This window comes from Collinsella sp. AM28-11LB, assembly GCF_003469895.1.
In the GTDB taxonomy this organism is placed as follows: Bacteria; Actinomycetota; Coriobacteriia; order Coriobacteriales; family Coriobacteriaceae; genus Collinsella.
The window spans coordinates 1-57671 of record NZ_QSKJ01000005.1 but is presented as its reverse complement, the minus strand read 5'-3'; the positions used below and the strand labels follow the sequence as shown (position 1 = coordinate 57671).

Annotated in this window: 54 protein-coding genes (1 of these 54 running past the window's edge); 46 read left to right on the top strand and 8 right to left on the bottom strand. The window is 59.0% G+C overall.

Features of this window, described 5'->3' with window-relative positions:
• Positions 1–554: the 5' portion of a transcriptional regulator gene (locus DW732_RS04695; RefSeq protein WP_233539363.1), read on the bottom strand. 103 nt of this gene lie to the left of the window's left edge; 554 of the gene's 657 nt are visible here — the first part of the coding sequence; the start codon lies at positions 552–554; its stop codon lies off the left edge, out of view.
• A gap of 581 nt (positions 555–1135) precedes the next feature.
• On the opposite strand from DW732_RS04695, the gene DW732_RS04690 reads away from it, so the two are divergent.
• The 6 genes from DW732_RS04690 to DW732_RS09965 all read left to right on the top strand — a co-directional run bounded on the left by DW732_RS04690 (position 1136) and on the right by DW732_RS09965 (position 8490).
• Positions 1136–1873, top strand: a complete 738-nt coding sequence (locus DW732_RS04690; protein WP_233539362.1) for a uracil-xanthine permease family protein — start codon at positions 1136–1138, stop codon at positions 1871–1873.
• Positions 1874–2029 (top strand): hypothetical protein, encoded by a 156-nt coding sequence (locus DW732_RS10070; protein WP_233539361.1) that lies wholly within the window; start codon positions 1874–1876, stop codon positions 2027–2029.
• Positions 2030–2224: 195 nt separating this feature from the next.
• Entirely contained in the window at positions 2225–3154 is a 930-nt protein-coding gene (locus DW732_RS04685; RefSeq protein WP_118098946.1) for an amidohydrolase family protein, read from the top strand.
• 150 nt (positions 3155–3304) lie between these two features.
• Entirely contained in the window at positions 3305–6304 is a 3000-nt protein-coding gene (ygfK, locus tag DW732_RS04680) for a putative selenate reductase subunit YgfK (RefSeq protein ID WP_118098945.1), read from the top strand.
• An 11-nt stretch (positions 6305–6315) separates the two neighbouring features.
• Positions 6316–6795, top strand: a complete 480-nt coding sequence (locus tag DW732_RS04675; protein WP_118098944.1) for a 4Fe-4S binding protein — start codon at positions 6316–6318, stop codon at positions 6793–6795.
• A 12-nt stretch (positions 6796–6807) separates the two neighbouring features.
• A complete protein-coding gene (locus DW732_RS09965; RefSeq protein ID WP_233539360.1) occupies positions 6808–8490 on the top strand; it encodes a molybdopterin cofactor-binding domain-containing protein in 1683 nt (560 codons plus the stop codon).
• 208 nt (positions 8491–8698) lie between these two features.
• On the opposite strand, the gene DW732_RS04660 is transcribed toward DW732_RS09965, so the two are convergent.
• Entirely contained in the window at positions 8699–9436 is a 738-nt protein-coding gene (locus tag DW732_RS04660) for an SDR family NAD(P)-dependent oxidoreductase (RefSeq protein ID WP_117734339.1), read from the bottom strand.
• A 156-nt stretch (positions 9437–9592) separates the two neighbouring features.
• Here DW732_RS04660 and DW732_RS04655 point away from each other — a divergent pair, with 156 nt between their 5' ends.
• A complete protein-coding gene (locus DW732_RS04655; protein ID WP_118098943.1) occupies positions 9593–10213 on the top strand; it encodes a TetR/AcrR family transcriptional regulator in 621 nt (206 codons plus the stop codon).
• 314 nt (positions 10214–10527) lie between these two features.
• Entirely contained in the window at positions 10528–11919 is a 1392-nt protein-coding gene (locus tag DW732_RS04650) for an ATP-binding protein (protein WP_118098942.1), read from the top strand.
• Between the two features lie 487 nt (positions 11920–12406).
• Here the strand turns inward: DW732_RS04650 and DW732_RS10160 are convergent, their stop codons facing one another.
• On the bottom strand, positions 12407–12532 hold the full coding sequence (locus DW732_RS10160; RefSeq protein WP_255412934.1) for a hypothetical protein: 126 nt from the start codon (positions 12530–12532) through the stop codon (positions 12407–12409).
• On the opposite strand from DW732_RS10160, the gene DW732_RS10065 reads away from it, so the two are divergent.
• Both DW732_RS10065 and DW732_RS04645 read left to right on the top strand, forming a co-directional pair.
• On the top strand, positions 12531–12680 hold the full coding sequence (locus tag DW732_RS10065; protein ID WP_233539359.1) for a hypothetical protein: 150 nt from the start codon (positions 12531–12533) through the stop codon (positions 12678–12680). The two genes, DW732_RS10160 and DW732_RS10065, sit on opposite strands and share 2 nt — an antisense overlap.
• Before the next feature lie 314 nt (positions 12681–12994).
• Positions 12995–13729, top strand: a complete 735-nt coding sequence (locus DW732_RS04645) for a 3'-5' exonuclease (RefSeq protein WP_158567354.1) — start codon at positions 12995–12997, stop codon at positions 13727–13729.
• Positions 13730–13771: 42 nt separating this feature from the next.
• Here DW732_RS04645 and DW732_RS04640 read toward each other — a convergent pair whose 3' ends face one another.
• The gene (locus DW732_RS04640; RefSeq protein ID WP_118098940.1) at positions 13772–15007 is read right to left on the bottom strand and encodes a hypothetical protein; all 1236 of its coding nucleotides are present in this window, start codon (positions 15005–15007) and stop codon (positions 13772–13774) included.
• Positions 15008–15276: 269 nt separating this feature from the next.
• Between DW732_RS04640 and DW732_RS04635 the strand changes: the two genes are divergently transcribed.
• The 10 genes from DW732_RS04635 to DW732_RS04585 all read left to right on the top strand — a co-directional run bounded on the left by DW732_RS04635 (position 15277) and on the right by DW732_RS04585 (position 32099).
• Positions 15277–15990 (top strand): CBS domain-containing protein, encoded by a 714-nt coding sequence (locus DW732_RS04635; protein WP_158567353.1) that lies wholly within the window; start codon positions 15277–15279, stop codon positions 15988–15990.
• Positions 15991–16299: 309 nt separating this feature from the next.
• The gene (locus DW732_RS04630) at positions 16300–18447 is read left to right on the top strand and encodes an Eco57I restriction-modification methylase domain-containing protein (protein ID WP_199569747.1); all 2148 of its coding nucleotides are present in this window, start codon (positions 16300–16302) and stop codon (positions 18445–18447) included.
• A 2-nt stretch (positions 18448–18449) separates the two neighbouring features.
• Positions 18450–21833, top strand: a complete 3384-nt coding sequence (locus tag DW732_RS04625) for a DEAD/DEAH box helicase (protein WP_118098938.1) — start codon at positions 18450–18452, stop codon at positions 21831–21833.
• 4 nt (positions 21834–21837) lie between these two features.
• Positions 21838–23151 (top strand): hypothetical protein, encoded by a 1314-nt coding sequence (locus DW732_RS04620; protein WP_147356362.1) that lies wholly within the window; start codon positions 21838–21840, stop codon positions 23149–23151.
• Complete coding sequence (locus tag DW732_RS04615; RefSeq protein WP_118098936.1) at positions 23138–24349, top strand: hypothetical protein; 1212 nt, start codon at positions 23138–23140, stop codon at positions 24347–24349. The genes DW732_RS04620 and DW732_RS04615 overlap by 14 nt, the downstream gene beginning before the upstream one ends.
• On the top strand, positions 24336–26282 hold the full coding sequence (locus DW732_RS04610; RefSeq protein ID WP_118098935.1) for a DEAD/DEAH box helicase: 1947 nt from the start codon (positions 24336–24338) through the stop codon (positions 26280–26282). The genes DW732_RS04615 and DW732_RS04610 overlap by 14 nt, the downstream gene beginning before the upstream one ends.
• Positions 26283–26462: 180 nt before the next feature.
• The gene (locus DW732_RS04605; protein ID WP_118098934.1) at positions 26463–28586 is read left to right on the top strand and encodes a DUF262 domain-containing protein; all 2124 of its coding nucleotides are present in this window, start codon (positions 26463–26465) and stop codon (positions 28584–28586) included.
• 534 nt (positions 28587–29120) lie between these two features.
• Positions 29121–29648, top strand: coding sequence for a type IV toxin-antitoxin system AbiEi family antitoxin domain-containing protein (locus DW732_RS04595; RefSeq protein ID WP_118098932.1), 528 nt, complete (start codon positions 29121–29123; stop codon positions 29646–29648).
• Positions 29645–30478 carry a nucleotidyl transferase AbiEii/AbiGii toxin family protein gene (locus tag DW732_RS04590; protein WP_118098931.1) on the top strand — a complete coding sequence of 278 codons (834 nt, stop codon included), beginning with the start codon at positions 29645–29647 and terminating at the stop codon, positions 30476–30478. The genes DW732_RS04595 and DW732_RS04590 overlap by 4 nt, the downstream gene beginning before the upstream one ends.
• Before the next feature lie 292 nt (positions 30479–30770).
• Entirely contained in the window at positions 30771–32099 is a 1329-nt protein-coding gene (locus DW732_RS04585) for an ATP-binding protein (protein ID WP_370214213.1), read from the top strand.
• Between the two features lie 37 nt (positions 32100–32136).
• Here DW732_RS04585 and DW732_RS09880 read toward each other — a convergent pair whose 3' ends face one another.
• Complete coding sequence (locus tag DW732_RS09880) at positions 32137–33123, bottom strand: hypothetical protein (RefSeq protein ID WP_158567351.1); 987 nt, start codon at positions 33121–33123, stop codon at positions 32137–32139.
• Positions 33124–33245: 122 nt separating this feature from the next.
• Positions 33246–33899, bottom strand: coding sequence for a transcriptional regulator (locus tag DW732_RS04570; RefSeq protein ID WP_118098928.1), 654 nt, complete (start codon positions 33897–33899; stop codon positions 33246–33248).
• Between the two features lie 272 nt (positions 33900–34171).
• On the opposite strand from DW732_RS04570, the gene DW732_RS09960 reads away from it, so the two are divergent.
• The 22 genes from DW732_RS09960 (at position 34172) to DW732_RS04460 (ending at position 47820) form a co-directional block, all read left to right on the top strand.
• Entirely contained in the window at positions 34172–34939 is a 768-nt protein-coding gene (locus DW732_RS09960) for a hypothetical protein (protein WP_199569746.1), read from the top strand.
• 323 nt (positions 34940–35262) lie between these two features.
• On the top strand, positions 35263–35820 hold the full coding sequence (gene rplE / locus DW732_RS04560) for a 50S ribosomal protein L5 (protein WP_006235260.1): 558 nt from the start codon (positions 35263–35265) through the stop codon (positions 35818–35820).
• Positions 35821–35899: 79 nt separating this feature from the next.
• Positions 35900–36085: a type Z 30S ribosomal protein S14 gene (locus tag DW732_RS04555; RefSeq protein WP_022094280.1), complete on the top strand. Its 186-nt coding sequence runs from the start codon at positions 35900–35902 to the stop codon at positions 36083–36085.
• Between the two features lie 119 nt (positions 36086–36204).
• Positions 36205–36603: a 30S ribosomal protein S8 gene (gene rpsH / locus DW732_RS04550; protein WP_006235262.1), complete on the top strand. Its 399-nt coding sequence runs from the start codon at positions 36205–36207 to the stop codon at positions 36601–36603.
• Positions 36604–36636: 33 nt separating this feature from the next.
• Entirely contained in the window at positions 36637–37173 is a 537-nt protein-coding gene (rplF, locus tag DW732_RS04545; protein WP_006235263.1) for a 50S ribosomal protein L6, read from the top strand.
• 75 nt (positions 37174–37248) lie between these two features.
• Positions 37249–37617: a 50S ribosomal protein L18 gene (rplR, locus tag DW732_RS04540; protein WP_006235264.1), complete on the top strand. Its 369-nt coding sequence runs from the start codon at positions 37249–37251 to the stop codon at positions 37615–37617.
• Positions 37618–37631: 14 nt separating this feature from the next.
• Positions 37632–38156 (top strand): 30S ribosomal protein S5, encoded by a 525-nt coding sequence (gene rpsE, locus DW732_RS04535; protein WP_055252236.1) that lies wholly within the window; start codon positions 37632–37634, stop codon positions 38154–38156.
• Positions 38157–38158: 2 nt separating this feature from the next.
• Positions 38159–38341 (top strand): 50S ribosomal protein L30, encoded by a 183-nt coding sequence (gene rpmD, locus DW732_RS04530; protein WP_006235266.1) that lies wholly within the window; start codon positions 38159–38161, stop codon positions 38339–38341.
• A 3-nt stretch (positions 38342–38344) separates the two neighbouring features.
• Positions 38345–38794, top strand: coding sequence for a 50S ribosomal protein L15 (gene rplO / locus DW732_RS04525; protein WP_006235267.1), 450 nt, complete (start codon positions 38345–38347; stop codon positions 38792–38794).
• Positions 38788–40074, top strand: a complete 1287-nt coding sequence (gene secY / locus DW732_RS04520) for a preprotein translocase subunit SecY (RefSeq protein ID WP_117734357.1) — start codon at positions 38788–38790, stop codon at positions 40072–40074. The genes rplO and secY overlap by 7 nt, the downstream gene beginning before the upstream one ends.
• 18 nt (positions 40075–40092) lie before the next feature.
• Positions 40093–40719: an adenylate kinase gene (locus tag DW732_RS04515; protein ID WP_055252238.1), complete on the top strand. Its 627-nt coding sequence runs from the start codon at positions 40093–40095 to the stop codon at positions 40717–40719.
• Entirely contained in the window at positions 40716–41504 is a 789-nt protein-coding gene (map, locus tag DW732_RS04510) for a type I methionyl aminopeptidase (protein WP_117743545.1), read from the top strand. The genes DW732_RS04515 and map overlap by 4 nt, the downstream gene beginning before the upstream one ends.
• 232 nt (positions 41505–41736) lie before the next feature.
• A complete protein-coding gene (gene infA, locus DW732_RS04505; RefSeq protein ID WP_035137443.1) occupies positions 41737–41955 on the top strand; it encodes a translation initiation factor IF-1 in 219 nt (72 codons plus the stop codon).
• Positions 41956–42105: 150 nt separating this feature from the next.
• Entirely contained in the window at positions 42106–42219 is a 114-nt protein-coding gene (gene rpmJ, locus DW732_RS04500; protein WP_006363204.1) for a 50S ribosomal protein L36, read from the top strand.
• 14 nt (positions 42220–42233) lie between these two features.
• Positions 42234–42608 carry a 30S ribosomal protein S13 gene (rpsM, locus tag DW732_RS04495; RefSeq protein ID WP_022094275.1) on the top strand — a complete coding sequence of 125 codons (375 nt, stop codon included), beginning with the start codon at positions 42234–42236 and terminating at the stop codon, positions 42606–42608.
• 14 nt (positions 42609–42622) lie between these two features.
• The gene (gene rpsK / locus DW732_RS04490) at positions 42623–43027 is read left to right on the top strand and encodes a 30S ribosomal protein S11 (protein ID WP_006235274.1); all 405 of its coding nucleotides are present in this window, start codon (positions 42623–42625) and stop codon (positions 43025–43027) included.
• 19 nt (positions 43028–43046) lie between these two features.
• Positions 43047–43643: a 30S ribosomal protein S4 gene (gene rpsD / locus DW732_RS04485; RefSeq protein ID WP_006235275.1), complete on the top strand. Its 597-nt coding sequence runs from the start codon at positions 43047–43049 to the stop codon at positions 43641–43643.
• A 32-nt stretch (positions 43644–43675) separates the two neighbouring features.
• Complete coding sequence (locus DW732_RS04480) at positions 43676–44617, top strand: DNA-directed RNA polymerase subunit alpha (RefSeq protein WP_117734359.1); 942 nt, start codon at positions 43676–43678, stop codon at positions 44615–44617.
• Between the two features lie 30 nt (positions 44618–44647).
• On the top strand, positions 44648–45130 hold the full coding sequence (gene rplQ, locus DW732_RS04475) for a 50S ribosomal protein L17 (protein WP_089573564.1): 483 nt from the start codon (positions 44648–44650) through the stop codon (positions 45128–45130).
• 92 nt (positions 45131–45222) lie between these two features.
• Positions 45223–46047: a tRNA pseudouridine(38-40) synthase TruA gene (truA, locus tag DW732_RS04470; protein WP_118098927.1), complete on the top strand. Its 825-nt coding sequence runs from the start codon at positions 45223–45225 to the stop codon at positions 46045–46047.
• Positions 46048–46208: 161 nt separating this feature from the next.
• Positions 46209–47249, top strand: a complete 1041-nt coding sequence (locus tag DW732_RS04465) for a glycosyltransferase (protein WP_158567350.1) — start codon at positions 46209–46211, stop codon at positions 47247–47249.
• Positions 47250–47382: 133 nt separating this feature from the next.
• The gene (locus tag DW732_RS04460) at positions 47383–47820 is read left to right on the top strand and encodes an arginine repressor (RefSeq protein WP_006235280.1); all 438 of its coding nucleotides are present in this window, start codon (positions 47383–47385) and stop codon (positions 47818–47820) included.
• A gap of 189 nt (positions 47821–48009) precedes the next feature.
• On the opposite strand, the gene DW732_RS04455 is transcribed toward DW732_RS04460, so the two are convergent.
• Positions 48010–50217 carry a transglycosylase domain-containing protein gene (locus DW732_RS04455; protein WP_118098925.1) on the bottom strand — a complete coding sequence of 736 codons (2208 nt, stop codon included), beginning with the start codon at positions 50215–50217 and terminating at the stop codon, positions 48010–48012.
• Positions 50218–50379: 162 nt separating this feature from the next.
• Between DW732_RS04455 and DW732_RS04450 the strand changes: the two genes are divergently transcribed.
• The 4 genes from DW732_RS04450 (at position 50380) to DW732_RS04435 (ending at position 56674) form a co-directional block, all read left to right on the top strand.
• Entirely contained in the window at positions 50380–52341 is a 1962-nt protein-coding gene (locus DW732_RS04450) for a U32 family peptidase (RefSeq protein ID WP_158567349.1), read from the top strand.
• 97 nt (positions 52342–52438) lie between these two features.
• Entirely contained in the window at positions 52439–53650 is a 1212-nt protein-coding gene (tyrS, locus tag DW732_RS04445; RefSeq protein WP_118098923.1) for a tyrosine--tRNA ligase, read from the top strand.
• Positions 53651–53852: 202 nt separating this feature from the next.
• The gene (locus DW732_RS04440) at positions 53853–55673 is read left to right on the top strand and encodes an adenine deaminase (RefSeq protein WP_118098922.1); all 1821 of its coding nucleotides are present in this window, start codon (positions 53853–53855) and stop codon (positions 55671–55673) included.
• Between the two features lie 206 nt (positions 55674–55879).
• On the top strand, positions 55880–56674 hold the full coding sequence (locus DW732_RS04435) for a Cof-type HAD-IIB family hydrolase (RefSeq protein ID WP_118098921.1): 795 nt from the start codon (positions 55880–55882) through the stop codon (positions 56672–56674).
• 118 nt (positions 56675–56792) lie between these two features.
• Here DW732_RS04435 and DW732_RS04430 read toward each other — a convergent pair whose 3' ends face one another.
• Positions 56793–57656, bottom strand: coding sequence for a Cof-type HAD-IIB family hydrolase (locus tag DW732_RS04430; protein ID WP_255413413.1), 864 nt, complete (start codon positions 57654–57656; stop codon positions 56793–56795).
• Between the last annotated feature and the right edge of the window lie 15 nt (positions 57657–57671).

Genomic DNA, 57671 nt, shown 5'->3' with positions numbered 1-57671 from the left:
CCGTTGCCGTTGAGATGGCGGATAACATCGACGCGGTCGGCTTGGCCGAGCGAAGAAACTTCCATTCCGCGGCTTTCGAGCAACTCGGAAATACTGCGGTCGATGAGCTCCTGTGTGGACTCCGAAAGGCTTTCGACCTCGATAGACGCGGGCTCCGTGCGCGTCGGCGCCGCGTCGAAGCACGCCATGAGCTGCTGTGCCATGGCGTTGATGGAACGCACGGTCGAGAGGTCGGTGTTGACGCAGAGCATACCGACGATCTCGTCATTCTCGCGGATAAAGTACGTCGCTGACTCCAACGTCTTGCCGCCAGCACCGCGCCCCTCGTAGCCCGTGATAAATGGCAGGTCGCGATACTTGGCGTCGTGCATGATCTTGAGTGCCAGATCGGTGGCGGGACCGCCGACCTTGCGGCCGCTCACGATGCCGTTGCGGATATCGACGATGGCGTGGTCGGGATCCGAGAAATCGTGCAGCACGATTTCGCTGTTCTTACCGAGTACCTGCTCCAAGAAATCGACCATCGGCAAAAAGCGACGTACGGTCTCGTTCACGGGCAACTCCTTTGGGTTCTATCGAAGTGTTCATAACAGTTTTTCTCATGGTAACACGCTGCCCATCATCTCGCATATCCGCAGGTACATTGCGTAATACAGACGAACGGTAGGATTTTGGCGGTAAGCAGTCGACCAAAAGAAAAGTTAGATGTTATTTTGACCAGACACTTTTCTGACCTGCTGAAATGCGTTTTCTCAGCTGAAGACTAGTCTGATAACAAAAAATTATTATTGAGAATGAGAATCATCTTTAATGCGATATGCAACGAAGGCACAACCTCAACCCCGCACTGCGTCACAATAGAGCGTTAGATGCGAAAACAACTACTTCGAGGATTGGTGGTCAAATGACCCAGGAGACGGTTACGAACGGCACTGAAGCCCTGTTCACTCGCGAAGGCATGCCTCCCGTTAAGGCTTTAGCTTTGGTGCGCTGCTGGGCGGCGAGATCGTCGGCGGCGCCGTTGTGGTCCTCTTTGGTCTGGCCTACAGCAAGATCAAGTAGCTGTTCCCGCCCGTCGTGACCGGTACGGTCATCTTCTCCATTGGCGTCTCTCTATCCCACGGCCGTCAAGTATATGGCCGGCGGTATGGGTACGCCGTTGTGGGGCACCCCGCAGGCCTGGTGCGTCGCTCTTATCACCTTTGTCGTGGTCTTTGCGCTCGCCAACTTTGGCAAGGGCACGCTCAAGTTGGGCTCCGTGTTCTTTGGCATGATCGTCTCCATCCCCTTTGGCATGATCGACTTCTCCAGCGTCGCCACCGCTCAGGTCTTCGCCCTTCCCAAGCTCATGCCCTATGCGCTCGAGTTTGATCCCGAGGTCTGCATCACCCTCGCCGCCGTGTTCCCCATGGTTGCCATCCAGGTTATCGGTGACGTCTCCGCCGCCTGCCTGGGCTCCATCGACCGTATGCCCACCGAGCGCGAACTCTCCGGCGCTATCGTGTCCCAGGGCCTCACTTCTATGGTCGGCGGTCTGCTGGGCGGTCTTCCCACCAGCGCCCTTGGCCAGAACGTGGGCATCATCTGCTCCAACAAGGTCGTCAACAAGTGGGTCTTTGTGATCATCGCAGCCGTCTTTGCCATCGCCGGCCTGTTCCCGCAGCTCTCTGCCGTCCTTTCCGCTATCCCGCAGCCCGTCATCGGCGGCGCGACCGTCGGCGTCTTTGGCATCATCACCATGAACGGCGTGCGCATGTTCACCCGCGAGGGCCTCACGCAGCGCACCACCACCATCGTCGGCACCTCCGTTGTCTTTGGCCTGGGTATCTGGATGGCCAGCGGTTGCCTTGCCGGCGAAGGCATGCCCGCCTGAGTGTCCACCGTCATCGGCTCCAACGCCGTGACCCCCACCGTCATCATGGCTATCGTGCTCAACCTGATCCTTCCGCAGACGCCGGTCGTGGCTCAGCACATCGATGCTGCCAAGGACGCTGCCGTGGACCTGGTCCTGCCCGAGAGCAAGAAGTAACCAATTCGGTGCTATTCGTCGGCGGACGTATCGCCTCGTCCGCCGACGCCATGCGGCGATAGGCCGCACTTCAATGGGTTTGTCCCTTTGGTGAAGCGTTGACGGGAGAGGGCCCGTTTCCGGTGTAGGCCGGCACTTCGCACTCCGCCATGTCAGAGGTGTCAAATCCCGCCCCTGATGCTGAAGGGAGCATCCATGCTTCTGGTCGCTAACGGTTCCGTTTTAACCCGCAACGCTCAGACTCCGTTCATTCCAAACGGTGCGGTCGCCATTGACGGAGATACAATCGTCGAAGTGGGCCCCGAGTGCGAGCTCAAGGCCAAGTACCCGGATGCCGAGTACGTCGACGCCCAGGGCAACCTCATCATGCCCGGACTCGTCAACTGCCACACCCACATCTACTCGGGTCTGGCCCGCGGCCTTGCCATCAAGGGCTGCAACCCCACCAACTTCTTGGAGAATCTTGAGCAGCAGTGGTGGAAGATCGACGACAACCTGACCCTCGCCGGCACCAAGGCCAGCGCCTATGCCACGATCCTGGATTCCATCCGCGATGGCGTCACCACGATTTTCGATCACCATGCGATCTTCTGCGAGATTCCGGGTAGCCTCTTTACCATTAAGGATGCAGCTCAGGAGCTGGGCATGCGTTCGTGCCTGTGCTACGAGGTCTCCGATCGCCGCGGCCAGGAAAAATGCGACCAGGTCATTACCGAAAACGCCGAATTTGCCCAGTGGGCCGCCAAGGAGCGTCGCGATAACGACAACCACATGATCGCCGCCATGCCCAACGTGGGCTGGTGCGAGGCTATGACCATGCTGTTCGAGAACAACGCCAAGATGGCCAGCAAGTACTTCGATCGTAAGCTCGGTGTGCTTGAGCCCGGCGCTGCCGCCGACGTCATCGTCATGGACTACAAGCCCTTTACGCCGCTGAGCGAGGAGAACATCGACGGCCACATGCTCTTTGGCATGATGGGCAAAAACTGCCGCACCACCATCATCAACGGCCGCGTCCTGTACAAGGATCGCGAGTTCGTTGGCATTGATGAGGACAAGATCAACGCGTGGACCATGGCCGAGTCCAAGAAGCTCTGGAGCACGCTCAACGATCGCGCCTACTAATTAACAAGTAGATTCACGCGCGTCGGATGTTTCGCCGCATCCGACGCGCGTATAGGCGACCTCCGCGGGGTCGCCGGCGCTTGTGCTAGCGCTACACCGTATTTGCGCCCGCCGCGCGGTCTCGCCGGGCGCTACAGAGAGGAGCTCACTATGAGCGACATCATGAGGCCGATCCCGTTTTCGCAGCTGATGAACTGGATCATCGAGGAGCATAAGACCCAGGACGCCATCTTTGGCGTGCGCAAGATGGTCACGACCAACCAGGAGGGCGCGCTTCCCATTTTTGACGAGCGCATCGAGACCCCGTTTGGCCCGGCTGCCGGCCCCAACACGCAGCTTGCCCAGAACATCGTGGCATCCTACGTGGCCGGTTCTCGTTTCTTTGAGCTCAAGACCGTTCAGGTGATGGATGGCGAGGAGCTCTCCAACTGCGTCAACAAGCCCTGCATTGTGGCGCAGGACGAGTGCTACAACTGCGAGTGGTCGACCGAGCTCGAGGTTCCGCAGGCCTTTGCCGAGTACGTGAAGGCATGGTTCGCCTGCCACCTGATCGCTCGCGAGTACGGCCTGGGAAGCCCGGACGGCTTTGTCTTCAACATGTCCGTGGGTTATGACCTCGAGGGTATTAAGAGCCCCAAGGCCGACGCCTACATCGAGGGCATGAAGGACGCCAGCGGCTCTGACGTCTGGAACGAGTGCCGCACGTGGGCGCTCGCTAACCTGGACAAGTTTGAGCATGTCGATGCCGCGTTTGTCGAGTCCATCCCGGCGCGTGTCTCCAACTCCATTACCGAGTCCACGCTGCATGGCTGCCCGCCGGCGGAGATCGAGCGCATCGCGACCTATCTGATCACCGAGAAGGGCCTCAACACCTACATCAAGTGCAACCCCACGCTGCTGGGCTATGAGTTTGCCCGCCAGCGTCTGAACGAGCTGGGCTTTGACTACATCGTCTTCGATGACACGCACTTCCGCGAGGACCTGCAGTGGGCCGACGCCGTGCCCATGTTCGAGCGCCTGATCGCCCTGTGCGCCGAGCGCGGCCTGGAGTTTGGCGTCAAGCTGACCAACACGTTCCCCGTCGATGTGACGAGGAACGAGCTGCCCTCCACCGAGATGTACATGTCGGGCCGTTCGCTGTTCTCGCTGACCATCGAGGCCGCCCGCCGCATTGCCGAGCAGTTCGATGGCAAGCTGCGTATCAGCTACTCCGGCGGTGCCACGGTCTACAACATCCGTGCTCTGTACGATGCCGGCATTTGGCCCGTTACCCTGGCGACCGATGTGCTCAAGCCCGGTGGCTACGAGCGCTTTAGCCAGATGGCCGGCGAGTTTACCGACCTGGACGGCAAGCCGTTCGCGGGCGTCTCTCTCGAGGCCGTGACTGCGATCCAGACCGACTCGCTCACCAACCCGCTCTACAAGAAGCCGCTGCGCCCGCTGCCCGACCGCAAGGTCGCCGGCAAGAGCCCGCTTTCCGACTGCTTTACCACGCCGTGCCGTACGAGCTGCCCCATCCAGCAGGATATTCCCGCCTACCTGGCGGCTGTTGACGAGGGCCGCTACGAGGACGCGCTTAACATCATCATCGAGCGCAACGCCCTGCCGTTCATTACCGGTACCATCTGCCCGCATCCCTGCGGCCGTTCCTGCGAGCGTGCGTTCTACGAGCCCGAGGGCGCCCAGATCCGCACCAGCAAGCTCAAGGCCGCCCGCGAGGCCATGACCGCCGTGCTGCCCAAGCTGCGCGCCCAGGCCATCGCCAACGACGGCGAGCGCAACGTTGCCGTTATCGGCGGCGGCCCTGCCGGTCTGGCGACGGCGTTCTTCCTGACGCGTGCCGGCGTGCCCGTCACCATCTTTGAGGCCCGCGACTCGCTCGGCGGCGTGGTCCGTCACGTGATCCCCGAGTTCCGTATCGCCAGCGACGATATCTCCCACGACGCCGAGCTCTGCCTGGCCTTTGGCGCCAAGGTGCAGCTCAACGCTCGCGTGGATTCCATCGACGAGCTCAAGGCCCAGGGCTTCACCGACGTGGTCGTGGCCACCGGCGCCTGGATGCCCGGCTCTGCGGGCTTGGGCGAGGGTGCCGAGCTCGACGTGCTGGAGTTCCTCGAGGCCGCCAAGAAGGGCGAGAAACTCGAGCTGGGCGAGGACGTCGTAGTCATCGGCGCCGGCAACACCGCCATGGACGCTGCCCGTGTGGCCAAGCGCCTGGCAGGCGTGAAGAACGTGCGCCTGGTGTATCGCCGCACCAAGAAGCAGATGCCTGCCGACGAGGAAGAGCTCGATTTTGCTCTTGCCGATGGCGTTGAGTTCTGCGAGCTGCTGGCGCCCAAGGCGCTCAACGGCGCCGTGCTGACCTGCGACGTTATGGAGCTTGGCGAGCCTGATGCAAGCGGTCGTCGCAGCCCCGTCGCCACGGGCGAGACCGTCGAGCTTCCCGCCACCACGGTGATCTGCGCCGTGGGCGAGGGCAACGATGCCAGCCTGTACGATGCCGCGGGCGTCGAGCACGACCGTCGCGGCCGCCTTGCCGCCACCTCCACCGGCGTCGAGGGCGTCTGGGCTGCCGGCGACTGCCGCCGCGGTCCGGCCACCGTGGTCGAGACTATCGTCGATGCCGCCGAGGTTGCCCGTGCCATCGCCGGTGTGGACTTTAACAGGTACGCCGACTGCAACGAGCAGGCCGGTCGCGAGGACACCTGCTACGAGCGCAAGGGGTTGCTGTGCCGCGACAAGTGCAACTGCACCAAGACTCGCTGCCTGGGCTGCGGCTCGGTGTGCGAGGTCTGCTGCGACGTGTGCCCCAACCGCGCCAACGTGGCCATTAAGGTGCCGGGCCTGGCCAAGTATCAGGTCGTACATGTCGACGGAATGTGCAACGAGTGCGGCAACTGCGCCGTGTTCTGCCCCTACCAGGAGGGTCGTCCCTACAAGGACAAGCTCACCCTGTTCTGGAGCGAGCAGGACATGGAGAACTCCGAGAACGAAGGCTTCCTGGCCGTGGACGAGGACCACTTTAAGGTCCGCGTCGCCGGTACGGTCCGCACCGTCTCGGTCGATGCCGTCAACACCGGTCTGCCCGAGGCCGTCCGCCTGACCATCAAGGCCGTGCGCGACAACTATTCGTACCTTCTTAAGAAATAGGCGAGTCTCTTATGGCCAAATCCATTCAACATAACGTGGCCTACGTTGCCTGCGGAAGCGGTTGCGCCTCCGCAGGCGGCGACGCCCGCTGCAGCGAAGGCTGCATTGGCTGCGGCGCCTGCGTCACGGCCTGCCCCCACGGCGCCATTGCGCTGGTTGATGGTGTCGCCCGCGTAGATCGCTCCAAGTGCACGTGCTGCGGCCTGTGCGGCATGGCGTGTCCACAGCGCGTGATCGCCTTCGTTCCCGGTTACCAGAACATCTTGGTGCGCTGCAACAACACCGACAAGGGCGCCATCGCGCGTAAGATCTGCGACACGAGCTGCATCGGTTGCGGTATGTGCGCCAAAAAGTGCCCTGCCGGCGCTATCCGTATCGAGGACAACTGCGCCCATATCGACGGTGCGGACTGCCTGTCGTGCGGCATGTGCGCCGTCGTCTGCCCTCATGGAGCCATCCACGATCGCACCGGCATCGCCGCCGGCGTGTAGAAGGGAATCACCATGGCACAGGAATTCACTTTTACCGTTAACGGCGTGGAGCGCACGACGACCCAAAACAAACCGTTGCTGCGCCATCTGCGCGATGACCTACACATTCACTCCGCCAAGGACGGCTGCTCCGAGGGTGCCTGCGGTACCTGCACCATCCATGTGGACGGTGCGGCCGTCAAGGCGTGCGTACTGACCACCGCGCTTGCTGCCTATAAGCTCCAGCGTCCTGTGAAGTGCAAGCTCACGCGCGCCGAGTCGCTCGCGTTCCATCCCAAGCGCCATGCCATGGACGGTACCTTTACGCTGGGTTGCGACGCCGAGGGCAACTTTACCGGCCTAGATTGCGAGATCAACTTTGACACCGGCGCCTACGCGTCGCTGTGCGGCCCGGTGCTCGAGCGCGCCTGCACGCATGCCGTCGGCCCCTACAAGTACCAGAACACCGACATTCGCGGCTTTGGCTACTACACCAACAACCCGCCCGCCGGCGCGTATCGTGGCTTTGGCGTCTGCCAGTCCGAGTTTGCGCTCGAGAGCCTGATCGACCTGCTGGCAGAGAAGGTCGGCCTGGATCCGTGGGAGATTCGCTACCGCAACGCCATCGAGCCGGGCGAGGTTTTGCCCAACGGTCAGATTGCCGACTGCTCCACGGCGCTGAAGGAGACACTGCTCGAGGTCAAGGATGCCCACTATGCGCATCCCGGACACGCCGGTATCGCCTGCGCCATGAAGAACGCCGGCGTGGGCGTTGGCCTGCCCGATGCCGGCCGCTGCAAGATTCGCGTCGAGGATGGCCGCGCCGTGGTCTACGCCGCCACGTCCGACATCGGCCAGGGCTGCAACACCGTCTTTTTGCAGGACGTTGCCGAGGCATGTGGCCTGCCGCTTCACTGCATTGCCAACGGCGAGTGCTCCACCGAGAACGCTCCCGACTCCGGCACCACGTCTGGCTCGCGACAGACGGTCGTGACTGGCGAGGCCGTGCGCGGTGCCGCCTTCCTGCTGCGCGATGCCATGCTTGACATCGAGGCCGGCAAGTCTGCGCCCGCCGCTCCCGTGAATGCGCATGGCGACGGCGTCAAGATCGAGTACGACGACGGTCGCGCCTATCAGCTGCACACGCAGGAGCTCGTCGCCGGCCAGGGTATGCATCCTCAGGATCCCGCGGCCGCCATCAAGGCGCTCGAGGGATGTGAGTTTGGCTACGTGTACCTGGAGCCGACCGACAAGCTGGGTGCGGATGTTCCCAACCCCAAGAGCCACATCTGCTACGGCTTTGCCACACATGTGGTCATTTTGGACGATGACGGCCGCGTGAGCGAGGTCTATGCCGCGCACGATTCCGGCAAGGTGGTCAACCCCATCTCCATCCAGGGTCAGATCGAAGGTGGCGTGCTCATGGGTATGGGCTATGCGCTTACCGAGGACTGGCCGCTCAAGGACTGCGTACCCCAGGCAAGGTACGGTACGCTTGGGCTGTTCCGTGCGCCCGAGATTCCGGATATCCACGCCATCTACGTGGAGAAGGACGAGCTGCTGCCCGTGGCATACGGCGGCAAGGGCATCGGCGAGATCGCAACGATCCCCACGGCGCCCGCCGTGCAGAACGCCTATCGCGCGTTTGATGGCAAGCTGCGTCCGGATCTGCCCATGGTGGATACGCCCTACAGCCGCGTCCGTCACCGCGGCTAGGGTAGAGCGCGGACGGCCATTGCTGACAGATCGTCCGCGCTCAACATCAACTGTATATGCCGTGCCTTCCATCGCCCCTCGGTCACAACAAAAGCCCGACCCCTCTTTCGAAGGGCCGGGCAGGAGGCATTGGATTATATGAGGCAGAACCAAAAAACCGCCGCATCGCTCAATCGCCCAAGCGCCGCGGTGTGTGCGGCAACCATGTCTAGGCGGTCATGCCACCGTCGACGATGAGCTGCGTTCCCGTTACGTAGCTGGAATCATCGCTCGCAAAGAACACGGCGACCGTGCCAATCTCACGCGGCTCTCCGCCGCGACCCATGGGAATCTTTGCCAGCGTGTATTGGGTGAATTCGCCGTCGCGCGGCATCATCTCGGAGAAGATCGTTCCGGGACAGATGGCGTTGACGCGAATGCCCTTGGGAGCGAGCTCCGCGCCCATCGAGCGAGTGAACGAGAGCGTGGCAGCCTTGCTGGCGCCGTAGCTGCTCATACCGGGGCAACCGCCAAGGCCGCCGATGCTTGCGACGTTGACGATTGCGCCGCCGTCCGTCATGGCTTTGACGGCAAGCTGCGTGGCATAGACGTAGCTGTGAAGGTTGAGGGCCATCACGCGGTCGAAATCGTTGGCGATGTCCATGGTCTCGACCTGGAAGTTAGTCATCATGCCGGCGTTGTTGACCAAGATATCGAGTTTGCCATACGCCTCGATGGTCGCGGAAAAGAGCATATCGACATCCTGCTCGTTTGTCATATCCGCCTGCACAAAGGTCGCGTCATGCCCAGCATCGCGGAGCTCCTTTTCGAATGCCTCGCCCTTTTCGCGGCGTCGACCGCAGAAAACGACCTTGGCACCTTCCTCGCAATAGCACCAGACGACACCCTGGCCAATGCCCGACGTCGCGCCCGTGACGATTGCGACCTTTCCATCAAGTTTGCCCATCTGTTCCCTCCGTTATGTTGCGAATTACGGTATCAAAACCGCTGATAAACTAAGTTTGGTCTATTTCATTCGGCATTACTAGGGGATAAAATATCCAAAAGTGTTCATAAGAGAACACATAATTAACCATCATTCATTTTGCGAAGCCGGTAATCCATGAATCGCTCGAGGAAAGCATACTTAGAGGCGCTTGTCGAGTTACTGCGAACAAAGTCGTATTCCAAGATAACGGCGAGTGACATCATCGGTCGTAGCGGCTACGGACGCACGGGTTTCTACCGTCAGTTCTCGGACAAAAATGCGCTCGCCGCCGCGCTCGTCAAAGAGCATACCGCGATGTATGCTCGAATCCTCGCGAACGATCTGCGTGATTCGCAGTGCAACATGGAGGACATGGTGCGGCATATCCTCGAACACGTAATGCAGCATCGAGCGGAGTACCATGCCATTCTGTCGTCGCAGATTCCTGGGCACGGCTTCGATGAGTTCTGTGCGTGCGCGCTCGTCGATTTTCGCATTATGGCGAACGCTCGCCCCAACTGCTCCGATGCCGAGCTCGACTATGACCTGTTCTACTATGCGACCACGCGCCAGTTCGCGGATTATCTGCGCTACTGGGATGCTCACGGATATGAGCCAGCTGCACCACAAATGGCCAAGCGCATCGCAGGGGTGATTGACCACTTGTCGCCGGGGGACGCCTTGCGTTTTGAGAATTCGGATGGCGCGGAGAGTAGGGGAGACGTTGGGCTGATCTCGTTTGCCGAGCTGTCCTAAATTAGTGCCGCGGGTAAAATAAGGTCGACGGCAGCCCAAGTGGTGGAAAGCTGGGCGACGCCGTTACTTAGATCAAGGGGTCAATGCCTTAACGGCGTCGACCCCTCTTCTTTTTCTTCGAACGCTGCTTGAGTGCCTTGGAAAGTCCGACAAGCGCTCGTAGGGCGGATTTGCCCCGGTGCTTCCGGGACATTCCACGTGTGGCGGGGCGCCGCCTCTTTCGCATGCGTGCCGATTGCCATATTACGTTATAGTTAGCTATATTATAGGAAGGTATAATATAGCTAACTATAACGTAAAGGAAGGGAGGCCCTATGTTTATCGGAAGAACAGCGGAAATGTCCGAGCTCAATCGACTGTATGGCACGGGCTCCTTTGAGATGCCTGTGATTTACGGCCGTCGTCGTGTGGGTAAAACGCGTCTTATCACAGAGTTCATCCAAGGCAAGAAGGCTATTTACTTTCAAGCTCGTCGTACTAACGCAGAGGCAAACCTGCACGGCTTTAGCCAGGCGATACTTGCGGGCTCGGTTGGTGCTGCGGGTGTGTCGTTTCGTAGTTTTGACGAGGCATTCGATGCGTTAGCCACCATGGCCCGCGCGGAACGTTTGATTGTCGTGATTGACGAGTATCCCTATCTCGCTCAATCAAATCCCGAGATTAGCTCGTTGCTGCAAGACAAGATCGATCACTTGTACAAAGAGACCAAGCTCATGCTGATTCTATGCGGCTCGTCTCTTTCGTTTATGGAGGAACAGGTGTTGGGCTACGAGAGCCCACTATACGGTAGGCGTACGGCCCAGTTTAAGATCATGCCGCTCGATTTTACGACGACCCTCGGCCTGTGGCAGAGCATGAGTCGCGAAGACGCTGCAGTTTGCTATGGCATGACGGGCGGCATTCCCGCGTATATCGAGAAAGTCGATCCTGCCGCGCCGCTCAAGGACAACATCAAACGTCTTTTTCTTACTCCTACGGGCTATCTCTTTGAGGAGCCGAGTAACCTGCTATTGCAAGAGTGCCGCAATCCCGAGCAATATGATGCGATCGTGCAAGCAATTGCTCAGGGGCGCTCGAAGATCTCGGAGATTGCGAGCTCTACGGGAATCCCTGCGAGCAACGTAAAGAGCTATGTGGATAAGCTGGCGTCGCTTGGGATTGTCGAGCGCGAGCTGCCCCTAAACGAGACGAGCAATAAGCGAGCCGTGTATCTGCTGAGCGACCAGATGTTTAGGTTCTGGTATAAGTTTGTGCCGCAGAACATTGGGCTGATTCAAAACGATATGGCCGAGATGGCGTATAAGCGCATTGAGCCGCACGTATCGGATTACATGGGTACGGTCTTTGAGCTTATATGCAGACAATACGTGTACGAACTCGCGCGCGCGGACCAGCTCGATGTGGTTCCAGCGAGCGTCGGGCGTTGGTGGGGGACGGATAATCGCACGCATATGCAGGAAGAAATCGACTTGATTGTTGATGATGGTGATGGCGCTGCGCTGTTTGCGGAATGCAAATGGCGCAATGAGCCGGTGGGCGAAGACGTGCTGCAAAAGCTCGTGCATCGAAGCGAGCTCTTTAGGCGGCAGCAAAAAAGCTACGTGATCTTCTCGAAGCGTGGCTTTACGCAAGGATGTCAGGAAGCTGCGAAGAGCAGGGGAGATACCAAGCTGATTTCGTTTGCCGAGATGTGCGAGCGGAGATAACTAAGCGCGTCCTGATTTGATGCTGGGAATGGGATGTGCTTTCCTTTTGCGACCTTTGGCGGAAAGTGCGTTCCAGATTTCGGCCTCAGAGTGGGATGCCGTTTCCGGATAGGGCCTCAAGCGGAAACTGCGTCCCGGAATTCGGCTCCAAAACGGGATACGCTTTCCCGGTGGCATCTCTAGCGGAAACTGCATCCCGGAATGAGCTCTCGGAACGGGACACGCTTTCCCATCGGGGCTTCAAACGGAAACCGTGTCCCGGAATCGAGCCTCAGGGTGGGACGCATTTTCCGGTAGAGGCCTGGGACGGAAGGCGTGTCCCAGAATCCGGCTAATCCGATGGCCAGGTGGTTGAGCGAGCGGGCTCCGAGGCTCCATTACTGAAAATTCATTTGTTAAACCTGGCAACCGTGGGTAGAATAAAGTCGACGGCAGCCCAAGGGTGATAGCTGGGCAGCGCCGTTACTTAGTTCAAGGGGTCAATGCCTTAACGGCGTCGACCCCTCTTCTTTTGCTTCGTACGCTGCTTAAGTGCCTCGGAAAGTCCGATAAGCGCCGTGAGGAGCGAGACCAAAGCGGTCAGGAGCTTCACGAAATCAATCAGATCGGTCATGGGCATCACCTCCCGTCGCATGGAGGGCGCTGCCCGGCACATGGAACTGCCGTCAACAACTGCCATTCTATCAAAGCGCGGTCATAAATACGAATATATGTTCGATAATAACAGCAACGTGATTCCCTCGAATAGCAGCCTTTCGTAAGGGCGGCAGAAGACGACGCTGGGCGATTGGGGATAGACGCGCAGGTCTTCGTCACCGAAAGCCCGTTTGATTAACCAGCCCTCTGTAGGTACACTGCATATTGATGGGCCCGGGATGACCGCTGATTCAAGTCACCGGGCCTAAATCTTTTTCATGCATTTGAATAGAGCGGGCGACTCTCTTGGGGCCGTCTGCATGGCGTGCGCCCGGCGCATGGTATTGCGCCCCGCTTTCATGTCCGCACAGGCGCCTATCCTTACGGCAATGTAGCCGCCTATGTAGCAAGCGGCAGGCAACGGAGAAAGGCCCTAACCGTGTCAGCTGAAAAGACGCCGGGTATCTCGGCTATCGATACGACGAACTTTGCGCGCCAGATCGTGCTGGACTTTGAGTTTGCGCCGGTGCCAAAGCAGCGCCAGCGCCGTGGACTGCGCAACGAGATTATCGAGGTCGGCGCCGTCAAGCTCGATTACCACGGCAACGTTATGGGCGAGTTCTCGCAGTTTGTGCAGACGGAATTTACCGAAGGCGTTGCGTTTCCCGTCCGAGAGCTCACAGGGATATCGGCCGTGGATACCGCGATGGCCGATCCGCTCTATGTGGTGATCAAAAGGCTCAGCGATTGGATTGGTCGCTACTCTGCCCAGATAGTTTGCTGGAGCGGGACGGATCGTCGACAGCTTTTGACCGAGTGCCAGGCAAAGCGCATCGACCTTCCCGCATTTCCTACGGACTGGGCCGACCTGCAGGCGTTTTACACCTCGATTATGGACGTGGGCAGCCACGGTTGCGTCTCTTTGAGTGACGCGGCAACGTGGTTCGGCATCGAGTTCGACGAGTCGACGGGCCACGCCCACAGCGCCCTGGCCGATGCACGCGTGACCGCTAAACTGCTCAAGCAGATGATGGAGGGGGACTATCACGTGAGTCCGCGCGCCCGGGAAGTCCGCCAACGGTGGGGGATGGGCGAGCGACCCCAGACGCGCCTTTCCAACAAGTGCCCCGAGCTGGGCGATCTGCTGCTGAGGCTGAAGGCAGAGGGAAGGTAGGAGGCGTTAGCTGTCTGCGTGGCGCGTGCCTGTCGCGTATCGCTACTCTTCCTGCTGCTTGGCAGGCAAGATGTAGACGTTTTCGGCGTCCACGGCGATCTGCGTGGGGCGGTTATAGAGGGTGTCGATCTCCTTTACGCTCTGCTTGAACGGCGCGACGTCGGGCGTCTTTGCCTGATGGAGCTTCTCGAGGAGTTTTTCGGATTGCCTGTCGTTGAACCTGCCGATGTCCTCTCCTGCACCCTCGAGTGCTTCATCGATGAGCGTGTGGTCGCCCACGGGGGTCTTTGCGATGGCGTGACCGAGCAATTTACCCGCGGACGCGATGCCGCCCAGCAGTGCCGCATCGACGGTGTCGGCAGTTCCCGCCTCGAGGGCGTCGTAACACTCGGTGTAGAGCTCGCGATACGCAATCGAATCGGCCTCGATCTTCGCGGTGGCGTCTGCGAGCTTTGCGGGCTCGAAGTTCTGGGCGAGCATGGGTTCGAGGAACAGCGAGAACGCGTGGATGTAGGTGGCGAGCTGGCAGTCTTTGAGGTAGTCGAGCACCTTGTCGAGGCGTCTGCCCAAGCCGTCTCGCACCTCGATGAACCCTTTCTTTTTCAGATCCGCCTGCGCCTGCGAGCGGAAGAGTTCCATGTCCTGCGCGGAGGCATGCATGATGTCGATTACCTTCATATGGGCGCTGGTCATTTCGATAGCGTTGTTGTAGTAGAGACCGTAGCTGTTGAGGATGTCTGCAAGTGTCTTGAGGTTGCCGCGCATGTTGGCCTTGTCGCGCTGGCGCATATAGTCGAACATTTCGTCGACGGACTCCTGGATGGAGTCGAGCTTTTGGTTTATCTGCGCGATTGCGGCTGCCATGAATAGCGACGTTGGATCGTAAGGCACCTGCGTGACGCTTGTGGCGATGTCGCCCTCGACGACGTGGAAGCGCGCCTGCCCGAAGCCCTTGGCGGCGTCGCGGTAGCCCCCTGTGAGACCGCTGCCGTCCTTGAACGAGTTGAGTTTCGTCGGATCGAGCGGGTTGCCATATTTGTCAGTCGCCTGGAGCAGCGTGGGCACGCTCACCGTGTTGGTGACGGTGCGAAACATCGAGGGGAGCGAGGCGAACGCCACGCCGAGTTGGGGAATTCGCTCGAGCGGTAGCTTGATGGCGCCGGAGACGTCCACCCGCTCCTGGGTGAGCGCGAGGTGGATTTTGGTGGATGCGAGCTGTTTTGCCACGAGTTCCTCTCGGCTGCCGTCCGTCGAGGGTTTGATCTCGTTGTCTGCCATAGCGTGCTCCTTGCTTACATTAATAGTCGCGGGCATTATCTCACCGTTGTGTGACCTGCTGGGACGGAACGGATTAGCGGTAGTACGAGGCCGATTGACGGTCGAGGTGCGTTAGCCGTATGAGCTTTCCTACGGGCGCCCATGCCGGTAGGCTTGCGTTCGATGCCGCTTGTCGAGACTGAATGCAAGGCGCTTGATATCACACGTATAATTGCGCTTGTTTAGCTGTGCAAATGCGTCCCGAAGCTATTTTTGCAGGAGGTTTCGGTATGGGCAAAAGTGACAATGCGAGCGAGTTCCTTGATCTCTATAGAAAGCTCGAGGGGTGTATCCGTGAGCATTATGACGTGCCGGAAAAACACGGTCCTGTAGCTTGGCTTGGCAGAAACCCCGGCAGGGCATTCAAGAGTGTTGCCGGGGCTCTCAAATATTGCGCGGAAGTTCGCAACCTGCTCTCGCACCAGGAGAGCGTCGATGGCGATTACGCCGTCGAGCCGAGCGACTCGATGCTGACACTCCTGCGCAATACGCTTGCTGCAGTCGAGAATCCTCCCAAGGCAATCGACCACGCCGTGTCCATGCAGAATGTGTTTTCGGCAACTGCGGAGGACTGCGTGAGACCCGTCCTGCGCGAGATGGCGGAAAAATGCTACACCCACGTACCTATCCTGGAGGATGGCATCGTTCGCGGTGTGTTTAGCGAGAACACGCTGCTCTCCTACCTATACGGTGAAGAGGTTGTCTGCATTGATGACGAGACGACATTCTCTTCGCTTGCCGAGCTGCTCCCAGTGGACGCTCATGCCTCTGAATCGTTTAGGTTCGTGCCACGTACGATAACGCTCGCAGAGGTTGCGGAGATGTTCACGGTGGCGATGCGCCGTGCTGACCGCATTGGCATGGTGTTTATCACGCATAGCGGTAAGCCCAGCGAGAAGGTTCTCGGGATTATCACTGCTTGGGATGTTGCGGCCTATCTGTAGCGGTTGCAGCAAGCCTGGAAGTTCTTACTGTCGTTGATGAGCTCGTTGGCTGGCAATTCAATTGTCGTCTTGACAGCGTTGGCGGACGATGAAATCGCGTCGACAGTTGCGGCGGCAGCGTACATTCGACGTTGCGCGCAGGCTCCAACTGCGTGGCGCATGGCATAGGGAAACCTATCAGGGTTAGCCTCCACCCAGCTACGCTCAAAATGACATCTTTGATAAAATGCATGCAATCTAGATGTTAATCCTCTTTTTAATGAGGGGTATGCCGGTGAAGGGCCTGCCCAGAAAAGGACGTGTCACGACATGACGGAAGCCGATTCGGAAACCGTAACCGCTGAGGGGTCCACATGCGCTGCGGTCAGTTTCCCGGGCTCGGGTTTCATGGAAGCTTTCGCCCATCGTTACTCGCTATCTATCCTTGAGACATTGCTATGCGACCGCACGACAGGGCGTAATATCATCTGGGCCGACAACGAGTACGAAGCTCTGGGTGACGGCTACATGGGCGACGACGAGATAACCGCCGAGAAAATCACGGGCCCAAACGTTAATGTCATCAGGCCGCGTATTGCGAAGGCCGTTGAGCAGCAGTCGCTGCGCACCAAGAGCCGTGCCGAGGTTTTCTCGCCGGCATGGCTGTGCAATCAGATGAACAATGACCTGGACGAGGTTTGGTTCGGCCGACGCGACGTCTTCAACACCGAGGCCGTTGCGGATGATGACGCCAAGACGTGGGTATCCACTAACGAGCCGATTGCGTTTCCTAAGTCGAAGGGGCACGGTTGGCATGCCTATGTTGAGGCGCTGCGGCTCGAAATCACGTGCGGCGAGGCGCCTTTCGTGTGCTCTCGCTACGATGCTGTTACAGGAGACGAGCTGCCCGTTTCCGAGCGCGTGGGTTTCCTCGATCGCAAACTGCGCGTGGTGACCGAGAAGACCAAAACTCGCAAGGAGTGGGTACGTCGAGCCCTCGATGCGCTGCGTGCGACATATGGCTTTGAGTATCAGGGTGACAACTTGCTCATTGCTCGCATCAACGTGCTCGAGACGTTCGCCGAGCATCTCCGCAACCGCTGGGGTTCAGACCCCCAACAGGACGAGCTCGAGCGGGCGGCGTGGATCGTTTCCTGGAACTTCTGGCAGATGAACGGCTTCACCGGCGCCGTGCCCACCAACAAGATGGGCGCCAAGGTGGAGTCAACCCTGGGGACTTTCGAGGAGCCCGAGCCGGAGCCGATCCAACCGTCGCTTTTCGACCTGTTCGATGATGTATTCCCCGACGAGACAACCGAAGAGACCAAGGAAAAGGAGCCGAAGGAAACGGTTCCTCTCTGCGTGATATACGACTGGCAAAACGGCGAGCCCTTCGAGTTCGCCACATTGAAAGGCAAGGCAGCAGCTATGGGAAAGAAGTTCTATGCGGTGATTGGGAACCCGCCTTATCAGGAGCAAACCGACAGCGAGAGCACAAGAATGCCGCCGATTTACCATGAATTCATGGAGCAGAGTTATCGGGTTTCCGATAAGGTCGAGCTAATTACACCTGCGAGATTTCTGTTTAATGCAGGCTACACCCCGAAAGCTTGGAATAGAAAAATGCTGGACGATCCGCACTTGAAAGTGCTGGATTACAAGCAAAAGAGCGACGAGGTTTTCCCCAACACCGATATCAAAGGCGGCGTTGCCGTTACGCTACGCGATGCCGATGCTGATTTTGGCGCTATCTCCATTTTTACTGCCTATAACGAGCTAAACAGCATAGTGAAGAAAACACTTGCGAACAGCGCCTCGTTTCTCAATGACATCGTCTACCCCGCGTTGAGCTACAAGGCTACGGCCGCAATGACCGAGGAGCATCGTGAGCTGCTTCCGAGAATGAAGTCCAAAGCAGATCCAGATCCTCAGAGCCTGCGTTTACGCACGAATGCATTCGAGAATCTGCATGAGCTTTTCTTTGAGCAAAATCCCGTTGACGGCTGTTCTTACATTGAACTGCTTGGCTTAGTTGCTGGTAAAAGGGTGTACCGATGGATAAACTCGCAGTACGTTGATGCGCCTGATAATTTGAATTTCTATAAGGTTATACTTCCGGCGTCAAATGGTTCTGGAGTTCTTGGCGAAGCTCTTTCTACGCCGCTGGTTGGAAAACCATTAGTCGGACATACTCAAACATTTATTTCTATTGGACGATTTAAAGATGGCCTGGAAGCGGAAAACTGCCTTAAGTACGTTAAATCAAAATTCTTAAGGACACTGCTAGGCGTTCTTAAGATCACTCAGCATAATCCACCTGAGAAATGGGCCTATGTCCCCCTCCAGGACTTCACCTCTAACTCCGACATCGACTGGACGCAGTCCGTGGCCGACATCGATCGCCAGCTCTACGCAAAGTACGGCCTCGACGACGAGGAGATTCAGTTCATCGAATCCCATGTGAAGGAGATGGACTAGCCATGGCGAGCATCGACATCTCCCAGATCATCGAGACCACCGCTCCCGCGGTGCCGCGGATCTACGCCTACACTACGCCCGAGATCGCCCGCCATAACGGTTGGACCAAAATCGGCTACACCGAGCAGGACGTGCGCGAGCGCATCAAGCAGCAGACGCACACTGCCGATGTTCAGTGGCATCTGGAGTGGAGCGGTAACGCCACGTGGGAGCACCGCGCGGGCACCTTCCGCGACACCGACTTCCATGCCTATTTGGAAAAGCAGGGCATCGAGCGCGAGCCCAAAAAGGAATGGTTCAAGATTAGTGGCGATGAGTCACACCAGCAGTTCTACCGTTTCCGCGATACCGATGGCGTGCTGGACACACCTGGGGCGGCATCCTATACCCTGCGCGCCGAGCAAGAGCGTGCTGTTGAACAAACGGGCGCCTATGCTCGTGCCCATTGGGGCGAGGATGGTGCGCGCGGTGGCGAGTTCCTGTGGAACGCCAAGCCGCGCTTCGGCAAGACACTCACCGCGTACGATCTCTGCCGCAGCATCGGCGCGCAGAAGGTGCTCATCGTCACCAACCGCCCCGCCATCGCCAACTCCTGGTACGACGACTACGTGAAGTTCGTGGGCTTGGAGGGCGGTTACCGCTTCATCAGCGGCGTGGACGCCCTGGCTGGCAAGCCCTACTGCCTCAGCCGCGAGGAGTACCTGCGCGCCATCCGCAACGACCCGGAAGGCCCCAAGGGGTTCATCGAGTTCGTGAGCCTTCAGGACCTCAAGGGCTCCATCCGCTTCGGCGGCGTATACCAGAAGCTCGACGAGGTGGCCGACCTCACCTGGGACGTGCTCATCATCGACGAGGCACACGAGGGCGTGGACACCTTCAAGACCGACGTGGCATTCGACCACATCAAGCGCCGCTTCACGCTGCACCTTTCTGGCACGCCCTTCAAGGCCATCGCAAACGAGAAGTTCGCCGACGACGCCATCTACAACTGGACCTATGCCGACGAGCAGCAGGCCAAGCGCGACTGGCCCGCCGATTCCGAGCAGCCGAACCCCTATGCCAACCTCCCCAAGCTCAACCTGCTCACTTACCAGATGAGCGACATCGTCGAGCGGGAGGCCCGCGGCGGCATGGAGATCGACGGCGAGCAGACCGAGTTCGCCTTCGACCTCAACGAGTTCTTCTCGACCAAGCAGAACGGCGGCTTCGTGCATGACGCCGACGTGGACAAGTTCCTCGACGCGCTCACCACGCAGGAGAAGTTCCCGTTCTCGACACCCGGGCTGCGCGACGAGCTGCGCCATACGTTCTGGATGCTCAGCCGCGTCGACTCCGCCCGCGCCCTCGCCAAGAAACTGCAGGCGCACCCCGTCTTCAAGGATTACGAGGTGGTACTCGCTGCTGGCGACGGCAAGATCGACGCCGACGACGAGAACGAGAAGTCGCTCGACAAGGTGCGCCGCGCGATCAAGGACCACGACAGGACCATCACCCTTTCGGTCGGCCAGCTCACCACGGGCGTGACCGTGCCGGAGTGGACTGCCGTGCTCATGCTCTCGAACATGGCGAGCCCCGCACTGTACATGCAGGCGGCCTTCCGCAGCCAGAACCCGTGCCTGTTCGACCTGGGCGGCGGCAACTACGCGCGCAAGGAGAACGCCTACGTCTTCGACTTCGACCCGGCGCGCACACTCACCATCTTCGAGCAGTTCGCCAACGACCTGTACGGCGAGACCGCGCGCGGCGGCGGCGACGTGGAGACGCGCGAGCGCCATATCCGCCAGCTGCTGAACTTCTTCCCCGTCTATGGCGAGGACGATGAGGGGCAGATGGTCGAGCTCGACGCCGAACAGGTGCTCAGCGTGCCGAGACGCATCCATGCCCGCGAGGTGGTCAAGCACGGCTTCATGAGCAACTTCCTGTTCCAGAACATCGCGAGCGTCTTCCGCGCGCCAGCTGAGGTCGTGGAGATCATCCAGCGCTTCGATCTCTACGAGCAGGGCAAGGCGCAGAATGCCGAGAAGAACAAGGTCGAGATCGACGAGGGCACGGCCGACGAGCTCTCCATCAACGACGAGGGCGATGTGGAGATTCCCGACGAGCAGGTCGTAGGCAAGGCAGCGGACATCTTTGGGCCGAAGGTCTACGGCGATGTCGTCGTTGAGTTCTCGGGCCAGGTCGAAGATATCGCGAAGGCGCACGCAGCCGATGACGACGACAGGGCGATGCTCGAGAACCTCAAGGAGGCCTTCAAACAGAGCGTGACCGCGCCGCTGGTTCAGGCCGCCAAGGAGAGCTATGGCAGCGAGCTTAAACCGCGCCAGCAACAGCAGATCGAGCGCAAGGTCCAGGCAGACGCCGACATCCAGCTCAACCGTCAGGTCGGCGACTACCAGATTCAGGCGCGCCGCATCGAGCAGTCGCGCAAGGACGAGCTCAAGGCGGCGACAAGCGAGACCGAGCGCGCCGAGGTGAACCAACGGCATGACGAGCAGAAGGCCGAGGCGTTCCAGGCGCTCACCCAGAAGCTCGAGGACTCCCGCGAGGAGCTCGTGCAGAGCGCCGGTGAGACCGTGGTGCGCGAGGTGGAGACAACGAAGAAGGAGGAAGAGAAGCAGGGCATCGAGGACAAGGTGCGTGCCCACTTGCGCGGCTTCTCACGTACCATCCCGTCGTTCCTCATGGCATACGGTGAGGAGGGCACGACGCTCGCGAACTTCGACACGGTGATCCCCGCCGACGTCTTCCAGGACGTCACGAGCATCACCGTTGATGAGTTCCGCTTTTTGCGCGACGGCGGCGACTACACCGATGGCGAGACCGGCGAGGTAAAGCGCTTCGTCGGGCACCTTTTCGACGAGGTCGTGTTCAACGACTCCGTGAGCGAGTTCATCAAGCTGCGCGAGCGCCTGGCCAACTACTTCGACGAGTCCCAGACGGAGGACATCTTCGACTACGTGCCGCCCCAGAAGACCAACCAGATCTTCACGCCGCGCAACGTCGTGGTTCAGATGGTGGACCTCTTCGAGAAGGAGAACCCGGGCTGCTTCGACGACCCGAGCCACACCTTCGCCGACCTGTACATGAAGTCGGGCCTCTACATCACCGAGATCATCAAGCGCCTGTACCGAAGCGAGGGCATGAAGGCTACCTTCCCGGATGACCGCGAGCGTTTGGACCATATCCTGGAGCACCAGGTGTTCGGCATCGCGCCCACCAAGATCATCTACGAGATCGCCACTCACTTCATCCTGGGCTTCCACGACGAGGTGGGCCAGGGATGCGACTCGAACTTCGAGCTCGCGGATTCTGCACAGCTTGCCAAGGAGGGCACGCTGGACGCCTACGTCGAGCGCGTCTTTGGGCCTAAGATGGGCGAGGCATAGGCGCGTGGCAGACGTAGTCGACAGCCAACGGGATGGGCGTGCGGAGGCTGCGCGAGCGGCAGTGAGTGTGGCGCGGCGTGAGGATACCGAACTGTGCGCCCGCCTGGTCTTTCGCGTCTCGCGCAATGAGCTAAGGCGCGCGGGGATCACCACGCCCGCCGTGCTCTATGACGAGCTGAAGCAAGTCTTTTGGAATGTCGACGAAGGCGTCACTCTGGGGGACCACCTTTCTGTCGGATTCGGCGTGGTCGATCGCCGTCGCCAGGTGCGCGCCTTTGCCGAGCGTCATGCGGGCGAACCCAAAAACGTTCTGGCGAAGGCCTACGAGCGCGAATATGGCTTTAGCGCCGGTGTCGCCGCGATATGGCTCGACCTGTTCGCCGAGCCTGCGGACGTGAGCGTCTCGGAGTGGCTTGGTGTCAAGTCTATTGAGCGCCCGACGGACGTGCCGGTCTCTTGCTCGGAGGCGCCTGGGAGGGACAACGTCGAATGCAAGGCGCTCACCCTTGAGGGCTTCCTCGCTCGGGAGCTTGCCAACCAGATTTGTGACGCGGGTCTTGTTCGCCGACGTTTTGCTTTCGAGTTTCCCAGCGAGCAGCCCGAGACGCTCGATCGCGGTATCGATGCCGCGGGCTACTACGAGGACCACGGCCTGCTCTTCCAAGAAGGGGACGCCCCGAACGGCCACTTCACGCGGCTATTGGCGGCGCATCCGTCCTTTGCGAAAGGCGAAACCGGGTTTGAGAATGCCGTGTGGCAACATCCTGCCTTCCGTTACGTGCTGCGCCAGGCGCTTTCGGACCATCGCGTGCTTGCCTACGAAGACGACAGCTACATTTCGTTCACGCGGCTGCACGACGTGTTGGGCCTGCGTATGGCCGACGTTGAGTCGTATGCGTCCACGGTTTGTATTGATGCGCGCGAGGGAGAGCCCTTCACAATAGCGAGCTTGCGTGCGAGTGGCGCGACTGTGCACCCGTTGTACGGGTTGGATATGCCCGATGACTTTTACGAAGGGCTGCTCGACGTGGCCGGGCTATTTCGGAGCTGCACGCTTGCCGGCATTAAAGTGTTTGTTGTCGGCGGCGAGGGACGCTTCTCTGCCACTGATCTTATTGAGTGGGTTGTTGCACGCCATGAGGGAATCGAACGTGACGATTTGCCGCGTCTGCTTGCGAGCGACTTTGGCATAGCCTGTCCGGCGCCGCTCCTGACGACGACCGTTCATAATTCCGATGTCTACTACGATGACATTGAAGACGCATACTATTCATCCATGGAAGCATGGAAAAGGGAGGCACGCAATGAGCTTGCTTGAGGAAGGAATCGCAACCGGCAACGTTCTGCCGACGGGACGCAAAGAAAAGCACTCCATCGACAACGTGACGCGCGACTTCGACATCTACCGCATCAAGTGCGACCTGCTGTTCTACAACGACCAGAACGATCGCATCGCAACGTGGGTAAGTGAGTACAACGCCGCGCAGGATGCGGATCTGCTTGCGCTTGGTCGCGAAGAGTATAACGGGGCCATCGAGGGCTTTATCGTCGAGAGCAACCCCGGGGCGCTTAAGAAGACCGAGAAGAGCATTGCGCTCCGCGGTCAGCTGAGGCCGGGCATCGTGCTTAACGACGGCCGCGTCATTGACGGCAACCGCCGTCTGACGTGCATTCGTCGCCTTGCGCGCCAAAACAACGAGGCCGGCTGGTTCGAGGCAGCCGTCATCGACGATGCCACCGGCAGCGACCCCAAGCGCATCAAGCTGCTGGAGCTCGCCATTCAGATTGGCGAGGAGGAAAAGGTCGCCTATGATCCCGTCGATCGTCTTGTCGGCGTGTACCGCGACGTGGTTAAGAACCACCTGATCACTCCGGCCGAGTACGGAACCGCGACGGGCATGACCGAAGCCGAGGTCAAGAAGCTCGTCGACCGCGCCCAGTTCATGGAGGAGTTTCTCGAGTTCTGTCAAGCTCCCGAGCAATACCATCTCGCCCGTGCCCTTAAGGTCGACGGCCCCTTGGGCGAATTCGGCCGTGTCCTGAAGAAGTATGGCAACAAGCGCGACCAGCAATTTGTTAAGCGCGCGATGTTCTCGAATATGGTCGTGCAGCCCGAGGGCGACATTACTCGCTATGTCAGAGACTTTGGAAACGTGGCGGGCACCCCTGCCGAGGCGGATTTTAAGGCCGCCGAGCAGCAGGCGATGTCTGAGCTGCTCGAGAAGATGGGGCCCGGTCCCCTTACTCGCGAAAAGGTGAGTGAGCTTCGCGCGGACCGAGATCTGGTCGATAGCTTCTCGCGTGCGGGCGATAGGGCTCGAGAGGTCGTGCGCCGCTCCAAGCTTATGGATACTCCGGCTAAGAAGTCTGCCGAGTGCCTCTCCGATCTTAATAAGATCCTTCCCGAGATGCTCGACGTACTGAATGCAACCGAACTTTCGAAAGTGCGCGCTAACCTTGTTGCCGTGAGGAATAAGGCCGATGAGCTGATCGGTGAAATCGATGACCGCTCCTAGGATTATCGTTGGCTACGACGATGCCCGTCCAGGCATGTTCTTGCGTATCGAGGGGCAGAGCGTTGCGGATTTCATGGCTTCGACGGTGTGGCGCGCCTGGCTTTACTATCCCGCAAGCGCTGTGGTGGGTACCGAGGGCGACTGCATTTTGCTCGATGGCGCCATGGGCTTGCGCGAGTGCCAGGAGATGCTCGAGGCGGTGCAGGAGGCCACTGAGCATGGCGTTGAGGTTGCGGTTGATCGGAGCTTCGAGGCGTATGCAAGCGCTACGGAGACGTACATCCGAGAGCGCTCGGAAGTGGGTCTTGCCATTAAGGCCCAGACTGCTCAGGGCATAGCCGACGACCCCCAGCTGGGGCCGCGTTTCCGGGAGTTCCGCGACATAGTGAACGCCTCGATGGTGCGTCCCTTGCGCGACCGGCAGATGCTCGATGCGTTCTTTATGGCCGCCGTCGGCCGCGCCGCCGATTTCTCGGTGCCTGGTGCGGGCAAGACCGCAACCGTGCTCGGCGTATTTGCATATTTAAGGCATTTGGGGCTTGCAAAGCGCATCGTGGTCGTCTGTCCAAAAAACGGCTTTGAAGCATGGGAAAAGGAGTGGGTGGCATCCTTTGGAGACAAACTGCCCCTGCGCTGTTTTTCGCTGGGAGACCCGCATATAGCAGCAATGTCGACCGAGCGGCGCAGAAATGCGCTTTCGCTGGACAGCGGTTCGTGCAATCTGTTTACGTTCAACTACGAAGCCCTTGCTGGCTATGTGAGGGAGCTGCACCCCATCGTTTCCAACCAAACACTCGTTGTATTTGATGAGGTTCATCGCATCAAGGCGATCAAGGGCAGGCGCGCGACCTCGGCACTTGAGGCAAATGAGGGCGCGAAGTACGTGATTGCACTTACGGGCACACTCATACCTAATACCTACCAGGATATTTACAACCTGCTGCACATTCTCTATCCCGAGGACTACGACACCTTTTTTGGCTATGAGCCGGGTGAACTTAAGTCTCCCGGGGCGGATGAGATTGAGCAGCTAAACAAAAGCCTTGCGCCTTTCTTCTGCCGCACAAATAAGAACGAGCTTGGTGTTCCTGCGCCCGAGCCCGACGAAATCGTGGAAGTCGAAGCGACTGCTGACGAAAACTCGCTTCTGCATATCTTGTCCAGTGCATGTTCTAGCCCATTTTCGCGTATCATCCGTACGCTGCAGCTTGAGAGCGACCCTGCCATGCTCGAGCAGGCTATCGATCAAGAAGATTTGGAGTATGTGCTCGATCAGGTTGGGGAGGAGTTCTCCGATATCGACTATGTTGACTTCTCGCAAACATTTTACGAGTCCATTGATCGAGCTCGGCCGACTTCAAAGCTCTTGGCGTGCGAGCAGCTAATTGAACGTATTGTTGCTCAGGGCCGCCCTGTTGTGGTGTGGTGCCTGTTTGTGCGCAGCATTAGCAATTTGCGGCGCGGACTTGCCGAAAAGGGAGTCGACGCTCGGGCGATTTACGGCGGAACGCCACAAGAGGATCGACGCGCGATATTGGACGACTTCCGCGCCGGACGCTTTACGGTGCTGGTGACCAATCCACAGACGCTTGCCGAGTCTGTCTCCCTGCATTCGGTGTGCCATGACGCCGTGTACTTTGAGTACAGCTATAACCTCGTACATCTCTTGCAGTCTAAGGACCGCATTCATCGTCTTGGACTCCCCGATGATCAGAAGACCCGCTACTACTTTATGCGCACGATCTTTGAAAGCGATGGCATACCCTTTTCCTTGGATAAGGTGATTTACGAGCGCCTAAAGGAGAAAGAGAAGATAATGCTCGACGCCATCGACGGTGGCTACCTTGAGGACGGTTATTTAGACGAGGATGATCTTCGCATTATTTTTGAGCGGTTGTTGGGAGACGAGGCGGCTAGGCTTGACTATCGGTAGCGTTCTTGCGTCGTAAGGCTAAGGTTGCCACCGACAACGTTGTGCCAAGAAACACCTTGGGACAATCTTTTTCTTTGGCGAGCCTTGATTTATAGTCGGGCGGCAAGCCCATCTTTAGCGTCCGCCGCCCGTCGAAGACTCATTTAAGGTCATAAGAACAAAAAGAGGGAGCAATCGCAAATGAAAGCAACCGAGGCAAATCTACTCGACCTTATGGGCGTGGCGAAGATGCAGTTCGTCATTCCCGTGTACCAGCGAGTTTACTCGTGGAGTGTAAAAGAGTGCGAAGTGCTTTGGGACGACGTCATGCGAGCGGGCCGTGATGACGTATCGCACTTCGTGGGGTCAATGCTTTATATCCCCGAGTCCGAGAGCTCTGCCACGAGTATTTCGCGCGTGCTTCTGATTGACGGACAGCAGCGCATGACGACGTTTTCGTTGATGATCGCTGCCTTGGCTGACTATCTGGAGGGTAATCCCGACAAGGCCGGCTTCCTTGGCGATCTCAAGATTTCAGCGTTGCGGAAGAACTACCTCTTTAACGATGACGACTACAACGGCCTGGCGCGCTACAAGCTGGTGCTTTCGCAGGACGATAAAGAGACGCTGTTCTCCATCGTGTCTAGGTCTCCCGTGCCAGATGAAAAATCGGATCGCATTGTCGAGAACCATGCGTTCTTCCGTGAAAAGATGCACGGGAAATCATTCGACCCTGCAAGGCTTTGGGCGGGGCTAAACCGCGTGCAGGTCATCGACACTAAGCTTGCCGCTGGCGTTGATAATGCCCAGCTCATATTTGAGTCCATGAACTCCAAGGGCAAGCCGCTCACGCCTATTGACCTCATTCGTAACTACGTTCTTATGTCGCTCCCCAACGACGAGCAGACCAAGCTCTACGAGGGTTACTGGCATCCGCTCGAGCGCTTGTTCGGAAAAGGCGGCGAGGAAGAGTTCAATGCATTTATCTGGTACTGGCTGTGGCTCAAGGTTCCCAATAGGATGCCGAAGGAGAACGAGGCCTACTACGAGTTTAAGCGCTATTTCGCCGACGACTACGATGGTGACACCGAGGGCCTGCTTAAGGAGCTGCGCGGGTATGCACATAGATACGCTAGTCTGTTCCTTGGTAAGGAGAAGGACGACGGACTGCGCCGAGTGTTCGGCAGAATCGTAAGCCTTGATGTGAAGCAGATCAGGCCTCTTTTGATGCTGCTTTACTCGGTTTACGAGGGAAATATGTTAAACCGCAATGCGTTTCTGCGTATCTGCGAGACTATCGAGTCGTTCCTGTTCAGGCGGGCGGTTTGCGGCAGGCTTACCACGGGCCTAAATAATTTCTTTGCCGGCATGTATCGCAACCTCGAGCAGCAGGACGATATAGAGGAGTACGTTACGGCGATGCTCCTCATCCACAGCAGCGGTATGACTGCGTACTTCCCGACAGACGAGCATTTTGTCGAGGAGTTTAAGACGCGTGACTGTTACAACCGCTTCTCTAAAAAGCGCTATTACCTGGAGCGCATGGAGAACTGGCACCACCCGAAGGAGCCCATCTCGGCTGACAATTACCAAATCGAGCACGTCATGCCCCAGACGATCGATGGTGAGCACGGCTGGAAGGAATCGCTTGGCGAGAACTGGGAAGACATTCATGACAGGCTGTGCAACAACTTGGGAAATCTTACGCTGACGGGCTACAACCAGGAGTACTCAAACCGGTCGTTCTCGGATAAGCTCAATCTTCCGAACGTGGGACTTAAATGCAGCCCGCTCTACCTAAACAAGTCGATCGCCTCGCATGAAAAATGGGGCGAGGAGGAGATTAGGCAGCGCGCGGACGATCTGGCGAAAGAGGCGTGTGAGATATGGAAATATCCCGACCTTCCGGCAGATGTCGTCGACAAGTATCGCCCCTCTCGCGGGGAGTCTGACGAGGCGCCTATTTGGACCCTGCAGGAGAATCACCCCACTTTTGCCGAAGGTGGACTCAACCAGAAGCTTTTCGATGAGGTGTGCGAGTCTGTTCTGAGTGGTAACCCTTCGTGGGAGTCCTATATAGCCAAGTACTATGTAGGCTTTAGGTCGGGCAAGCGAAAACTGCATGCCGTGTTAGAAGGCAGGACCAGCAACGGTGGTTGGATTGCCGTCGGTCTGGCAAAGAGTGTGGACGAGCTGATTGACCCGGAGGCCATGTGCCAGGACAAACGCACGCAGGGCGGATTTGGGCCGGGTATGCCGACCTATGTTGCACTCCGTAGCGCTGACGATATTCCCGCGGTGCTCGATCTCATAAAGCAGTGCTAGACAAGGGCCGGGAATCAAATTCTCGGCCCTTGCCAGCTCAAAATCGTCGATGGCTCATCCGCCTGTCTGCACCCCCGCAATCCCGCGCGCGGCGCTCTGCAGCTCGTACTCCCTCTGGCTCCACTGGTGCAGCTCGGCCGCGCGCACGGCGTCGCGGCACAGGTCCAGAGACACTTCGGCTCCCTCGCAGAAGCACTCACGTGCAAAGGCGCCCGAGCCGCTTGCGATGCACGCGCTGTCGGCGAAGAGCTATCGGCTAGACGATTCGCGCGGACAGCGGCTAAAGCGGGCGTGGGATAAATCGATAATTGATGAGAACGAACACGTGTTCGTTTATATGGTAAGATATATGCCAGCGGGAGCGATTTCATTCGATATCGTTCTTGCCGGTACTTTTTACTTCCGCATGCTGTCGGCGCGGACTTCGAATTCAGAGAGGGCGATTGCAATGCTATACGAATTAAAATAGATCTCTAATGCTTGATTAAGACCATGTCTGTGTCAAAAGACATACAAAAGTGTTAGTCTTTTGACATGAAACACTTTGATGAAATATTCGAACTGGCGGCAGATGGCTACGGCATCGTGACTGCTGCGCAGGCACGCGAGATTGGCGTAACCACCGGAGAACTGAGCCGATGGTGTGCCACTGGGAAATTGATGCGCCGAGGACATGGGGTGTACAAGCTCACCCAATGGGTTCCGACGCCCCGTGACGTCTTTGCGGAGGCAGTGGCTCTTGTTGGTGACGAGGGTTTCCTGTGGGGCGAATCAGTGCTGTCTATGCACGCACTTGCACTTGTTGATCCTCGTGCCGTGACCGTGGCAACACCAAAGCGTATTCGCCGCAAGCTGCCAGCTTGGGTAAAAACAGTGCCCGCTCCAGAGAATGCGAAAACGACGTTCTATGAAGGAATCCCTTCTCAATGCGTTGCCGATGCGATTGAGGCTTGTAAAGGATCCGTTATGACCGAACGCCTCATCGAGGCAACCGAGCACGCTCAAGCCGAGGGTCTTATTACCTCCAATGAGCATGAGAGACTGATGAAGGAGCTGTCGTGAAGGAAGTCAAGAAGCCAACCAGCAGACGTAACCTTGACATAGCGATAGACCGACTCTGCACAGATTTGGGCGAAGAACCGGGCCGCGTTAAAAGGCTCATTGCGGCCGTTGTTGTTGGGCAGATGCTACCCGATGGAGCCGCAAAGGGTGGAAATGCCCTGAAGATTCGCTTTGGGAAGGATGCCACGCGGTTCTCGCGCGACCTCGATACCGCCAGGGCATCCTCACTGAACGATTACATGACGAAGCTTGAAGATTCGCTCACTATAGGCTGGAACGGATTCTCGGGCGCCATTGTTCCGAGGGAGCCAGCATCTCCGAAGGGAATTCCAACTGCTTACGTCATGCGTCCGTTCGAAATCAAGATTGCCTACAATGGTAAATCGTGGATGACGCTGCCGCTTGAGGTCGGTCATAACGAAATCGGCGACGCCGACGATCCCGATATGGTTTCCTCGCCTGAAGCTGCGGCAATATTGAAAGGTCTCGGGTTTCCTGAACCGGGGCCGGTTCCGTGCATGAGGCTAGAGCATCAGATTGCCCAGAAACTTCATGCTGCGAGCAGCCCCGGCAGCGAGCGCGCCCATGATCTGATAGATCTCCAGATTGCAATTTCCAACGGAGTAATTGATTGCCTAAAAACTCGAGAGGTCTGTATCAGACTCTTTGCGTATCGTGCGGAGCAGGAGTGGCCTCCAATGATCTCGAGGGGAGTGGGCTGGGACTCACTGTATTTCTCCCAGGCGGAAGGACTTAACGTTTTGCCGACTGTCGATGATGCCGTGGCATGGGCGAACGACTTGATTGCAAAAATCGATTCTGCTCGTTAGTGACACTGCTGAGATCTCTCGCTTACGCCATAGCAACCCCACGCGCCGCACTCAGCAGCTCGTACTCCCTCTGGCTCCAAATCAAGCGCCGCCTGCGAAATGACGCGCGGGCGGCGCTTGATTTCGCCGGCTGCTGTTAGGCTTAAATCCGAAAAAGTGTCGAAATATCACGTGTAAAAGTACGGAAAAGTGTCGTAATACACACTTCAAAATCCCGAAAAAGTGTCGAAATAAGCATCTAACAACCACGGAAAAGTGTATCCTAGTGCCAAAACAGCACGTAATAAGGGGTATGCTTATGCTACAGAGAAAAGTGAAAGCACAGTTTGAATCTTGGCTTGCCTCGTCGCCTAACAAGGCTCTTTTGGTCAAGGGCGCCCGACAGGTAGGAAAGTCATATTTGGTCAACGTCTTTGCAAGCGAATCGTTCGAAAATATCGTGACGTTCGACCTTATCGCCGACGCGTCCGTGCGCGATTCGTTTTTGGCGGCGAAAAGTGCGGACGACCTGCTTATGCGCATGTCTATTGCTGCAACGCAGCCGATGGTTGCGAACAAGACCGTCGTGGTTATCGATGAGGTACAGCGATGCCCCAACGTGGTGACGTTTATCAAATACCTGGTCCAACGTGGCGACTTTCGATACATCCTTACCGGATCGCTCCTTGGCGTTGAGCTCGAGGGCATCGATTCCCTGCCGGTGGGGTATGTCGAGCAGGTCCAGATGTACCCGCTCGACTTTGAGGAGTTTTGCTGGGCAAATGGCGTTGGTGCCAGCGTGTTTGACATGCTCAGGGGCTGTCTAAAGGATGAAGGGGAGCTCCCCGGCTATCTGTATGACCGCTTGCTCGATCTGTTCCATCAGTATGTGGTGGTGGGAGGCATGCCCGACGCGGTCAATTCCTTCTTGGCGACGCGCAATGTCGACGAGGTTCGAAACATCCACCGCGATCTTCACGCCCTGTATCGCGATGACATCGCAAAGTACGCTCCGCCCGAGCTACGCTTGGTTATTCGCGATATCTATGATTTGATTCCCAGCGAGGCCGGCTCCAAAAACAAGCGATTCAAACTGTCATCGATTAACGGTGTCAAACGTTTTTCGCAGGTGATAGATCATTTTCTCTGGTTATCGGAGGCGGGTGTCGCGCTTCCCGTGTATAACGTAACGGCGCCCGTTGCACCCCTTTTATTGGGGGAGCAACGAAATCTGTTCAAGCTGTTTTACCTGGACACCGGAATGCTCATGTCGTCGTATTCCAAAAGGGTCGCCCAAGGCGTTTTTGATGGGGAGGCGGAAGGCGCCTTTGGCATGAACATGGGGGCGGCGTTTGAGGGCTTCGTTGCCCAAGAGCTCAAAGCTCATGGGTTTAGATTGCGCTACTTTACGTCCAAAAAGGTCGGTGAGCTCGATTTTGTGGAAGAGACGCTCGATGGGGAAGTGTTTGCCATCGAGGTCAAATCGGGCAAGAGCTTTAAGTGCCACGCGGCGCTCGGTAACGCACTGACAACGAAGGGCTACGGAATCGATCGCGCCCTGGTACTTGCGGAATGCAATCTTCACCGCGATGGTGACGTGCTGTATCTGCCCATCTTTATGGCAGGGCTTTTGGAGCCGTAACGTGCCGTCGACTCTTCCGGCCCTCACTTAACCCTCGCTACTCGTCGTCTCCGTCGTTGGGGTCGCCCTTGAGGGTGTTGATGTCCAGATACTCGTTATCGTCCTCTTTTTGCTGGGTCTCCGACTCCGCTTGGGTGGGGCCGCGGAACAGCTGGAATCCCTCAAACGCAATGACGCCGAGCAGGGCAATGATAATGGCGATAAAGGCAACCTTGACTGCCTGCGGAAATTCCGAGAAACGCAGTGCCTTTTCCTCGGCGTAATAACCGGCGAAGAGCTCTTCGCCCGTGCTTTTGGTATACGCCGGTGCGGACGCGGCCTCCGGGTCATATTCCGGTACAGGCGCGGCAGCGTACGAATCGTTGAGATAATCGCTCGATGCGGTGCCATAATCCTCGGTCTCGATGCGACCGGTGCCATCATAGCCATCGGAATAATCGGAATATGCCGCATCGCCCTCATAGTCCGCGGCGCTCGTGTTGGCGGCAAAAAGCGGGTTAACTGGAACGTCGAGCGTCAGCATGCCGGTAGAGGTCTCATCCAGATCGGCTGCAGCCCAGGAATCGTAGGCCACCTGATGGGCAGCGGGCTCATCGAGCCTTGTGACCTGAGGCTTGCGTGCCGCAGGAACAGGCAACTGCTGGGCGCTGAACATGACGGTGCTGTCGGCCGATTTGCCCTGCGTCGCTGCAGCGAGAAATGCCGCCGTCTCGGTCGGGTCGCTTGCGGGGCGGGGATCGGGAGTGGGCGCCGAAGTGGGTGCGGGCGTAGGCGCGGGCGTCGAAACAGGCGACTGCGCAGGAGTCGGCGCAGATGCGGGCTTAGGCGCAAGTGCGGGATTGGGGCTTGACGGGCGAGCCCCGCCGCCCATGAGTTCGTCGGCGGTCCACGGGCGATCATCCATCACGTCGTCAAGGCTCAGCGAAAACAGGTTGTCTTCACCCTCATCGAACATGCGGTGCACATGTCCATCAATTGCCGGAATCAATCCGCGACCGGTGCATGATGCCTTGCTCAACGCCATTCTGTTCCACCCTTTCGAAATACCAATGACATCGATTATATGGAACTTCCCAAGCGGCTCGGTCTTGGATTCATGCTTTCCAGAACTCGCGCCCAAAAAGGGGAGGGGTGCAGGCGCGCTGACTATTTGTCGCCGGCCGCCGCCTTGGCCTCGTTGAGGTAGCTATAGAAGCTGTATTTGGAGATGCCAAAGAACTCGCAGGCGCGCTCGCTCGACTTTGAAATGAGGAAGGCGCCGCGACGGTCGAGGTAGCCAATGGCACGAATACGCTCGTCTTTGGTCATGAGCGCCGCGGGCTTGCCCACAAACTGCTCGCACTCGTGCAGCAGGTCCTCGAGCAGGTTGCCGATGTTTTTGGTAATGGGCTCGGGCTCGGTGTAGCCCGTGCCGCCGGTGCCGGTAAAGGCGTCGAGCGAACGCTCAAAAGCCTTCATAAGCGTAATGTCAAAGTTGATGCCCAAAATGCCGACGGGCTTGCCCTCGTCGTTGCGGATAAAGATCGTCGACGATTTGAGCAGCTTGCCGTCGGTGGTTTTGGTGAGGTATGGCCCGCGGTCGTGCACGTCGGTGGTGCCCTCGTGCATGGACTCAAACACGATATGGCTGGGGCCGTCACCCAGTTTGCGCCCGCTGACGTGGCCGTTTTCGATCACTACGATGGAGTGGTCCACGTCCTCGGTTTCCAGATCGTGGACGACGACTTCGCAGTTGGGGCCAAATTGGAGCGCCAGACCGTGTGCAAGGCGCTTGTAGAACTCAATCTGTGCGGGGGTCATGGGTGCCTTCCTAAAAATTAGTTTGGGCTCACTGTGCCATAAACCACACTTGTTCGCAAATAACGAAAGCGTCGCTGCGTTATAAGACCGCCGACATCTCAGGCGCCTCTTGCGAGCACGGCGAGGTCAACGCCGCCCGTTGGTTCCAGGCCTAAAGCCGGGTTGAGGTAAACCATGTAAAGGGGGCACTTTGCCAACCGGCGGGGTGCCCCCTTTTTGCATCGTGGGCGTGCGGGATAAGCGCTTTTAAGGCCAACGGCGGCGTCGCGCCCGTGCGTCTTGCCCTAAACGGTGAACCCGCCTCGCCGGTGCTGTTCCCTGCGAGTCTCTTTCCCGACCTTATGGGGCTTAAGGGCAAGGATGGCGGATCGTCGCTGCTTAGCGGTCGAACCGCTTTTGCTCTGCTCAAACCGTACATGGTCACGCAGATTGACGGCTGCTTGCGCGGCCTTTTGGCCGACGGCGTGCAGGTGACTGAGGGCTTTAAATGCGCCGACGTCGACCCGCGCGGCGATGCCAGCTATATCAACTATATTTCGGACAAGGCGACGTCGGTCGGCGGCGGCAAAATCGAGCTCTTTGCGCTGGACGAGGCTCGCGAGCTGCTGGCCGGGGGTAAATCGCGTCTGGTCCGCTACACCATGGGCGGCGAGAACTCCGATACCGGCATGATCTACGGCGGAGCCATCTGCCTGTGCTATCTGCACCTGGACGCGACCCAGGCGCCGTTGTTCCAGTCGGTTGCCGACGTCTTGGCGTATCGACGTATCGGCGACTTCGTCATCGACTTTGAACCGTTTATCGCGAGCGTGCTCGAGGGCGATGTGGCCGAGTGCCATGGCGAGGAATCGCGCCACACCATTGTGGGCTGCCCCAGGCTTTCGCTGGTGGAGGAGGGGAGTAAGGTCACCTACACCAACGCGGCCTCCGAGATTCCCGCGGCGCACATCGAGACGCTCTGCCCCGAGGAGATCGCCATCTCCATCGCCGCCGAGATGATCCACCTACGCCGCACCAAGCTCGTCCCCCGCAAGCGCTAGTCGCATCCCAGGGGTAGCTAATTTGGGACGGGGCTTTTTTAGCTGCCTTGTCGCAGGGTAGCTAAAAAAGCCCCGTCCCAAATTAGCTACCCCTGGCACATGCGGGTCATATTTGTGCGGGGGAGTTGTGGAGTTGTGCAGGCAGACGAGGTTTTTCTGGTAATACGCTCCCGATGCGCGTATAGTACCGATTGTTTTGTCGGCTCCTGCTGCGTCGAGTCCAAACCGCGAAATGCCATGAGCGGCGCGGATGCAGCCAGGAGGCACGAGGACAACCCATCGTGGCCACGCCCCGTGCTTAAAACCCCAAGAAGGAGTGAACAATGGCAGAAGAGAAGTATGTGCCGCGTCTGAAGACCAAGTACAACAACGAGGTCAAGCAGCAGCTTCAGGACAAGTTCCAGTACGAGAACGTCATGATGATCCCCAAGTTTGAGAAGATCGTCGTGAACATGGGTGTCGGCGAGGCCGCTACCGATTCCAAGGCCATCGACGGTGCCGTGCGCGACCTGCGCGCCATCACCGGCCAGCAGCCGATGATTACCCGTGCCCGCAAGTCCATCGCTACCTTCCGCCTGCGCGCTGGTATGCCGATCGGCTGCAAGGTTACCCTGCGTGGCGACCGTATGTGGGAGTTCTTCGATCGTCTGACCTCCGTCGCGATCCCCCGTATCCGCGACTTCCGCGGCATCTCCGCCAAGAGCTTCGACGGCCGTGGTAACTTCTCCATGGGCGTCACCGAGCAGCTCATCTTCCCCGAGATCGACTTCGACTCCGTCGATCACCAGCGTGGTATGGACATCACTTTCGTGACCACCGCCAACACCGATGAGGAAGCCAAGGCCCTTCTGGACGCCTTCGGTTTCCCGTTCAAGAAATAGGTTCACCTGCCCTATAAGCGCCGTTCCCACAAGGGGGCGGCGCTTGGGGCGAACAATACTCTATGTGAGGAGGATATAAGTGGCTAAGACATCGATGATCGTCAAGTGCAATCGCAAGCAGAAGTTCTCTACTCGTGAGTACACGCGCTGCCAGCGCTGCGGCCGTCCGCACTCTGTGTACCGCAAGTTCGGCCTGTGCCGTGTCTGCTTCCGCGAGCTTGCACTCAAGGGCGAGCTTCCCGGCGTTAAGAAGGCCAGCTGGTAAGTCACTACCAGCGTTTCAAGCATCAGTTTGGAACAGGGAAAACGCGCTAAAAAGGCTTTGCCGTTAAGGGCGGCGAAGAACCAAGAGCACGTGTTCATCAAGAACGAAGGAGAATCTGTATGAACCTTACAGACCCGATCGCAGATATGCTTACGCGCATCCGTAACGCTAACTCTGTGAACAAGGCCACGGTCTCCATGCCGAGCAGCAAGAAGCTCGTCGAGATCGCTCGTGTTCTGCACGAGGAGGGCTACATCGAGGGCTACGATGTCGAGGACACCGTTCCCCAGAAGACTCTGCACATCACGCTTAAGTATGGTCCCAAGAAGGCTAAGGTCATCAACGGCATCCGCCGCATTTCCAAGCCGGGCCTGCGTAAGTACACCGGCGTTGCCGACATGCCCCGCGTCCGCGGTGGCCTTGGTACCGCCATTATTTCCACCAGCCATGGCGTCATGACCGACCGCGATGCTCGCAAGCACAACGTCGGCGGCGAGATCATCGCTTACGTCTGGTAATTCGCTCGGTAGGTAGAAGGAAAGGAGATCACCGTGTCTCGTATCGGTAATAAGCCTGTCCAGATTCCCGCCGGAGTCGAAGTGGCAGTCAACGGCAACAACGTTGTCGTCAAGGGCCCCAAGGGCCAGCTCGAGCTCGATGTCTTTGAGAAGCTCGCTATTAACGTCGAGGACAACGTCCTCACCGTTTCCCGTCCCGACGACGAGCGTGAGACCCGTGCCCGCCACGGCCTCACCCGCGCCCTCATCCACAACATGGTTGTTGGCGTTTCCGAGGGCTTCGAGAAGAAGCTCGAGCTCGCCGGCGTCGGTTACCGCGTGCAGCAGAAGGGCAAGAACCTCGAGTTCTCCCTGGGCTTCTCGCACCCCGTGATCGTCGAGGCTCCCGAGGGCATCACCTTCGAGGTTCCCGACAACACCCACGTGAACGTCAAGGGTATCAACAAGCAGCAGGTCGGTCAGATCGCCGCTGAGATCCGCGGCCATCGTCCTCCCGAGCCTTACAAGGGCAAGGGTATCCACTACGTTGGCGAGCACATCCGCCGCAAGCTGGGTAAGGCCGCCAAGTAGTCGTAACCGACTCACTCGCATAAGACCAGCACCCCGTCAGGTGCTGGCAAGATCAACCTTTTTAGGAGTTTACGTATGAACAAGCATAAGGCGAAGCTGGAAGGCCTCAAGCGTCGTCAGCGTCGTGTTCGCGGCAAGGTCTCGGGTACCTCCGAGCGTCCGCGTCTTCGCGTGACCCGTACTAACGCCAACATCTATGCCCAGATCATCGACGACAGCAAGGGCTCCAGCCTGACGCTCGTCTCTGCCTCGACCCTCGAGGCCGAGTTCAAGGGCACCCACACCTCGAACAAGGAGGCTGCGGAGAAGGTCGGTCAGCTCGTTGGCAAGCGCGCCATCGAGGCCGGCATCACCAAGGTCGCCTTCGATCGCGGTGGCCGTATCTACCATGGCCGCGTCAAGGCCCTCGCCGACGGTGCTCGTGCCGCCGGTCTCGAGTTCTAGGAGGTATGTAGCACATGGCTCGTAATCAGAAGCAGCAGCGCGAGGCCTCCGAGTTCGAGGAGCGCGTCGTTTACATCAACCGCGTGTCGAAGACCGTCAAGGGTGGTCGTCGCATGAGCCTCGTCGCTCTCGTCGTCGTTGGCGACGGCAAGGGCAACGTCGGCGTTGGCATGGGCAAGTCCGCTGAGGTGCCCCTGGCCATCTCCAAGGCGTCTCTCGATGCCAAGAAGAACATGTTCCACGTGCCGGTGACCGAGCAGGGCACCATCCCGCACGAGGTTCTCGGCCACTTTGGTGCCGGCCGCATCATCATCAAGCCCGCTGTCGAGGGTACCGGCGTTATCGCCGGCGGCGCTGTGCGTCCCCTCTTCGAGCTTGCTGGCATCAAGAACGTCCTGTCCAAGTCCCTCGGTACCGACAACGGCCTCAACATCATCAAGGCTGCCGTCGAGGGCCTCAAGGAGCTCTCCAGCCCTGAGGACGTCGCGGCTCGCCGTGGCCTGACGGTCTCCGAGATGTTCGTCGGTAAGGAGAACTAAGCATGGCTGACACCATCAAGATCAAGCAGGTCCGCAGCACCAACGGTTGCAAGCAGGACCAGGTCCGTACTGTCCGTGCCCTCGGTCTCCACAGGATCCGCGAGGTTCGCGAGATTGCTGACAACGAGTCCGTCCGCGGCATGATCTTCAAGGTCAAGCACCTTGTCGAGATTGTAGAGGAGTAGCAAATGCAGCTTCACGATCTTACTCCCGCGCCCGGTTCCACCAAGAACCGCAAGCGCGTCGGCCGTGGCAATTCTTCGGGTCACGGCACCACTTCTGGCCGCGGCCAGAAGGGCCAGGGTTCCCGCTCTGGCGGCACCAAGGGTGCCGGCTTCGAGGGTGGCCAGACTCCGCTGGCTATGCGCCTGCCCAAGCTTCCGGGCTTCCGCAACCCCCGTCGTATCGAGTACACCGCTGTTAACGTTGAGCGTCTCGAGCGTAAGTTCGAGGACGGCGCTGTGATCGACGGTGCCGCTCTTAAGGCCGCTCGCATCACCAAGAGCGAGTTCGAGCCCGTCAAGGTGCTCGGCAATGGTGAGCTCACCAAGAAGTTCACGGTCAAGGTCGACAAGGTCAGCGCTTCTGCGCAGGCCAAGATCGAGGCCGCTGGCGGAAAGGTCGAGCTGCCGTGCTAAATGGTCTTAAGAATGCTTTCCGCATCAAAGAATTGCGTGAAAAGATTCTTTTTACCATAGCTATGCTCGTCGTGTACCGCATTGGTGCGCACGTTCCTGTGCCCGGCATTCCCTTCCAGGGGATGCTGGGCCTTTTCTCGACCGATAACAATTCGGTCGCCGCAGGTGCTATGGCCCTCCTGAATCTTTTCTCTGGCGGCGCGTTGAGCTATGTGTCGGTGTTCTCCCTGGGCATCATGCCTTACATCACCAGCTCGATCATCCTCCAGATGCTCCAGGCCGTTGTGCCTTCCCTGCATGAGCTTGCCCGCGAGGGCGAGGTCGGTCAGACCAAGATTACGCAGTATTCGCGTTACCTCACCCTGGCTCTGGCAATCCTCAACTCCGTGGGTTACCTCTTCCTCTTTAAGAGCTTCGGCATCAGCTTTACTGGCGCCGGCGCTCCCGAGATCATCTTCGACCTCATGATCGTCGGCACGCTCACCGCGGGCGCCATGCTGATCATGTGGATTGGTGAGCTCATCACCCAGCGCGGTATCGGCAATGGCATGTCGCTGATCATCTTTGCGAACATCATGGCCGGTCTGCCGCAGGCGATCTTCTCCAGCACCGAGGGCAATGCCGGTGGCATCATCACCATGGTGATCATCTGCGCCATCATCTTGCTGGTTATCCCGCTGATTGTTTTCCTTGAGCGCGGCCAGCGCCGCATTCCGGTCTCCTACGCTAAGCGCGTCGTGGGTCGTCGCATGATGGGTGGCCAGACCACCTACCTGCCCATCAAGGTCAACACCGCGGGCGTCGTGCCGATCATCTTCGCTTCGGCGCTGCTGTACTTCCCGGCTCAGATTGCCGTGTTCTTCCCCGGCATCGGCTGGATTCAGGCAGTTGCCTCTGCGCTTTCGACCGGTTGGCTCAACTGGGTGCTTAATGTTGTCCTCATCGTGTTCTTCGCATACTTCTACACCTCCATGGTGTTCAACCCCGATGACACGGCCGACAACCTTAAGAAGCAGGGCGGCTTTATTCCGGGCGTGCGTCCGGGTAGAGCTACCGCGGCCTACATCAAGAATGCGCTCAACAAGATCACGCTTCCCAGCGCTGTCTTTTTGGCGCTCATCGCCATCGTGCCTTCGATCATTTTCTCTTTCACGGGTAACCAGCTGATCCAGGCATTTGGCGGCACGTCCATCCTCATCATGGTCGGCGTCGTGCTCGACACGGTCGATAAGCTCGAAGGCCAGATCAAGATGTATGATTACGATGGATTCTTTAAATAGGCTAGAGGAGGATTGCTCATGAACCTCGTATTGCTCGGAGCTCCGGGTGCCGGTAAGGGCACCGTCGCACAGGAGCTCGTCGCCGAGTTTGGCGTCGCTCACATTTCCACGGGCGACCTGCTGCGTGCTGCCGTCAAGGGCGGCACCGAGCTTGGTATTCAGGCTAAGAAGTACATGGACGCTGGCGAGCTCGTTCCCGACCAGCTCGTGATCGATCTTGTCAAGGAGCGTCTTGCCGCCGATGATGCCCAGCAGGGTTTCATCCTCGACGGCTTCCCGCGCAACACCGCCCAGGCCGTGACGCTCGATTCCGAGCTCTCCGCGATGGGTCGCGAGATCGACTGCGCCCTTCTGGTCGACGTGGCCCCCGAGGTCATTATCGATCGTCTGTCTTCGCGTCGCACCTGCCGCGCCTGCGGTTACACCGGCACCGCTGCCGATGCTACCTGCCCCAAGTGCGCCGGCGAGATGTATCAGCGCGACGACGACAAGCCCGAGACCATCAAGAACCGTCTCGACGTCTACGAGAAGTCCACGAGCCCGCTCGTCGACTACTATCGTGGCCAGGGTCTGCTCAAGTCGGTCAACGGTGACCAGGCTCGCGAGACCGTGTACGGGGATGTCAAAGAGGCCCTCGGTCTATGATCAAGATTAAGTCTGCAACGCAAATCGAGCAGATGAAGAAGGCAGGAGCGCTATCTAAGATGGCGCTCCGCCACGTTGGAGCCATGGTGCGCCCCGGCGTTTCGACTTTTGAGCTCGATCAGCTCGCGGAGCAGATTATCCGCATGCATGGCGGCACCCCTGCCTTTAAGGGATACGGCGGGTTCCCGGGGACTATTTGCGCATCGATCAACGATGCTGTGGTCCACGGTATTCCCAACCCCGACATGATCCTGCGCGATGGCGATATCATCTCCATCGATACGGGAGCCGTTGTCGACGGTTGGGTTGGCGATAACGCTTGGACGTTTTTCGTCGGCACCCCTACGCCTGAGGCCAAGGCCCTGTGCGAGGTTACGCGCGATTGCCTTAAGGCTGCCATCGAGCAGGCTGTTCCCGGTAACCATATCGGCGACGTCGGTTATGCCGTTCAGTCCCTCGCTGAGTCTCACGGTTACGGCGTGCTTCGCGACTATGTGGGCCATGGCATTGGCCGTGTGATGCACGAGGACCCCAACGTTCCTAACTATGGAAAGAAGGGGAGGGGCGTGCGCCTCCAGACCGGCATGGTCATTGCCATTGAGCCGATGGTTACGATGGGTTCCAACCATGTGAGCTCGGGCTCCGACGGTTGGATTGTTACGACCAACGATCACCTGCCCGCCGCGCACTACGAGAACACCGTCGCCATTACCAATGACGGTCCGGTGATTCTCACCACGGACGCGCAAGGTGCTTGGTGCTCCCTGCAGGGCGGAGAAATGTAAAAGTCGCCGCCCCCTGATGCCCAACCTCGCCTTTCAATTTCGAAGGCATGACCCCAAGGTCTATTCCTTCTCATTTCAAGGCGATCTTGGGCATCAGGGAACGGCTTTGTTTTACATTTCAAATGTAACAAGTTCCACGTAGTTGTGGAGCCATTACGAAGATATTACGATGCGTGCATACGTATTGTAGAATACTCAATCGCTGTCGTTTTCTAGAGAAAGATGATTGCTTGTGAAGAAGGAAGACGCAATTGAGCTCGAGGGTACGGTAAAGGAACCGCTGCCCAACGCCATGTTTAAGGTCGAGCTCGAGAACGGTCATTCGGTTCTGTGCAACATTTCTGGCAAGATCCGAATGAATTACATCCGTATTCTCCCCGGTGACAGGGTTGTCGTGGAGCTTTCCCCGTACGACCTGACCCGCGGCCGCATCACCTATCGCTACAAATAGCGGCACGCATACACGCACTCCATTTCCGACTGCAGGCTTAGCTCAACCTACGGTCGGATTGTGTGTGAAGACCAGCCATAGTTTTAAACGCCTGCGGCTGGGCGAGTAGATAGTAGGGAAGTAGTTTGAGCGCTACCGAAAGGAAGAACGATGAAGGTACGTCCTTCGGTCAAGAAGATGTGCGATAAGTGCAAAATCATTAGGCGCCATGGCAAGGTCCTCGTCATTTGCGAGAACCCCCGTCATAAGCAGCGTCAGGGTTAAGAGAGGAGACTACGTTGGCCCGTATTAATGGTGTCGACCTCCCGCGTGAGAAGCGCGTTGAGATCGGTTTGACCTACATTTACGGCATCGGCCGCACCACTGCGACGAAAATTTGCGTCGAGTGCAACGTTAACGTGGATACGCGCGTTAAGGACCTCACCGAAGATGAGGTTAACGCCATCCGTGATTATATCGACAAGAACCAGATCATGGTTGAGGGCGACCTCCGCCGTGAGCGCAACCAGAACGTCAAGCGCCTTATGGACATCGGCTGCAACCGCGGCCTTCGTCACCGCAAGGGCCTCCCGGTCCGCGGCCAGCGCACCCACACTAACGCTCGTACCCGCAAGGGCCCGAAGCGTCAGATCGGTGCTAAGAAGAAGAAATAAGGAGCGCTAGATAGATGGCTACTGCTAAGAAGAACGTTCGCGCTGCCCGTCTGAAGCGCGCGGACCGTAAGAACATTTCCGTGGGCCAGGCCCACATTCGTTCTACGTTCAACAACACGATCGTTTCGATCACCGATCCCCAGGGCAACGTCATTTCCTGGAAGTCGGCTGGCCAGGTGGGCTTCAAGGGCTCCCGTAAGTCCACGCCGTTCGCTGCCCAGATGGCTGCCGAGGCTGCTGCCAAGCAGGCCATGGAGCACGGTATGAAGAAGGTTTCCGTCTTCGTCAAGGGCCCCGGCTCCGGTCGTGAGACCGCCATCCGCTCCCTCCAGGCTGCTGGCCTCGAGGTCTCGAGCATCCAGGACAAGACCCCCATTCCGCACAACGGCTGCCGCCCCAAGAAGCGTCGCCGCGTGTAACTGAAAGGATCGTATCAATATGGCAATCGACAGGACTCCTGTTCTTAAGCGCTGCCGTCAGCTCGGGATCGATCCCGCTGAGCTCGGTTACAGCAGCAAGAAGGAATCTATCCGTCAGCCCAAGCGCCGTCGCAAGGAATCTGAGTACGGCATGCAGCTGCGCGAGAAGCAGAAGGTCAAGTTCATCTATGGCGTTCTGGAGAAGCAGTTCCACGGCTACTTCAACAAGGCCCGTAAGATGAACGGCGTCACCGGTGAGAACCTCATGATTATCCTTGAGTCTCGCCTCGACAATGTCGTCTTCCGTCTTGGCTTCGCCCGCACCCGCAAAGAGGCTCGTCAGTCCGTCCGTCACGGTCACTTCACCGTGAACGGCAAGCGCGTGGACATCCCGTCCTACCGCGTCAAGGCCGGCGACGTCGTCGCTGTCGGCGAGAAGTTCCGTGACCTCCTCCCCATCAAGGAGGCCCTGATTTCCTCCGAGCGCTTTGAGGTCCCTGGCTGGCTCGAGGTCGATATCGAGAAGCTGTCTGGTAACGTGCTCGCTCTGCCGACGCGTGAGCAGATCAGCGGTGATATCAACGAGCAGCTCATCGTCGAGCTCTACTCTAAGTAGTCCATCCGGGCTGCTGAGGCTGGAGGTAATACATGTCAGAATTCATTAGGCCTCAGGTTCAGGTCGAAGAGATCAACGAGACGTCTGCTCGTGTCTCCGTCGAGCCGCTCGAGCGTGGCTACGGCGATACGCTGGGTAACTCCCTTCGTCGCGTTCTTCTGTCCTCGCTCGAGGGTGCCGCCGTCGAGGCTATTCAGATCGATGGTGCGCAGCACGAGTTCATGACCATCCCTAACATGGTCGAGGATGTCACCGACATCGTCCTGAATGTCAAGGGTCTTGTCTTCAGGGCTCTCGGCACGACCGACGAGGCGACCGCCACCATCTCGGTTGACGGCCCCTGCGAGGTCACCGGTGCGGACTTCTTTATTCCGTCCGAGTTTGAGCTGGTCAACCCCGAGCAGCACATTGCTACGCTCACCGAGGGTGGCCATCTCACCATGAGCATGCGCATCGGCTATGGCCGCGGCTATGTCTCTGGCGAGGCTAACCAGCGCGACAACGATCCCATCGGTGTGATCCACGTCGACTCGCTGTACTCGCCGGTTTCCCGTTGCGCCAAGCTCGTTGAGGCTTGCCGTGTCGGTCAGCACACCGACTACGACCGCCTTGTCCTCGAGATCGAGACCAACGGTTCCATCGCCCCGCGCGACGCCGTGGTCCAGGCTGCCAATATCATCAACCAGCATATGGCCGCCTTTATGAACCTTGCCGAGACCCCCGAGGTCGAGGAGGAGGCTTCGATCTTCGCTCCCGAGGTCACCAACGACAACGCCGAGCTGGACAAGCAGATTGAGGATCTGGACCTTTCCGTCCGTTCCTACAACTGCCTTAAGCGCGCCAGCATTCACTCGGTCCGTCAGCTCGTTGAGTTCTCGGAGAACGATCTACTCAACATCCGTAACTTCGGTGTTAAGTCGATCGAGGAAGTGAAGGACAAGCTTGAGTCCATGGGCCTGAGCCTGAAGGCTTAATGCTTCGCATATTTGAGGAGAAACTAGACCATGCGTCACAACGTTAAGAAGGGCCTGAAGCTCGGCACCGATGCGAGCCACACCAAGGCCATGAAGAAGAGCCTTGCTAAGGCCCTCTTCGAGAACGACCGCATCAAGACCACCGAGACCCGCGCTAAGGCGCTGCGTTCGGTCGTCGACCCGATCATCACTTGGGCCAAGAAGGGCGACCTGCACTCTCGTCGTCTGGCTATCGCCAAGCTCGGCGATAAGCAGCTCGTTGCCGAGATCTTCGACAAGGCTGCTCAGGGCATGTGGCAGGACCGCAACGGCGGTTACACCCGCATCATGAAGCTCGGTAACCGCAAGGGCGACAACGCTCCCATCGTTATCATGGAGCTCGTCACCGAGCCTTGCACGCCTAAGGCTAAGAAGGCTGCTCCGGCCCCCAAGAAGGCCGCTGCTCCCAAGAAGGTCGAGGCTGTCGAGGAGACCGCTGCCGAGGAGGCTCCTGCTGAGGAGACCGCTGAGTAGACATTCCGTCTGCATAGGCTATATTCGAGGGGTACGTTCGCGTACCCCTCTTTTTTTGTCGCGATACTGTTGCTTGTTTGTTGGGAGCGCCCATGACTGCGCCGTCTGATATCAATTCGATTCTCGAGCTTGACGCCACCCTTGTATTCCGCGTCGCCTATGACGGCTCGTCGTATAGCGGGTTTGCCGAGCAGCCGGGACAGACGACGGTTGCGGGTGAGCTGCGTCGAGCCATCGAGACGCTGCTTCGCCGCCCGATCGATCTGACATGCGCGGGGCGTACCGATGCCGGCGTGCATGCCGTGGCTCAGTACATCAGCGTGCCCGTAACGGACGCTGAGCTCGCGTGTACGCGCCGTAGGTGGCTGCGGGCTATGGATGCCCTGCTGCCCAAAGATATCGCCATAAACGAGGTCTACAAGGCCCGTAAAGGCTTTTCTGCACGTTTTGACGCGCGTTCCCGTACGTATACGTACCGTATTGCCGATCGAGATGCGCGCCCCGTGCTGTCCCGCGGTGCGGTGTGGTGGCATCGCTATCCCTTGGATGTTGAGGCAATGTCTGCTGCCTGTCCCGCGCTGCTGGGCGAGCAGGACTTTAAAAGCTTTTGCAAGGTTGCCTCGGCCGTTGGCAAGCCCACGCATCGCTGCGTGATGCGTGCCGAGTTTGGCCATGAGGTTGCGTTTGGCGAGGACATCCTGACGTTCACCATCGAGGGTAATGCGTTTCTGCATTCGATGGTCCGTACGATCGTGGGCACGCTTGTCGAGATTGGCATGCATCGCCATGAACCTGGGTGGATGCGTGAGGTCATCGATGCTTGCGACCGTACCGCTGCGGGCCCCACGGCTCCTGCCTGCGGCCTTACGTTTATGGGCGTGGATTACGATCCCGCCGAGCTTGTCGTGATCGACTAGGGGAGGGCTCGACGCGTCGTGCGTCGACACCTGTCATCTGTGGGCTGCGCGTGTGCAACATCTGTTCTTGGCGTGCAATACAACCGGTGTCTCATTGCTTTTATTGCCGGGGTGTACCATGAACGACAGTTTGATTCACTGCTGACGAGAGGACGGATAACTTGGTTCGACGTGGCTCGCATCCGCGACTTTCGGTGATCCTTGTGGTAGAAGGTTCGCCCAGCTATGCGATGCGTGCGCTCGAGAGTATCCAGAGCCAAGACCTCTATGATTTGCAGATTGTCGTTGTCTGCCGCGATGCTGCGCCCGGTGTGCGCCATTCGCTTCAAGTTGCTGCCGACAGGGACATCCATATTGATTTGATTGACGTCGAGGACGCTAAGCGCGGCGCTTGTCTTCGTGCCGGTTTTGATGCCTCGCGCGGCTCTCAAATCATCGCCATGAACGCCGATGAGTGGTTTGCTCCGCACGCCCTTTCCAAGATGGTCGATATCGCGTGCGATACTGCGGCAGACATAGTCTTCCCCACGGTGTCGCTCGACCGCTATGATGCACATCGAGAGCGCCATTCGCGCGTCTTGGATGCTACTCATATTTCCATTGATAGCAAATCATCGATGGTCGCCGGGCTGCCTCAGTTGATTTTAGGCGGCCTGGTTGCTCAAGTCTCTGGCGTGATGTACACCCGTCCGCTGTTTGAGGCATGCCTTTTGTGCGATAAGACGTTTCGCACTGTTGGGTTTATGGCGTGTGCGCTCTCGCAGGCACAGCACGTCTCCGGATGCGGCGACGCTTGTTTCCACGCGGCGGCGCCTAAGCTTACAGATGCCTTTGATCCCACCATGTATGCCAAGGTATCCGATGACACCCGAGCGCTCGATGAGCTTGCGGACTCACTCTCGGAAGCAGATAGCGGTGGTTGGCTCATGCTGGCAAGCCAGAAGTTCTACTTTGCCGGACTGGTCGCCTGCATCGAGAATTTGTGTCTGAGCCCGCATGGGGTGTCATCAATTGAACGCTCCGCCCGTATGCGTGATATGCTTGAGGCACCCCGAACTCGTCAGATGGTTGCGGCGCTTAAGGATGACCACCGCGGACTCGGTTTGTTGTTTGGGCCAATTGCAAGCGCGAAGCCTACGCGTTGCGTGATGTATACGCATTTGGCTGCTTTTCTTAACCGAACTGGTGCCAAAACTGCCTAGGGGTGCTCATTTCAAAACAAACTTGCATGGAATTGTTTCGAAATGCGTTCTTATACACAAAAACTTTCAAATAGCGTTAAACTATTCAATCATTGATTGATCGTCTCCGCCATCTTTTGGAGTGAGGGTTTGTATGGCTAAAAAACGCAATGGGCGCCAGGATGCCATTAGAGATATTGTGCGCAATAAGGACGTCCGCACGCAGCGCGTGCTGGTCGATGAGCTCCGCGCTATGGGCTTTGATTGCACGCAGGCGACTGTCTCTCGCGATATTGCCGATATGGGGCTGCGTAAGCTCCCTGAGGGCATCTATGTTCTGGCAGAGGACCTGCACCTGCAGCGTATGGTTTCCGAGCTCGTAACGGGCGTTCTGCGCACCGATAATCTGGTTATGATCAAGGCTCAGCCTGGCACGGCTTCCGGCATCGCCGCCGCCGTTGATGCGGCAGAGTTGCCCGATGTGCTTGGCTCGCTTGCCGGCAACGATACGATTTTGGTTATTGCCCAGACGGCCGAGGACGGCGAGCGTCTCGAGGCGCTGATCAATAAGCTGAGCAATTCTCGCAAGTAGGCGTGCGGGTCGTGCGCTTGGCCCTGCGTGCGCTGACATAGTGGCTTGTAAGGGGTATCGACGTTGGTCGGTACCCCCTTTTTTTGTTTGCAGGCATAAAGACCGCCCACCAGGTCGCTTTAAACTAAAAGGACCCCGAGCAGTTTAATAAGCTGCTCGGGGTCCTTGTTGCTTATGGCCGGATGATTTCTAGCCGACCGTATCGTCAGGCGTGGGCGAGGGGTCGGGAGTGGGCGTAGGCGAGGGGTCGGGAGTGGGCGTAGGCGTGCCGCCATCGCCGCCGGTCGAACCACCAGTGGAGCCGCCCGTCGAGCCACCGGTCGTACCGGTGCCGCCGGTGGTGTCGCCGCCTGTGGTCTCGGTGGTCGTGGTCGTTGTGGTCGTCGTGGTGGTGGTTTCCTCTTCGTCCTTGTCTTCGTCCTCGTCGCTTTCCGTCTTCTTGGTGTTGTTGGTGCCGTAGAACTTCCAGACGTTATTGTTCTTGTACGTGGGCGCCGTTCCGGTCGGGAACTCCTCGCGCTCGGTTCCGGCCAAAACAGTGTTCATGAACTTCTTAAAGACGGGCAGGTTGGTGCTGTCGCCCAGCAGGTCCGTACCGTACTTTTGGATGGGAATCTCGCCTGCGGAATAACCGGTCCACAGGGCGCATGCCAGTTGCGGCGTGTAGCCGCAGAACCACAGGTTGGTGGTGTTGTCAGTGGTACCTGTCTTGCCGGCATAGGGCTGGTTGACGCTCAGCGCGCCGGCGGCACCCGTGCCACTGCCCTGCATGACGCCGGATAGAACGTCGGTAACCGCGGCAGCCTCGCCTTCGGTGAGCACCTGCGTGGGATTGTCGGTGTGCTGGTACAGAACCGAGCCGGTACGCGAGTCGATCTCGGTGATGGCGATCGGCTGGCGATAATGGCCGCCGTTGGCAAAAGTGGCGTAGGCCGATGCCATCTCGAGCGGCGAGATGGACCCGGTGCCGAGCGTCATGACGGGAACGTCCTCGATATTGTCCTTGGCGGGATCGATGCCGAGCTTTTTGACGAGCGACATGATCTTGTTGTTGCCGATGGCTTCTGCCACCTGAATGTAGCCGGTGTTGGATGAGTATGCCGTTGCCTGCTTAAGCGTGATGTTGCCATGGCTCTGGTTGGCATAGTTTTGCACCTTGGTCGTAGTGCCCTTGGCTGTAAGAGGCGAGTTGCAGTTGAGGGTGACGTTGGGGTTCATACCGTTTTGGATGGCAGTTGCCAGCGTAAAGGCCTTAAACGTGGAGCCCACGGGGCGCTTTGCCGTAGCGTGGTTCACGTGATTCTCGTCGGCGTTGTAGTCGTAGCCGCCCACCATGCACTTGATGTAGCCGGTCTTAGGGTCTACGACGACCATGCCCATGTCCAGGCCGTCGAGCGAAAGCGTGTCGAGCTGCGAGCGCACAGCCTCCTCGGCCACCTGTTGCATGGTGGGGTCGATGGTGGTCTTGACGGTCAGGCCGCCCTTAAAGAGCACGTCGGTCGAGAACTCCTGCTCCAGCAGCTGCTTAACATAGGCGACAAAGTAGGGCTGCGAGTATATGTCGACGCCGCTGCCCGAAATCTCGGTCACGTTGAGGGTGATGGGCTCGGCCTGTGCGGCATCGTGCTCCTCCTGCGTGATGTGGCCCAGGCGCAACATGTTGTCAAGGACCTTGTTGCGACGGGACAGCGCCAGGTCGGGGTTGACCGTGGGGTCGTACTGCGAGGGCGAGTTGGGAAGGCCGATGAGCAGCGCGGCCTCGCTGAGGGTGAGGTCGGCGGCGCTCTTGGACAGATAGGTCTCGGCTGCGGCCTCGATGCCGTAGGCGCCGTGGCCGTAATAGATGGTGTTGAGGTACATCATGAGGATCTCGTCTTTGGAGTACATGTCCTCCATCTTGACGGCGATGTAGGCCTCGCGCACCTTACGCTCGATGGTCGAGTCGAACTGCTCCTCCTGCAGGATGGTGTTGCGCACCAGCTGCTGGGTGATAGTCGAGGCGCCTTCGTGCCCGCCGCCGAGGGTTGCCACCGCAGCACGCGCGATACCCCACAGGTCGATACCGCCGTGCTCGTAGAAGCGCTCGTCCTCGACGTCAACGGTGCCCTGCAGCACGTAGGGGGAGACCTCGTCCTTGGTGATGGACTTGCGGTTTTGCGTGTAGAAGCTCGCGATCTTGTTGCCGTTGCAGTCGACGATCTCGGTGGGCTCGCTCACCAGATACGCGTTGGCGTCGGTGTAGTCGGGCAGATCGGACAGCCAGCGGTTGACGTTGCCGACCATGCCGATGCCAAATGCCACGCCCGCGATAAGCAGAAAGCCCAAAAACGAGAGCAGGATTATGGGCAGGGCATGCGTCTTTGAACGGCTGCGTCCCTGTCGTTGGCGAGGACCCATATATTGACCTCCAGGTATGTCGTGCCGGACGGTGGATGTGCCGTCGGGGCAGGATGGACATAAGTTATTACACGATAAACCAAACGGGGCGCGCGAGGCCTCGTGTATGCTGGAAGACGGCATTTTTCAGAGTGAATGCATACCTTGGTAAGGAGTTTGCCGATGGCGATTCGGACGATGGGGCCGAGCGGACAATACGAGACTGGATTGGATGGTGCCGGTGCGGCGCTGCCCGAGCTGCTGGCGCCGGCGGGCGGACTCGACCAGATGCTTGCGGCCATCGCCGCGGGCGCCGATGCCATCTATGCGGGGTTGGGCGACTTTAACGCCCGTGTGAGCGCCCATGGCTTTACGGATGACGAGTTTGCGCGCGGTTGTGCCGTGGCGCATGCCCATGGCGTGCGTGTGTACGTGACGCTCAACGTGTTCGTGTTTGACGATGAGTTGTCCGACGCGGCGGCGTTGGGAGCTCATGCACTGGAGCTGGGCGCCGATGCCCTGATTGTTGCCGATGCCGGATTGGCGTGCGCGCTGCGTGCGGCGATTCCTGGCGTCGAGATTCACCTGTCCACGCAGGCGGGCGTTCATAGCGAAGGCGCCGTGCGGCTTGCCGCCGATGAGCTGGGGGTCGAGCGCGTGACGACGGCACGCGAGCTGACGGTCGACGAGATTGCCTCCTTGTGCGGTACGGGCGTGCCTATCGAGGTGTTCTGCCACGGGGCCATCTGCATTGGCTACTCGGGTGCTTGTGAGTTCTCAGCCCTGAGACGCGGGCGCTCGGCGATGCGCGGGGACTGCACACAGCCGTGCCGCCTGGCGTACGACCTAGTGGACGAGGCGGGGGAGAGCGTCGTCGCCGTTGAGGGGGACCGTCTGCTGTGTCCGCGTGATTACCTGAGCATTGCGCACCTGCCCGAGCTTGTTGCCGCCGGCGTGGCGTCGCTCAAGATCGAGGGTCGCATGAAGAATCCCGACTATGTCTTTAACGTGGTGAGGGCGTGGCGTCACGCGCTCGATATGCTGCGCGACGGCACGTGGGATGCCAATGCGGTGCCGGCGCTTGAACGAGAGCTGGGAAGGTCGTTTAACCGTGGGTTTACCGATGCGTACCTGCGAGGGCGTTCGGGCGCCGAGCTTATGAGCTTTGAGCGTGCAATCAACCAGGGCGTGCGCGTGGGGCGCTTGGTCGCTGTGGGCCACGAAGAGGTGGCCGTTGAGCTCGACGCCGCCGTGGCGGCGGGTGACACGCTCGAGATTCGGTTCTATCCGGGTGTCGACGCGCGTCCCGATGTGCCCAAGCGCTGGCCGCAGGTGCCCTGCCCGGTGAGTGCCGCGGCGGGGGAACGCGTTGTCGTGCATTGCAAGCGTAAGGTGGACACGGGCTGCGAGGTGTACCTGATTCGCAGCGCCGGCATGTTGGATCAGACGGCGGCGGTGTTGGAGCGCATGCGGGCCGAGGCAGATGCGATTGCGCCCGTTGCGCGTGCCGTTGAGGTACTGCCCTTTGAGGACGTTGCGGTGGATGGCGGTGCGTCGACGGAGTTGGTGGAGTGCGCGGTTCCCGCTCGCATGGTTTTTGCTTGGCAGCTGATGGATGCCGACCCGCGCGGAGAACTCGATTTGTCCGACGCCGTTGTGGTGCTCGACGAAGTGTGCCGCACGGGTGACGCTGACCGGACCCGCTCACTGATGCAGCGTGCCGGGCGCGTCGTCTGCCGCAACCTGGGGCAGGTGGTGATCGCTCGAGAGCTGGGCGTGACGTTTGACGTGGCGGCGCCGGTGTTCTGTGCGAACCGGACTACGCTTGCCTGGCTACGTGGGCTCGGCGCGGGTCGGGTGTACTTGCCGGCCGAGTTGCTCGGCAATGATGCGGAACGTATTGCCGAACTGACGGCCGAACCTGGTGTTCTGGGCCCCGTCGATGCCGACCACACCGAGCTCATGGTGTGCGAGCACTGCCTGCTGACCGCCGAGGGGGCTTGCGCCACCGATGCGGCGCAAGCCGGGGCATGTTGTCACGATTGCATGCGTCGTCGGCAGGCGCGCTATCTGGTTGAGCGGGATGGCACGCGTTTGCCAGTTGCCATCGATGCACGCGGCAGGACGAGGATTTTCCTGTCATAGGTGCCGCGTCGCGCCGTTTTGGTTATCATAAGTGAGTTTATGAACTTCCAGCACCGCCGTATCCGGTGAGGGTGCTATAGCAAAAGGAGGATACCCAATGCTGTCTGTTGACGAGCAAATGCGTATCATCACCTCGGGCGCTGCGAAGATCGTCCCCGAGGCCGACCTTCGCAAGAAGCTTGAGAAGGGCGAGCCCCTCAACATCAAGCTCGGCGTCGACCCCACCAGCCCCGATCTGCACCTGGGCCATGCCGTGCCGCTGCGCAAGATGCGCCAGTTCCAGGACCTGGGCCACAACGTCACCCTTATCATCGGCAACGGCACCGCGCTGATCGGCGACCCCTCGGGCAAGAACTCCACGCGTCCGCAGCTTTCGCAGGAGCAGATCGAGGCCAACGCCGAGACCTATGTGAGCCAGGCCATGAAGATCCTGGACCCCGAGAAGACCACCATCGTGCACAACGGCGATTGGATCCTTTCGATGGATCTGGCCGGCCTGCTGCAGGTGTGCTCCAAGTTTACCGTCGCCCGCATCCTTGAACGCGACGACTTTACCAAGCGCTACCAGTCCCAGACGCCGATCGCCCTGCACGAATTCCTGTACCCCGTGATGCAGGCCTTCGACTCCGTTCAGATTAAGGCCGACGTGGAGATGGGCGGCACCGACCAGCTCTTTAACCTGCTCGCCGGCCGCGAGCTTATGGAGAAGATGGGCATGGAGCCGCAGATCGCGCTTACCATGCCGCTGCTCGAGGGCACCGACGGCGTGCGTAAGATGTCCAAGTCCTATGGCAACTACATCGGCCTGACCGACGCTCCCAAGGATATGTTCGGCAAGACCATGTCCATCCCCGACGAGATGATTGGCAAGTACTATCGTCTGGCCAGCTCGCTCACCCCGGCCGAGGTCGACAAGATCGATGCTGCTCTGGCCGATGGCTCTGCCGACCCCTACGAGCTCAAGCGCGCTCTGGGCCGCGACCTGTGCGACACCTACCACGGCGCCGGTGCCGGCGACGAGGCTCAGACCGAGTTCGACCGCGTGTTCAAGGAGGGGCAGCTTGCCGACTTCCCCGAGAAGCACGTTGAGCTGACCGTCAACGACGAGGGCCAGATCTACCTCGCTGGCCTGCTCAAGGACCTGGGTCTTTCGGCCAGCGCCGGCCAGGCCCGCCGCGATATCGACGGCGGCGGCGTCAAGATCAACGGCGAGGCCGTGGCTCCCAAGAGCTACAACATCGACCCCAGCGCCCTCAAGCTGGGCGACACCCTCTCCGTAGGCAAGCGCAAAGGATTTAAGTTGGTCTAACGAGTAAGTCAACCTCACAGAATGAGAGTGGATAATCTTCCGTTTTTGGCCTGTTTGTGGGCTCAAAGTGGGAGATTATCCACTCTCGTCATTTGCAGGGGGTGTATTGCTGTCCCATCGTTTGGGCATACAATGGCTATTGGTTTGCTGCGGTGAAGGTCTGTCCGCCCTGCAGCTTTTTTCTACGGTTAAAGGAGTATGTATGTCCGTTGAGGTCATGAGGTCTGTGATCGACGCTGCCGAGGGTCGCGTGCCCGTCGACACGCTGTTTGCCAATGCGCAGATTGTCGACGTATATGGCCAGCGCGTGGCACCCGGTAGCGTTGCCGTCAAGGATGGCGTAATCGTCGGCGTGCTCTACGACGGTCGCGACGATGCCGCCGGCACCTACGAGGCGACCGAGGTTATCGACTGCCAGGGCCGCTATCTTGCTCCCGGCTTTATTGACGGGCACCTGCATATCGAGTCTTCGAACATCCGTCCCGCCGAGTATGCTCGCATGGCCGCGACGCGCGGTACTACCACCGCCATTGCCGACAGCCACGAGATTGCCAATGTTGCCGGTCTCGACGGCTTGCGCTTTATGATCGAGGATGGTCGCCGCGCACCCATCTCCATCAAGTACATGATGCCTTCGTGCGTGCCCGCGCTGCCCGATGAGCAGGCCGGTGCCGTTATTTCGGCCGCCGATATGCAGGCGTTTTTTGCCGAGCATCCGGGTGATGTCTTTGGCCTGGGCGAGATGATGAACCTGCCGGGCGTCTTTATGGCCGATCCCGAGACCTGTGCTCGTATCGACGCTGCCAACCAGACGCCGTCCAAGCAGGTCGACGGTCACGCCCCGCTCGTTGCCGGCAAGGATCTCAACGCCTATGCCGCGGCAGGCATCATTGCCGACCACGAGTCGACGATTCCCGAGGAGGCGCTCGACAAGCTGTCCCGCGGCATGTATGTGATGCTGCGTGAGGGCACGTGCAGCCACGACCTGGCTAATTTGTCCCCGATGCTGCTGGAGAACCCTGCCCGCGCCCGCCGCTGCTGCTTTGCGACCGACGACCGCGCTCCCTCCGATGCTCTTTCGACCGGCATGATCGACAATGCCTGCCGCGTGGCCATCGAGGCCGGCATCGACCCGGTGGTCGCTATCTCCATGGCGTCCCTTTCCACGGCTGAGGCATTTGGCCTGGACCACGGCTGTCGTGACCCGCATGAGCTCCGCGGCGCGATCGCCCCGGGCAAGCGCGCCGACCTGCTGGTGCTCAACGACCTGACGTTTGTCGCGGCTCCGCATCTCGTGTATGCCGCCGGTGCGCTCGTGGCACAGGACGGCGCCTTTGTGGGCGAGATTGCACCCGAGATGGCCGAGGTTGCGGCCCTTGCCGATGAGCTGCGCGCCTCCGTTAAGCTGCCGAAGCTTTCGCTTGACGTGTTCGATTATGCCTTTAAGCCGGGCGAGGCGGTTATTGATGTGATCCCGGGCATGGCTATCACGGGCATGGTTCGTCCCGAGACTGACGAGGGCCTGCGCCGCATTATGCTGATCGAACGTCACGGCCGCGGCGTGTCGCTGCAAGCCGAGGGCGCCGACGGTGATGGTCCTGCGGGCCTGGGTCTTGTTGACAAGCACATCGGTCGCGGCTGGGTGCGCGGTTTCACCATCACCGGTGGTGCCATTGCCTCCACGATCGGCCACGACTCGCACAACGTGTGCGTGGTGGGCGACAACGCCGCCGATATGATGGCTGCTGTTGAGGCCGTGGGCCAGGGCGGTCACGTGCTGGTGCGCAACGGCGAGGTCGTGGCGCGCATTCCGCTGGCGCTCGGTGGCCTGATGAGCGAGGGCACGGCCGAGGATGTCGCAGCGCAGCACGACGACTTTATGGTCAAGGCGCGCGCCATGGGTATTGAGCCGCCGCTCGACCCCATCATGGGCATCATCTTCCTGCCCCTGCCGGTCATCCCGACGCTCCGCATCCGCCCCGAGGGCATGTTCGACGTCACGACCTTCACCTACGCCGACTAATCATCGGGGACGTTCTTAAACGACTAGTCGCTGGGGACACTCTTTGGCGTGTCGCCTGACGCCGCGACCGTGGGCTCTCTGGTGCGCGTGAGCTATTTGCCAGGTCTATGTAACGTTTATGACTGCGGGGTCTTATTTGAGCTCCCTTTGGGTACGTTGGAATCGGATACACGTTCGATTCCAGCAAGCCCGAAGGGAGCTTTTCTATGTTTAAGCTGATTGCATCCGATATGGACGGCACACTGCTTGACGAAAATGGCCAGGTGCCTCCCGAGACCTACGAACTGATCCTGGCACTACGCGAGCATGGCGTGCATTTTGCCGCGTCGTCAGGCCGCCGCTACGATCGCCTGTGCGAGTTCTTTGCGCCCGTTCGCGACAAAATGGACTTTGTCGCAGCTAACGGTGCCCAGGTCTACGCCGACGGCAAAATGGTAGGCCGTGAGGTGTATTCGCACCTGGCGATTCGAAAGCTAGCCCAGGCCGTCGCGACGTTTCCCAATCTGCATCTTGCACTCTTTGACCGAACCAAGTCCTTCTTGCTCGATGACGAGAGTAAGTTCGTGCGCGAGGTGGATAAGGACCTTCCCAATGCCGAGCGCATTTGGGAGCTGCCCGATCCCAGCGTAAATATCATCAAGGCGAGTATCTTTTGCGATGATGGTGCCGTTATGGACAGCGCTTACGTACTGCAGCGCGAGCTCGGCCAGTTCTTTACCTTTGCGCCTTCGGGCAACGCGTGGATCGATGCCATGCAGCCCGGCGTGTCGAAGGCCTCTGGCATCGCGCAGCTCGCGGAGCATTACGGCATTGGGCGCGATGAGATCATGGCATTTGGCGACTCGATGAACGACTACGAGATCATTCGCTTTGTCGGCACGGGCTGCGCGATGGAAAACGCGCGCCCCGCGCTCAAGGCAGTCGCCGATCGCGTGGTGGGGTGCAACCGCGACCACGCCGTCCAGCAGGAGCTCCGTCGCGTGCTGGAGAGTCTCGCCTAATTCGGCAGATGGGGACAGTCCTTGCAGCGCCCCGCGAAGAGTGCCCCCAACGACTACTGTGACCAGGGTAGCTAAAAAAGCCCCGTCCCAAATTAGCTACCCTGCCGGGTTGCTGCTGCTAGGCGAGGGCGGCCATGACGGCGCGGGCGACGCCGTCGTGGTCGTTGTCGTATTCGGTGATGGCGCCGGCGGCTTCGCGGTCCTCGGGCTCGGCATTGATCATCGCCGTACCGTGGCCCGCTGCCTGCAGCATGGGGATGTCGTTGATGTTGTCGCCGAACGCCCAGGCGTCGGCGAGAGGCTCGCCCAGATGTCCACATAGCCAAGCCAATGCCGTTCCCTTGGTGGCGCCCCCGCCCATGACCTCGATATTCATGGCGTACGAACGCGTGACCTCAATGCTTTCGAGTGTGTCGAGCGCCGCCACGATAGCATCGCGGTCGGCTGAGTCGTGCCAGTACATGGCGATGCGTTCGAGCACCTCGACCTCGTCGATTTTGCTGTCGATATCCATGTCGATCGGCGTTCGCGTGCGCTTGAGCGAAGCCGCGATGTGAGGATCTCCGCCGCAGAATTCGTCCAGGCGCGTGTAGAGCGAGCGGGGGAGGAAGCACCGCCCGTCCGCGAAGATATCGAAGGTCACATCGTGGCCGGCGGCAATGCTATGGACGCGGTGGGCGATGGCGCGGTCGAGCGGTCGGCTCAATATGCGCGTGGCGCGTGAGGCATCGGTGGGCACATCCTCGTCGAGCTGCCAGACGCTAGCGCCATTGGCGCAGACTGCGTAGTGCACGGCAGGATGGGCGAGGATGGCCTCAAAGACGCCCGACAGCGGACGCCCCGTGCACGGTACAAACTCAATGCCGCGACGTGCGAGCTCGTCGAGCATCGTCCAGGTGGCGTCGCTCATCTGCTTGTCACTCGTCAACAGTGTTCCATCCATATCGGAAAAAACAAGAGGCTTCGGTAGTTTGTGTGACAAGGGGCTAGCCTAGGC

Excerpts from the sequence above, each read along its gene's own strand:
- DW732_RS04690 (WP_233539362.1), top strand. The coding sequence starts at position 1,136 with ATGGCCGGCGGTATGGGTACGCCGTTGTGGGGCACCCCGCAGGCCTGG.
- DW732_RS04685 (WP_118098946.1), top strand. The coding sequence starts at position 2,225 with ATGCTTCTGGTCGCTAACGGTTCCGTTTTAACCCGCAACGCTCAGACT.
- ygfK (WP_118098945.1), top strand. The coding sequence starts at position 3,305 with ATGAGCGACATCATGAGGCCGATCCCGTTTTCGCAGCTGATGAACTGG.
- DW732_RS04675 (WP_118098944.1), top strand. The coding sequence starts at position 6,316 with ATGGCCAAATCCATTCAACATAACGTGGCCTACGTTGCCTGCGGAAGC.
- DW732_RS09965 (WP_233539360.1), top strand. The coding sequence starts at position 6,808 with ATGGCACAGGAATTCACTTTTACCGTTAACGGCGTGGAGCGCACGACG.
- DW732_RS04660 (WP_117734339.1), bottom strand. The coding sequence starts at position 9,436 with ATGGGCAAACTTGATGGAAAGGTCGCAATCGTCACGGGCGCGACGTCG.
- DW732_RS04655 (WP_118098943.1), top strand. The coding sequence starts at position 9,593 with ATGAATCGCTCGAGGAAAGCATACTTAGAGGCGCTTGTCGAGTTACTG.
- DW732_RS04650 (WP_118098942.1), top strand. The coding sequence starts at position 10,528 with ATGTTTATCGGAAGAACAGCGGAAATGTCCGAGCTCAATCGACTGTAT.
- DW732_RS10065 (WP_233539359.1), top strand. The coding sequence starts at position 12,531 with ATGGGCATCACCTCCCGTCGCATGGAGGGCGCTGCCCGGCACATGGAA.
- DW732_RS10160 (WP_255412934.1), bottom strand. The coding sequence starts at position 12,532 with ATGACCGATCTGATTGATTTCGTGAAGCTCCTGACCGCTTTGGTCTCG.
- DW732_RS04640 (WP_118098940.1), bottom strand. The coding sequence starts at position 15,007 with ATGGCAGACAACGAGATCAAACCCTCGACGGACGGCAGCCGAGAGGAA.
- DW732_RS04635 (WP_158567353.1), top strand. The coding sequence starts at position 15,277 with ATGGGCAAAAGTGACAATGCGAGCGAGTTCCTTGATCTCTATAGAAAG.
- DW732_RS04630 (WP_199569747.1), top strand. The coding sequence starts at position 16,300 with ATGACGGAAGCCGATTCGGAAACCGTAACCGCTGAGGGGTCCACATGC.
- DW732_RS04625 (WP_118098938.1), top strand. The coding sequence starts at position 18,450 with ATGGCGAGCATCGACATCTCCCAGATCATCGAGACCACCGCTCCCGCG.
- DW732_RS04615 (WP_118098936.1), top strand. The coding sequence starts at position 23,138 with ATGAGCTTGCTTGAGGAAGGAATCGCAACCGGCAACGTTCTGCCGACG.
- DW732_RS04610 (WP_118098935.1), top strand. The coding sequence starts at position 24,336 with ATGACCGCTCCTAGGATTATCGTTGGCTACGACGATGCCCGTCCAGGC.
- DW732_RS04605 (WP_118098934.1), top strand. The coding sequence starts at position 26,463 with ATGAAAGCAACCGAGGCAAATCTACTCGACCTTATGGGCGTGGCGAAG.
- DW732_RS04595 (WP_118098932.1), top strand. The coding sequence starts at position 29,121 with ATGAAACACTTTGATGAAATATTCGAACTGGCGGCAGATGGCTACGGC.
- DW732_RS04585 (WP_370214213.1), top strand. The coding sequence starts at position 30,771 with ATGCTTATGCTACAGAGAAAAGTGAAAGCACAGTTTGAATCTTGGCTT.
- DW732_RS09880 (WP_158567351.1), bottom strand. The coding sequence starts at position 33,123 with ATGGCGTTGAGCAAGGCATCATGCACCGGTCGCGGATTGATTCCGGCA.
- DW732_RS04570 (WP_118098928.1), bottom strand. The coding sequence starts at position 33,899 with ATGACCCCCGCACAGATTGAGTTCTACAAGCGCCTTGCACACGGTCTG.
- rplE (WP_006235260.1), top strand. The coding sequence starts at position 35,263 with ATGGCAGAAGAGAAGTATGTGCCGCGTCTGAAGACCAAGTACAACAAC.
- rpsH (WP_006235262.1), top strand. The coding sequence starts at position 36,205 with ATGAACCTTACAGACCCGATCGCAGATATGCTTACGCGCATCCGTAAC.
- rplR (WP_006235264.1), top strand. The coding sequence starts at position 37,249 with ATGAACAAGCATAAGGCGAAGCTGGAAGGCCTCAAGCGTCGTCAGCGT.
- rpsE (WP_055252236.1), top strand. The coding sequence starts at position 37,632 with ATGGCTCGTAATCAGAAGCAGCAGCGCGAGGCCTCCGAGTTCGAGGAG.
- rpmD (WP_006235266.1), top strand. The coding sequence starts at position 38,159 with ATGGCTGACACCATCAAGATCAAGCAGGTCCGCAGCACCAACGGTTGC.
- rplO (WP_006235267.1), top strand. The coding sequence starts at position 38,345 with ATGCAGCTTCACGATCTTACTCCCGCGCCCGGTTCCACCAAGAACCGC.
- DW732_RS04515 (WP_055252238.1), top strand. The coding sequence starts at position 40,093 with ATGAACCTCGTATTGCTCGGAGCTCCGGGTGCCGGTAAGGGCACCGTC.
- map (WP_117743545.1), top strand. The coding sequence starts at position 40,716 with ATGATCAAGATTAAGTCTGCAACGCAAATCGAGCAGATGAAGAAGGCA.
- rpmJ (WP_006363204.1), top strand. The coding sequence starts at position 42,106 with ATGAAGGTACGTCCTTCGGTCAAGAAGATGTGCGATAAGTGCAAAATC.
- rpsK (WP_006235274.1), top strand. The coding sequence starts at position 42,623 with ATGGCTACTGCTAAGAAGAACGTTCGCGCTGCCCGTCTGAAGCGCGCG.
- rpsD (WP_006235275.1), top strand. The coding sequence starts at position 43,047 with ATGGCAATCGACAGGACTCCTGTTCTTAAGCGCTGCCGTCAGCTCGGG.
- DW732_RS04480 (WP_117734359.1), top strand. The coding sequence starts at position 43,676 with ATGTCAGAATTCATTAGGCCTCAGGTTCAGGTCGAAGAGATCAACGAG.
- rplQ (WP_089573564.1), top strand. The coding sequence starts at position 44,648 with ATGCGTCACAACGTTAAGAAGGGCCTGAAGCTCGGCACCGATGCGAGC.
- truA (WP_118098927.1), top strand. The coding sequence starts at position 45,223 with ATGACTGCGCCGTCTGATATCAATTCGATTCTCGAGCTTGACGCCACC.
- DW732_RS04460 (WP_006235280.1), top strand. The coding sequence starts at position 47,383 with ATGGCTAAAAAACGCAATGGGCGCCAGGATGCCATTAGAGATATTGTG.
- DW732_RS04455 (WP_118098925.1), bottom strand. The coding sequence starts at position 50,217 with ATGGGTCCTCGCCAACGACAGGGACGCAGCCGTTCAAAGACGCATGCC.
- DW732_RS04450 (WP_158567349.1), top strand. The coding sequence starts at position 50,380 with ATGGCGATTCGGACGATGGGGCCGAGCGGACAATACGAGACTGGATTG.
- tyrS (WP_118098923.1), top strand. The coding sequence starts at position 52,439 with ATGCTGTCTGTTGACGAGCAAATGCGTATCATCACCTCGGGCGCTGCG.
- DW732_RS04440 (WP_118098922.1), top strand. The coding sequence starts at position 53,853 with ATGTCCGTTGAGGTCATGAGGTCTGTGATCGACGCTGCCGAGGGTCGC.
- DW732_RS04435 (WP_118098921.1), top strand. The coding sequence starts at position 55,880 with ATGTTTAAGCTGATTGCATCCGATATGGACGGCACACTGCTTGACGAA.